Annotated in this window: 48 protein-coding genes, 1 tRNA gene and 1 pseudogene; 13 read left to right on the forward strand and 37 right to left on the reverse strand. The window is 57.1% G+C overall.

What is annotated here, in order from left to right:
- Positions 1-44: 44 nt before the first annotated feature.
- The 7 genes from hemG to pepE all read right to left on the reverse strand — a co-directional run bounded on the left by hemG (position 45) and on the right by pepE (position 7,334).
- Positions 45-593, reverse strand: coding sequence for a menaquinone-dependent protoporphyrinogen IX dehydrogenase (gene hemG, locus EHO01S_RS11660; RefSeq protein WP_024524117.1), 549 nt, complete (start codon positions 591-593; stop codon positions 45-47).
- A 16-nt stretch (positions 594-609) separates the two neighbouring features.
- Complete coding sequence (gene trkH / locus EHO01S_RS11665; protein WP_024524118.1) at positions 610-2,061, reverse strand: Trk system potassium transporter TrkH; 1,452 nt, start codon at positions 2,059-2,061, stop codon at positions 610-612.
- Positions 2,062-2,110: 49 nt separating this feature from the next.
- Positions 2,111-2,728: an IMPACT family protein gene (locus EHO01S_RS11670; RefSeq protein ID WP_024524119.1), complete on the reverse strand. Its 618-nt coding sequence runs from the start codon at positions 2,726-2,728 to the stop codon at positions 2,111-2,113.
- Positions 2,728-4,059, reverse strand: coding sequence for a Xaa-Pro dipeptidase (gene pepQ / locus EHO01S_RS11675; protein WP_024524120.1), 1,332 nt, complete (start codon positions 4,057-4,059; stop codon positions 2,728-2,730). The genes EHO01S_RS11670 and pepQ overlap by 1 nt, the downstream gene beginning before the upstream one ends.
- 191 nt (positions 4,060-4,250) lie before the next feature.
- Entirely contained in the window at positions 4,251-4,952 is a 702-nt protein-coding gene (gene fre / locus EHO01S_RS11680) for an NAD(P)H-flavin reductase (protein ID WP_024524121.1), read from the reverse strand.
- A gap of 37 nt (positions 4,953-4,989) precedes the next feature.
- The gene (gene ubiD, locus EHO01S_RS11685; RefSeq protein WP_024524122.1) at positions 4,990-6,480 is read right to left on the reverse strand and encodes a 4-hydroxy-3-polyprenylbenzoate decarboxylase; all 1,491 of its coding nucleotides are present in this window, start codon (positions 6,478-6,480) and stop codon (positions 4,990-4,992) included.
- Positions 6,481-6,608: 128 nt separating this feature from the next.
- Positions 6,609-7,334 (reverse strand): dipeptidase PepE, encoded by a 726-nt coding sequence (gene pepE, locus EHO01S_RS11690; RefSeq protein ID WP_024524123.1) that lies wholly within the window; start codon positions 7,332-7,334, stop codon positions 6,609-6,611.
- A 247-nt stretch (positions 7,335-7,581) separates the two neighbouring features.
- On the opposite strand from pepE, the gene rfaH reads away from it, so the two are divergent.
- Entirely contained in the window at positions 7,582-8,073 is a 492-nt protein-coding gene (rfaH, locus tag EHO01S_RS11695) for a transcription/translation regulatory transformer protein RfaH (protein ID WP_024524124.1), read from the forward strand.
- A 51-nt stretch (positions 8,074-8,124) separates the two neighbouring features.
- On the opposite strand, the gene hemB is transcribed toward rfaH, so the two are convergent.
- The 11 genes from hemB to EHO01S_RS11750 form a co-directional block, all read right to left on the reverse strand.
- Complete coding sequence (hemB, locus tag EHO01S_RS11700) at positions 8,125-9,147, reverse strand: porphobilinogen synthase (protein WP_024524125.1); 1,023 nt, start codon at positions 9,145-9,147, stop codon at positions 8,125-8,127.
- A gap of 15 nt (positions 9,148-9,162) precedes the next feature.
- Positions 9,163-9,945, reverse strand: a complete 783-nt coding sequence (tatD, locus tag EHO01S_RS11705; protein WP_024524126.1) for a 3'-5' ssDNA/RNA exonuclease TatD — start codon at positions 9,943-9,945, stop codon at positions 9,163-9,165.
- Positions 9,946-10,032: 87 nt separating this feature from the next.
- Positions 10,033-10,818: a Sec-independent protein translocase subunit TatC gene (tatC, locus tag EHO01S_RS11710; protein ID WP_024524127.1), complete on the reverse strand. Its 786-nt coding sequence runs from the start codon at positions 10,816-10,818 to the stop codon at positions 10,033-10,035.
- On the reverse strand, positions 10,808-11,344 hold the full coding sequence (gene tatB / locus EHO01S_RS11715; protein ID WP_024524128.1) for a Sec-independent protein translocase protein TatB: 537 nt from the start codon (positions 11,342-11,344) through the stop codon (positions 10,808-10,810). Before tatB ends, tatC begins: the two co-directional genes overlap by 11 nt.
- A 3-nt stretch (positions 11,345-11,347) precedes the next feature.
- Positions 11,348-11,617, reverse strand: coding sequence for a Sec-independent protein translocase subunit TatA (gene tatA, locus EHO01S_RS11720; protein WP_005290263.1), 270 nt, complete (start codon positions 11,615-11,617; stop codon positions 11,348-11,350).
- 110 nt (positions 11,618-11,727) lie between these two features.
- Positions 11,728-13,359: a ubiquinone biosynthesis regulatory protein kinase UbiB gene (ubiB, locus tag EHO01S_RS11725; RefSeq protein WP_024524129.1), complete on the reverse strand. Its 1,632-nt coding sequence runs from the start codon at positions 13,357-13,359 to the stop codon at positions 11,728-11,730.
- Positions 13,356-13,961 (reverse strand): ubiquinone biosynthesis protein UbiJ, encoded by a 606-nt coding sequence (gene ubiJ, locus EHO01S_RS11730; protein WP_024524130.1) that lies wholly within the window; start codon positions 13,959-13,961, stop codon positions 13,356-13,358. The genes ubiB and ubiJ overlap by 4 nt, the downstream gene beginning before the upstream one ends.
- Positions 13,962-13,976: 15 nt before the next feature.
- Positions 13,977-14,732, reverse strand: coding sequence for a bifunctional demethylmenaquinone methyltransferase/2-methoxy-6-polyprenyl-1,4-benzoquinol methylase UbiE (gene ubiE / locus EHO01S_RS11735; protein ID WP_024524131.1), 756 nt, complete (start codon positions 14,730-14,732; stop codon positions 13,977-13,979).
- Positions 14,733-14,745: 13 nt separating this feature from the next.
- Entirely contained in the window at positions 14,746-16,266 is a 1,521-nt protein-coding gene (gene rmuC / locus EHO01S_RS11740; protein ID WP_024524132.1) for a DNA recombination protein RmuC, read from the reverse strand.
- 99 nt (positions 16,267-16,365) lie between these two features.
- Complete coding sequence (locus EHO01S_RS11745) at positions 16,366-16,881, reverse strand: DedA family protein (protein WP_035370537.1); 516 nt, start codon at positions 16,879-16,881, stop codon at positions 16,366-16,368.
- Positions 16,882-17,006: 125 nt separating this feature from the next.
- Entirely contained in the window at positions 17,007-18,821 is a 1,815-nt protein-coding gene (locus EHO01S_RS11750; protein WP_024524134.1) for a carbon starvation CstA family protein, read from the reverse strand.
- Between the two features lie 415 nt (positions 18,822-19,236).
- Between EHO01S_RS11750 and udp the strand changes: the two genes are divergently transcribed.
- Positions 19,237-20,004 carry a uridine phosphorylase gene (udp, locus tag EHO01S_RS11755; protein WP_024524135.1) on the forward strand — a complete coding sequence of 256 codons (768 nt, stop codon included), beginning with the start codon at positions 19,237-19,239 and terminating at the stop codon, positions 20,002-20,004.
- 57 nt (positions 20,005-20,061) lie between these two features.
- On the opposite strand, the gene metE is transcribed toward udp, so the two are convergent.
- Positions 20,062-22,341 carry a 5-methyltetrahydropteroyltriglutamate--homocysteine S-methyltransferase gene (gene metE / locus EHO01S_RS11760; protein ID WP_024524136.1) on the reverse strand — a complete coding sequence of 760 codons (2,280 nt, stop codon included), beginning with the start codon at positions 22,339-22,341 and terminating at the stop codon, positions 20,062-20,064.
- 157 nt (positions 22,342-22,498) lie between these two features.
- On the opposite strand from metE, the pseudogene metR reads away from it, so the two are divergent.
- Positions 22,499-23,425 (forward strand): annotated as a pseudogene (gene metR, locus EHO01S_RS18380) (HTH-type transcriptional regulator MetR); the annotation flags it as partial.
- Here metR and EHO01S_RS11770 read toward each other — a convergent pair.
- The 5 genes from EHO01S_RS11770 to EHO01S_RS11790 all read right to left on the reverse strand — a co-directional run bounded on the left by EHO01S_RS11770 (position 23,340) and on the right by EHO01S_RS11790 (position 30,090).
- On the reverse strand, positions 23,340-24,239 hold the full coding sequence (locus tag EHO01S_RS11770; RefSeq protein ID WP_024524138.1) for a carboxylate/amino acid/amine transporter: 900 nt from the start codon (positions 24,237-24,239) through the stop codon (positions 23,340-23,342). The pseudogene metR and the gene EHO01S_RS11770 overlap by 86 nt on opposite strands.
- Before the next feature lie 110 nt (positions 24,240-24,349).
- Entirely contained in the window at positions 24,350-25,483 is a 1,134-nt protein-coding gene (locus EHO01S_RS11775) for a DUF4056 domain-containing protein (RefSeq protein ID WP_024524139.1), read from the reverse strand.
- A complete protein-coding gene (locus tag EHO01S_RS11780) occupies positions 25,483-26,616 on the reverse strand; it encodes a BamA/TamA family outer membrane protein (protein WP_024524140.1) in 1,134 nt (377 codons plus the stop codon). The genes EHO01S_RS11775 and EHO01S_RS11780 overlap by 1 nt, the downstream gene beginning before the upstream one ends.
- Complete coding sequence (locus EHO01S_RS11785) at positions 26,616-27,650, reverse strand: hypothetical protein (RefSeq protein ID WP_035370533.1); 1,035 nt, start codon at positions 27,648-27,650, stop codon at positions 26,616-26,618. Before EHO01S_RS11785 ends, EHO01S_RS11780 begins: the two co-directional genes overlap by 1 nt.
- Positions 27,651-27,777: 127 nt before the next feature.
- Entirely contained in the window at positions 27,778-30,090 is a 2,313-nt protein-coding gene (locus EHO01S_RS11790; RefSeq protein ID WP_024524142.1) for a zinc/cadmium/mercury/lead-transporting ATPase, read from the reverse strand.
- A gap of 220 nt (positions 30,091-30,310) precedes the next feature.
- Here EHO01S_RS11790 and gntR point away from each other — a divergent pair, with 220 nt between their 5' ends.
- From gntR to gntU, 3 genes are all read left to right on the forward strand, one after another.
- The gene (gene gntR / locus EHO01S_RS11795; RefSeq protein ID WP_024524143.1) at positions 30,311-31,309 is read left to right on the forward strand and encodes a gluconate operon transcriptional repressor GntR; all 999 of its coding nucleotides are present in this window, start codon (positions 30,311-30,313) and stop codon (positions 31,307-31,309) included.
- Between the two features lie 205 nt (positions 31,310-31,514).
- On the forward strand, positions 31,515-32,045 hold the full coding sequence (gntK, locus tag EHO01S_RS11800) for a gluconokinase (protein WP_024524144.1): 531 nt from the start codon (positions 31,515-31,517) through the stop codon (positions 32,043-32,045).
- 11 nt (positions 32,046-32,056) lie between these two features.
- On the forward strand, positions 32,057-33,394 hold the full coding sequence (gene gntU, locus EHO01S_RS11805) for a gluconate transporter (protein WP_024524145.1): 1,338 nt from the start codon (positions 32,057-32,059) through the stop codon (positions 33,392-33,394).
- 107 nt (positions 33,395-33,501) lie between these two features.
- Here the strand turns inward: gntU and rhtC are convergent, their stop codons facing one another.
- A complete protein-coding gene (gene rhtC, locus EHO01S_RS11810) occupies positions 33,502-34,110 on the reverse strand; it encodes a threonine export protein RhtC (protein ID WP_024524146.1) in 609 nt (202 codons plus the stop codon).
- A gap of 153 nt (positions 34,111-34,263) precedes the next feature.
- Between rhtC and EHO01S_RS11815 the strand changes: the two genes are divergently transcribed.
- Positions 34,264-34,443, forward strand: coding sequence for a hypothetical protein (locus tag EHO01S_RS11815; RefSeq protein ID WP_024524147.1), 180 nt, complete (start codon positions 34,264-34,266; stop codon positions 34,441-34,443).
- A gap of 43 nt (positions 34,444-34,486) precedes the next feature.
- On the opposite strand, the gene recQ is transcribed toward EHO01S_RS11815, so the two are convergent.
- Entirely contained in the window at positions 34,487-36,316 is a 1,830-nt protein-coding gene (gene recQ, locus EHO01S_RS11820; RefSeq protein WP_024524148.1) for an ATP-dependent DNA helicase RecQ, read from the reverse strand.
- A gap of 65 nt (positions 36,317-36,381) precedes the next feature.
- Complete coding sequence (gene pldA / locus EHO01S_RS11825) at positions 36,382-37,281, reverse strand: phospholipase A (RefSeq protein WP_024524149.1); 900 nt, start codon at positions 37,279-37,281, stop codon at positions 36,382-36,384.
- 242 nt (positions 37,282-37,523) lie between these two features.
- Here pldA and rarD point away from each other — a divergent pair, with 242 nt between their 5' ends.
- On the forward strand, positions 37,524-38,414 hold the full coding sequence (rarD, locus tag EHO01S_RS11830; protein WP_024524150.1) for an EamA family transporter RarD: 891 nt from the start codon (positions 37,524-37,526) through the stop codon (positions 38,412-38,414).
- Here rarD and EHO01S_RS11835 read toward each other — a convergent pair.
- The 8 genes from EHO01S_RS11835 to lptM form a co-directional block, all read right to left on the reverse strand.
- Positions 38,403-39,455 carry an AbrB family transcriptional regulator gene (locus EHO01S_RS11835; protein WP_024524151.1) on the reverse strand — a complete coding sequence of 351 codons (1,053 nt, stop codon included), beginning with the start codon at positions 39,453-39,455 and terminating at the stop codon, positions 38,403-38,405. The genes rarD and EHO01S_RS11835 overlap by 12 nt on opposite strands.
- Positions 39,456-39,564: 109 nt before the next feature.
- Positions 39,565-40,515: a magnesium/cobalt transporter CorA gene (gene corA / locus EHO01S_RS11840; RefSeq protein WP_005297140.1), complete on the reverse strand. Its 951-nt coding sequence runs from the start codon at positions 40,513-40,515 to the stop codon at positions 39,565-39,567.
- 330 nt (positions 40,516-40,845) lie between these two features.
- Complete coding sequence (gene uvrD / locus EHO01S_RS11845) at positions 40,846-43,008, reverse strand: DNA helicase II (protein WP_024524152.1); 2,163 nt, start codon at positions 43,006-43,008, stop codon at positions 40,846-40,848.
- A 77-nt stretch (positions 43,009-43,085) separates the two neighbouring features.
- Positions 43,086-43,802: a 5-amino-6-(5-phospho-D-ribitylamino)uracil phosphatase YigB gene (yigB, locus tag EHO01S_RS11850; protein WP_024524153.1), complete on the reverse strand. Its 717-nt coding sequence runs from the start codon at positions 43,800-43,802 to the stop codon at positions 43,086-43,088.
- Entirely contained in the window at positions 43,802-44,716 is a 915-nt protein-coding gene (gene xerC, locus EHO01S_RS11855) for a tyrosine recombinase XerC (protein ID WP_024524154.1), read from the reverse strand. Before xerC ends, yigB begins: the two co-directional genes overlap by 1 nt.
- On the reverse strand, positions 44,713-45,417 hold the full coding sequence (locus EHO01S_RS11860) for a DUF484 domain-containing protein (RefSeq protein WP_024524155.1): 705 nt from the start codon (positions 45,415-45,417) through the stop codon (positions 44,713-44,715). The genes xerC and EHO01S_RS11860 overlap by 4 nt, the downstream gene beginning before the upstream one ends.
- 13 nt (positions 45,418-45,430) lie before the next feature.
- Positions 45,431-46,255, reverse strand: a complete 825-nt coding sequence (dapF, locus tag EHO01S_RS11865; RefSeq protein WP_024524156.1) for a diaminopimelate epimerase — start codon at positions 46,253-46,255, stop codon at positions 45,431-45,433.
- A 57-nt stretch (positions 46,256-46,312) separates the two neighbouring features.
- Positions 46,313-46,522, reverse strand: coding sequence for an LPS translocon maturation chaperone LptM (gene lptM / locus EHO01S_RS11870; protein ID WP_024524157.1), 210 nt, complete (start codon positions 46,520-46,522; stop codon positions 46,313-46,315).
- Between the two features lie 77 nt (positions 46,523-46,599).
- On the opposite strand from lptM, the gene cyaY reads away from it, so the two are divergent.
- Positions 46,600-46,926: an iron donor protein CyaY gene (gene cyaY, locus EHO01S_RS11875; protein ID WP_024524158.1), complete on the forward strand. Its 327-nt coding sequence runs from the start codon at positions 46,600-46,602 to the stop codon at positions 46,924-46,926.
- Between the two features lie 7 nt (positions 46,927-46,933).
- Here cyaY and EHO01S_RS11880 read toward each other — a convergent pair whose 3' ends face one another.
- Positions 46,934-49,483, reverse strand: a complete 2,550-nt coding sequence (locus tag EHO01S_RS11880) for a class I adenylate cyclase (protein WP_024524159.1) — start codon at positions 49,481-49,483, stop codon at positions 46,934-46,936.
- Positions 49,484-49,784: 301 nt separating this feature from the next.
- Here EHO01S_RS11880 and hemC point away from each other — a divergent pair, with 301 nt between their 5' ends.
- The 4 genes from hemC to hemY are packed head-to-tail and all read left to right on the forward strand — an operon-like array spanning position 49,785 to position 53,877.
- Complete coding sequence (gene hemC, locus EHO01S_RS11885; RefSeq protein ID WP_024524160.1) at positions 49,785-50,738, forward strand: hydroxymethylbilane synthase; 954 nt, start codon at positions 49,785-49,787, stop codon at positions 50,736-50,738.
- A gap of 6 nt (positions 50,739-50,744) precedes the next feature.
- Positions 50,745-51,491, forward strand: a complete 747-nt coding sequence (gene hemD / locus EHO01S_RS11890) for a uroporphyrinogen-III synthase (RefSeq protein ID WP_024524161.1) — start codon at positions 50,745-50,747, stop codon at positions 51,489-51,491.
- Between the two features lie 17 nt (positions 51,492-51,508).
- A complete protein-coding gene (gene hemX, locus EHO01S_RS11895) occupies positions 51,509-52,675 on the forward strand; it encodes a uroporphyrinogen-III C-methyltransferase (protein ID WP_024524162.1) in 1,167 nt (388 codons plus the stop codon).
- A gap of 2 nt (positions 52,676-52,677) precedes the next feature.
- Positions 52,678-53,877, forward strand: coding sequence for a protoheme IX biogenesis protein HemY (gene hemY, locus EHO01S_RS11900; RefSeq protein ID WP_024524163.1), 1,200 nt, complete (start codon positions 52,678-52,680; stop codon positions 53,875-53,877).
- A gap of 633 nt (positions 53,878-54,510) precedes the next feature.
- Here hemY and EHO01S_RS11905 read toward each other — a convergent pair.
- A tRNA-Pro gene (locus tag EHO01S_RS11905) sits at positions 54,511-54,587 on the reverse strand.
- Positions 54,588-54,617: the final 30 nt, after the last annotated feature.

A 54,617-nucleotide genomic window follows, 5' to 3' on the forward strand; every position in this document is an offset into this window, starting at 1 on the left:
TAAAAAAAATACCGTTCGGTTTATTTTTCAACAAATCGATTAAGTCAGGCCACAGACTGCGTAGTTTTGGCGACGAAACGAGCAAAATCTCGAGCAAAATGATCTACCTGCTGCCAATCAGTATATTCAATCTCTTTCGTCGTATCTGTTTCCCCACCGGTCATCTTCATAATCATCTTAATCATCACGCGGTCTAACCAGCCATAACGCGGATAGCGCAATGCGCCAGCGAAGACGGCACATTGCGTCGGTTGCCAAGGCGTCGCCAACAGAAACTTGCGTGTATAACCGTTAGTCTGTGGAGTCCGCTTTTCCGGCTTACGCGCCGTCAGATTAATGGCGAAGAAAGCAGTCGGCATGGCATTCAATTGCTGAACATGACGCTGAGCGAAACGATGCAACGCGCGAGGGAAGTGGCCATAACGAACCGCTGCTCCAATCGCCACAGCTTGATAGGCGCACAAATCGATATCTGCCGCCTGATCGAGATCCCGTAGTTCACACTCCAGCGTCTCGCTCATCGCCGTCACGATCGCGGTCGCGATGGCTTTAGTTTGTCCATCATGGCTTGAGTACAGTACTAAGGTTTTCATACCTGATCCCTATCCATCAGTTGCGCCAGAAGGTTGGCGTAAAGAGTACCAATAATGTAAAGACTTCCAAGCGGCCAAACAGCATGGTGACCACCAGTATCCATTTAGCGGCATCGTTCATAGAGGTAAAGTTATCGGCCACAACCCCGAGACCCGGCCCCAGATTGTTAAGCGTCGCCACCACGGCAGCAAAGGCAGAGAAGTCATCAACCCCCGTCGCGATAATGGCCAGCATGCTGATAATAAAGACCAAAGCATAAGCGGAGAAGAACCCCCACACCGCCTCTAGGATACGCTCCGGCAAGGCGCGATTACCCAGCTTAATGGTGTATACCGCGTTAGGATGTACCAGGCGTTTCAACTCACGCGAGCCCTGCAAGAATAACAGCAGTATGCGAATGACTTTTAGCCCGCCACCGGTAGAACCGGCACAGCCGCCGATAAACGCTGAGCAGAGTAGCAAGACAGGTAAGAATAACGGCCATTTAGCGATGCTGTCGGTGGTAAACCCGGCGGTAGTCGCCATTGAGACCACCTGAAAGAAAGCCTGATTCACGGTCTGCCAACCGCTGGCGTACACGTTATGTAACCATAGCACCAGGGTACACACGCTGACCAACGTCAGCTGCACCACGATAAACATACGAAACTCGGGATCGCGCCAATAAACCTTGGGGCTCCGCCCGCTGAGAAAAGCGAAATGCAGGCTGAAATTACAGCCGGAGATTAATAAGAATACTGCAATGATAGTATTGATGGTCGGACTATTGAAGTAGCCAATACTGGCATCATGGGTCGAAAAACCACCGATAGCGATAGTCGAAAAACTGTGTGAGATAGCGTCGAATACATCCATTCCCGCGCCCCATAACGCGATAGCGCAGGCAATGGTCAACATCACATAGATCAACCACAGGGTTTTTGCCGTCTCGGCGATGCGTGGGCGCATCTTGTTATCTTTCAACGGCCCCGGCATTTCTGCCCGGTAAAGCTGTAGACCGCCAACACCCAGGATAGGTAGGATAGCCACCGCTAACACGATGATCCCCATTCCACCTAGCCATTGCAACATCTGGCGGTAGAACAGTATCGCCTTGGGCAGGCTATCCAAACCGACCAGCGTAGTTGCCCCCGTAGTCGTCAAGCCTGAGAACGATTCGAAGAAGGCATCGGTTACACTCAGGTTGGGGCGCTCGGAAAACAGGAAGGGCAGCGCCCCAACGCTCCCCAGTACCGTCCAAAACAGCACCACGATCAGAAAGCCTTCACGCGGCTTCAACTCATGCTTCTGCTTGCGTTGCGGCCACCAGAGCAGCATGCCAATCCCGAGGGCGACAAAAAAGGTTTCCACAAAGGCGCGCCCGGCGCCATCACGATAGATTAGCGCCACCAGCCCGGGAATAAACATGGTGCCGGAGAAGAGGATAACCAGCAGGCCGACGATGCGAATGATGGCGCGAAAGTGCATCCAGAAACATTCCTTGCTCAATGAGTACCAAATAACGGGAGAGCGCGGATTATTGCGAAGTCTTCTGCAATTGCAATGCACCACGACTGACATTGCGTAGTTTCTCGCCAACCTCATCTTGGCGGCCGAGTGGCAAACTAAGCTGCAACGTCACCTGCGCGGCGAACGTGCTACCTTGCACATGGCCGCCAGCCTGCTCCACAATCCCTTCTACCTGTGCCAACTGGGCATAATCGCAACACAGGGTATAATCAGCCATCGGCACCCGCTGCTGACAACGGAGCGCCTGTAGCGCTTGCTGTACCCCGCCACCATAGGCGCGAACGAGGCCGCCGGTTCCCAACTTGATCCCACCGTAATAACGTACTACCACGGCACAAATCTCCCCAACACCGCTCCCCATCAACTGAGCCAACATCGGCTTACCCGCCGTGCCAGAGGGCTCGCCATCATCCGAACAACCCAGTTGTTGAGTATCCTCCGGCGCGCCAGCTACAAACGCCCAGCAGTGGTGACGCGCATCGGGATGGCTACACCTTGTCTCCTGGATAAAGCGCCTTGCCGCCTCAATACCCGGCGTATGCGCCAGCAGCGTAATGAAGCGACTTTTCTTAATCTCCTCGCAGACACTGACGGCCTGGGCGGGAATGGGGTACGGCTGTAACATCAGGCGAGATGCAGATCGCGCGTCATATTCTCCACGCCATTCGCATGGAAGATCACATTATCTTCAATCCGAATACCACCATAAGGACGTAACGCCTCGATACGACGGCGGTCGAAATGGTGAGCGAATTCGCCTGCCAACCACGGTGCCAATAACGTATCGATAAAATAGAGTCCCGGTTCAATGGTCATCACCATACCTGGCTCCATGATGCGCGTACAACGCAGGTAAGGATATTGTGCGGGCGCGGCCAGGTGCGTCCCCTGCTCATCCTGCATAAAGCCCGCCACATCGTGTACTTGCAGCCCAAGAGGATGCCCAAGGCCATGCGGCATAAACGGTGTGGTCAACCCTTGGGCCACAGCGGCCTCATCGCTGATACCGGTCAGGATGTGATGTTGGCGCAGAATCGCCGCCAGGCGCTGATGGAACTGTAAATTATAGTCGCTATAACGCACACCACAGCGTAAGGTGGCGATCAATGCCTGTTGTGCTTGGTTCACATCGGCAACCAACGCGGCAAAGTCACTCTGTGCCTGTGCGGCGTAGGTCCGCGTCAGATCCGCTGCATAACCATTAAACTCAGCACCGGCATCGATCAAAAAACTATAGTGCTCCGCCGGGGCGCGTCGCTCTAAATGGGTATAGTGTAAGACGGCGGCGTGATGGTTAAGCGCCACGATATTGTCGTAGGGCACATCGTTATCGCCCTGACCGGTCGCGCTCAGATAGGCTAAGTTAATATCGAACTCACTCATCCCCGCGCGAAAAGCCTCCAGCGCCGCTTGGTGGCCATCTACCGCAATCCGCTGTGCCTCGCGCATACAGGCCTGCTCGTACTCACTCTTATAGGCGCGGTGATAATGCAGAAAGTCCAGAACCGATTGGGGATTCAGATGAGCCTCGGCGATCCCTAACGCCCGCGCCCGCTCAGCATTCGGCCCAATGTAGGCTACATTATGGCGCTCGCCAGGTAGCTGTGCGCCGATCTCATCAACATGGCGCAGTGCCGTCATCGCTACCTGCTCAGTCCAGAATGACTGAGGCAAGGGAGAAACGCTATGCCAATAGTCTAACGGCGAATAGAACCATAGCCTCGGTTTGTTGACACCATCGATCCATAGCCAGCTATGCGCCACCTGGGTCACTGGGACCCAAGCCTTAAAGTGTGGGTTTACTTTGAAAGGGTAATCTTGATCATCTAGAAAGCGAGCGAGCGGCTCGCCAGAATGGATCAGTAACGCATCCAGATTATGACGTTCCAGAATGGTGCGTGCGCGCTGTTGCAGTGTCGCGAGGTGCTTCGTGTAGAGCGAGGCCAGAGTGTCCATGTCATTACCCTTTACAGACGTCGAATGACACCCATCTTAGCATAGGGTAGTACGCAAAATCCCCTCTCGACACCCCGGTTGAAGCGATGGTCATGTTCTACATGCCGAGAGGGCTATCTGGGACGCCGAGTGGCCCACCGCTCCCGGATCGCAGCGAGCGGCAGGCACCCTACGCCTTCCGCTCGACATGATCAGATAAAGGCGAATGCGTCGCCGTAAATATGCTCCGGGTTGGCCTCTCGCTCATTGCAGAAGCGTTCGCGGGCGATCTTAGCCATCTCGAAACGCCCCGCGATGTAGATATCGTGCCCGGCCAGCGAACCGTAATCTTGCATCACCGCACTGATCACCGTACCGGTGCGGCCCGTCCAGTCCGCCTCCGGCTGTTCCACCGTAGGAATGACCTGAAGGTTAGGGTAACGCGCGCACAACATAGATAGCTCATCCAGATCGTACAGATGCTTCAACTCGCGCCCGCCCCAGTAGAGGGCAATCTCGCGCTGCGGCTGTTGCGCCAAGGCCATCAGCAAGATCGAACGGGTATAAGAAAATCCGGTCCCGCCGGCAATCAATACCAGAGGACGCTGACTATCCTCGCGCAGCCAGGCATCGCCGTGGGGCATATCGACGCACAGCTCCCGATCACGCAGGATGCGATCCATTACCGCCATGGCGTAGAGATTCAACTCCGAGGCACCAATATGCAGTTCGATGCAGTCGCTCTGTAACGGTGTGGACGCCATGGAAAAGGGGCGTTTATCCCGCTCATCCATCACCACCATCAGATATTGGCCGGCGCGGAAAGCGACCATCTGCTCAGGCACTAGACGCACGCGATACACGGTGTCCGTGATGGCATCTACTGAAGTAACTTTACAGCTCAACATTGTCATGTGATTACTCTATCGGCTCATGCGCACAGCATTGAAACTACTGTGCATCCTCATCATTGTTGGCAAAAATGTTCAACTCGTTCCAGATGGCGTCTACATTCGCTCGCACGCGCGCATCCATCACGATGGGTTTCCCCCACTCCCGCTGCGTCTCTCCCGGCCACTTATTGGTGGCATCCAGCCCCATCTTCGAGCCCAAACCGGATACCGGAGAGGCAAAGTCCAGATAATCAATCGGGGTATTTTCAACTAATAGCGTATCACGCGCCGGATCCATTCGAGTCGTCAGTGCCCAAATCACATCTTGCCAATCGCGAGCATTGATATCATCGTCACAAACAATCACAAATTTGGTATACATAAATTGACGCAGGAATGACCACACGCCCATCATCACCCGTTTGGCGTGACCAGGATACTGCTTTTTCATCGTCACCACCGCCATGCGATAGGAGCATCCTTCCGGAGGCAGGTAAAAGTCGACGATTTCGGGAAACTGCTTCTGTAAGATGGGAACAAAGACCTCGTTCAAGGCTAGCCCCAGCACTGCTGGCTCATCCGGCGGACGCCCGGTGTAGGTCGAGTGGTAAATCGGCTGTTCGCGTCGGGTCAGATGGGTGACGGTAAAGACCGGGAAACGCTCTACTTCATTGTAGTAACCGGTATGGTCGCCATAAGGCCCCTCAGGAGCCAATTCGCCCGCGTCAATATACCCCTCTAGGACAATCTCAGCACTGGCCGGTACCTCCAGGTCACAAGAAAGACACTTCACCACCTCACTCTTATGACCGCGCAATAACCCGGCAAACGCATACTCGGAAAGGGTATCCGGCACTGGCGTTACCGCAGCCAACAGCGTCGCCGGATCGGCCCCTAACGCGACCGCGACGGGAAAACGCTCACCAGGATGCGCCTGACACCACTCCTGGAAATCCAGCGCACCGCCGCGATGCGAGAGCCAACGCATGATTAGTTTATTCTTGCCCAGTACTTGCTGGCGATAGATCCCCAGATTCTGGCGCACCTTATGTGGCCCCCGCGTCACCGTTAATCCCCAAGAGACTAAGGGCGCGACATCCTCTGGCCAGCAGTGCATCACTGGCAAGGTCGACAGATCGACCTCCTCCCCCTGATACACCTGCTCCTGGCAAGGCGCCTTACTCAGACGCTTAGTCGGCATGTTTAAAATCTGCTTAAACTGCGGCAACTTATCCACCAGATCGCGAAATCCTTTCGGTGGTTCAGGCTCCTTGAGAAAGGCCAACAGCTTGCCGACTTCACGCAATGCGCCAACCTCTTCTTGACCCATACCCAGCGCTACCCGTTGCGGTGTACCAAATAGGTTGCATAACACCGGGATGTCATAACCTTTAGGATTTTCAAACAACAGGGCTGGTCCGCCGGCACGTAGGGTGCGATCGGCAATCTCGGTCATTTCCAAATAGGGATCGATGGCATGTTGAATACGCTTTAGCTCACCGCGCTGTTCGAGCAACGCGATGAATTCACGCAAGTCACGGTATTTCATGGCATTCTTATAGATTCGGGTGGAGATCACATTATAAGCGTTCTTCACCCGACTTGCTGCACTTTTGTTACAAACAGGTAACCCATGCCGAGAAAAAGAGGCGGAAGATGGCGCGCCTCAGGCTCGGCTTAGCGGCAGTGGAAAGGCACCAGCGGCGCCAGCGCCTGGGTATCGTGGTACTCGCGCGCCTCCTCGCCATGACGGAAGACTTTATAGCCCTGCGCCTTAGCGCTGTAATATTGCAGCGTCTCGCCGCTCACATGCAACAGACTTCCCTCGCGCAGTGCGATCACCGACTCGCTAGGGTTCACCGCGCAAAACTCGGCGATGCGCTCATCACGGGTTTCCCCCATATGACCAGTGAGATGAGCATCGATATAGTGTGGGTTAATCTGTACCGGGAATAGTCCCAACGACGGTAATACCACGCTGTTACGCACCGGCATATCATTGGTGGTGCGGATGCTCGGTGTGGCTACGTTACAACCGGCACTCCAGCCAATATAAGGGATCTCACGCTCGCGCACCGCACGCTGGATCGGCACAACCAGACCATTCTCATGCAACATCTGGTTGAGCACCCAGGTGTTACCGCCGCTGACCAGGATACATTCCGCCTCTTCCACGGCCTTCACCGGATCAGCGTGATGATGGATACTCTCCACCTTAATCCCAAGCGAATGCTCCAGTTCGGCAGCACGCGCATCATAGCCGCTACGGATCAACGCGTACGGGATCAGCAACGCCCGGCGGATCTTCTTCTCCAGCAGCATCGCCTGGATCATCCCTTTGGCATAGCCCAGCAGTTCAGACTCACCGGATACCTTGCCATTACTCAGTAAAAATAACTCCATGATTTCCCCCGAGGTAAAGCGTCAACGCCACAACACTGTCCGATGACAGCGCCGACGTCACGCAGCAGTTTTTCCCGGCCTTTATAACCAAACATAAAATTTATTGATGTGATCTTATGCCGACCTCAGGCAAAAAACAGCGTAAAAGACACGATTCGTCGAGCAAATACACACATACGACATGGCATCGCTTCTGCCTGTAGCGCGGGATATGGTAGGCTGCAACGCGTAAGAGGAGTATGACAATATGGAAGCGTGGTATTTGTTGTATTGCAAACGGGGACAATTAGAGCGGGCGCGTGAGCACCTGACACGTCAGGAGATCCCCTGCGTGACCCCAATGATCGTCCTAGAGAAAGTGGTACGTGGTAAACGTATCCAAGTGCAGGAACCCATGTTCCCAAACTACATGTTTATCGAGCTCGATCCCGAACGTATCCACACCACAACGGTGCAGTCGACGCGCGGCGTCAGCCACTTTATCCGCTTCGGAAAACGGCCCGCCACCGTACCGTTCCGGGTGGTCAAGCAACTGATGACGGCGCCGGTGGCCACGATCGCCGCTCCCCAAACGCCGATGCCTGGCGATCGGGTACGCATCCTACAGGGGGCTTTTAGCGGACTTGAGGCGATTTATCGCGAGAGCGACGGTGAAAAACGCGCCATCCTGCTGTTGAATCTGCTTAATCAAGAAGTGAGTCAGTCGCTGGATAACAGCGATTTCGAGAAGATCCTCTAACGCCCCACCCAGTTACGGCCCGTCCAGGCGGGCCGCGTCGGATGACGACACTCAGCGGTTCATCTCGGCATCGTGTAGCCACTGAGCTACCCGTTTGGCGAAGTAGGTCAGCACGCCATCAGCACCAGCGCGCTTGAAGCACAACAGCGACTCCATGATCGCCGGCCGCTCCTGCAACCAACCGTTCTGGATCGCGGCCATATGCATGGCGTACTCGCCGGAAACCTGGTAGGCGAAGGTCGGCACACCGAAGGTGTCCTTTACTCGGCGAACCACATCCAGATAGGGCATCCCCGGCTTAACCATCACCATATCCGCCCCTTCTTGCAGATCCTGCGCCACTTCCTGCAACGCCTCATCGCTATTGGCCGGATCCATCTGGTAGTTCTTTTTATTGCCACCCTTTAGGTTCGCGGATGAGCCCAACGCGTCACGGAACGGACCGTAATAACAAGACGCGTATTTGGCGGAATAGGCCATGATCTGTGTATTGACCAGCTTCTGACCCTCCAACATATTGCGAATAGCGCCGATACGACCATCCATCATATCGCTCGGTGCCACGATGTCTGCACCGGCTTCGGCATGGGATAGCGCCTGACGCACCAGGATCTCCTTAGTGATATCGTTGACGACATAGCCATCCTCATCGATCACCCCATCCTGACCATGGGTGGTGAACGGATCCAGCGCCACATCGGTTAAGATCCCCAACTCCGGTACCGCATCCTTCAATGCACGCACCGCGCGTTGCACCAGACCATCGGCGTTGTAAGCTTCTTCGGCATACAGCGACTTCTTCTCCGCCCCGACCACCGGAAACAGAGAGAGGACCGGGATCCCCAGTTTGGCAATAGCCTCCGCCTCGCGCAGCAACACATCAATGGTCATGCGCTGCACACCCGGCATCGAAGAGACCGCTTCCTGATGGTTATTCCCCTCCATCACAAACACGGGGTAGATCAGGTCGTCGACCGTCAGTACGTTTTCGGCGCACAAACGGCGGCTGAAATCGTGCCGGCGCAAACGGCGCAGGCGGCGCCCCGGAAAGGCGCCTGGGAATGCATAGCTCACAGTAATCTCCTTTACTTATGCCAGCCGAAACAGTCGACGGGCATTGTCTTCGGTCACCTGCCGCAGCCAACCGGCATCCTCTTGGCGCCAGCGAGCCGCCTGCTCTACGATGTGGGGCAAGAAGCAGGGTTCATTACGCCGCGACTTCGGTTTCGGTTCTAAATCGCGCGGCAATAAATAGGGGGCATCCGTCTCTAGCAGTAGACGTTCAGCGGGGATGTGCGGTAACAACGCCCGCAACGCCACCCCTCGCCGTTCATCACAGATCCAGCCGGTAATACCGATAGACAAACCTAGCGCCAGACACGCCTCCAGCTCTTCACGCGTACCGATAAAGCAGTGCACGACCGCACCAGGGATCTGCGTCACCCAGGGACGCAACAACGCAATAAAGCGCGGATGCGCCTCACGGCAGTGGAGAAACAACGGCTTGGCCAAACGCGCCGCCAGACTCAGCTGAGCGTCAAATGCCGCCTCTTGTTGCGCTGGCGACGAGAAATTGCGCGCGAAGTCCAGCCCACATTCTCCGACCGCCACCACCTTGGGGTCGCAGAGCAATCGCGCCAACGCCGCGGCGCTATGCTTCCCCCAGCGATGTGCCTCATGGGGATGCACACCGGCTGTCGACCAGCAAAATCCGGGATAACGCTGCGCCAGGCTGCGCGCCTGAACACTTCCCGCGAGATCGGTGCCAGTAATAATCATACCATTTAATCCGACCTGACGGGCGCGAGCAACCACCTGCGGCACGTCTTGGGCAAACTGGCTACTGGTCAGATTGACTCCGATATCCAGCATACGCAGACTCCTCATGATAGTAAGCGTGCAAGACGCAGAGCCAAAACAAACAGGCCGCCCTAAGGCGGCCCGTCAAACGCGATCCCGTCAGCCTGCTTTAGGCTGCTCTTCATCGGGTTGCGCGTCATCTTCTTCATCTTCTGCATCACGACGCCGTTTCCCCACATAGAAGCGGGCGAAGAAGACCCCGACCTCAAACAACAAGCACATCGGAATGGCCAGCAGGGTTTGCGAGAACACATCCGGCGGCGTCAGTAACATACCGACCACAAAGGCGCCGACAATCACATACGGCCGCTTCTTCTTCAACTCGGCCGGCGTGGTCACCCCGGTCCAGCACAGTAAGATGATCGCGACCGGCACCTCAAACGACACACCGAACGCCATAAATAGCGCCATAACGAAGTCGAGGTAGTTATTGATATCGGTCGCGATCGTCACCCCGGCTGGCGCGGTCTTAGCAAAAAAGCCAAATGCCAGCGGGAAAACCACGAAATAGGCAAATGCCATACCGACATAGAACAGCAAAGTGCTGGAGATCAGCAACGGCGTCAACATCCGCCGCTCATGCTTATACAATGCCGGCGCCACAAAGGCCCAGACCTGATACAGAATAAACGGAGCGGAGACAAACACCGACACAATCATGGTCAGCTTAATCGGCGTAAAAAACGGCGAGGCCACATCGGTGGCGATCATACTGGCGCCATGTGGCAACTGACTGATCAGAGGCGCTGAAACCAGGTGATAAATGTCATTGGCAAAATAGACCAACGCCAGAAACACCACCAGGATACAGACAATAGAATTTAACAGCCGCTTACGCAGCTCGATCAAATGACTAATCAACGGCTGGGTATCTTCAACGGCCATGCTGCGAACTATCTTGTAAGGTGGAGAGAGACGATGCGGGCTGCGCGTCGGCAGAGGCAGCATCGACGTGAGTGGATGGAGCAACCGGCCCATCCTCGGGCACCACAGCGACATCCTGCGCCGCGTCCTGCCGCGGCGCCAACGCAGCCTCAGGCTGCGGTTTGATCATATCTGGATGATGGATCGTTTCCGCCGCCGAAGACTCCTTGCCCGTATCGGATCCAGTGATCTCTGAATGATAACTGCGCTTCATTGATTCGGCCGCCTGCTTCAGTTCATCCATGGAGGCTTTCAGCTCAGGAGTCAGATTCTGCAAGCCGGCCTTCTCTGCTTTCTTGAGGCTATCCTGCAACTCCTGGAGCTTCAATTCCTGCGACAGCTCGTTCTGAACCGAGGTTGCCAACGAGCGCAACGCCTTGATCCATCCCGCTACCGTCCGCACCGCTACCGGCAACCGCTCCGGCCCCAATACCACCAGGCCGATGACCATTACCAGCAACAGTTCACTAAATCCGATGTCAAACACGGTTTACACCTGCTCTTTATTCTGACTCTTGGACTCGTCTTTCTTCACTTCAGGCTGCTGCTCAGTGATCGATTTAAAATCGGCATCCTGAGGCGCCGCACTGCTGTTTGCATTGCTGGAAGGGGGCGTCTTTTCATCATCGCCAATGGCTTTCTTAAAGCCCTTGATCGATGCACCCAGATCCGAACCCAGAGTCCGCAGCTTATTGGTGCCAAACAGCAACACCACGATCACTGCAATAATCAACAACTGCCAAATGCTGATACCGCCCATTTTTACTCACCTCTATCGCAAGGGGTTATTCGTGACGCCGCATTATACGGTACACTTCGTCATTTTGAACGTCTTTCGGACCTTTACATCTCCCTAATTCGAGGGATGGATCACCGGGTATAACGCCAGCCTGCGAGCCAGATCACGACTCCAGCAACATACAGGCCCACTGGCCAGAGCGCAACATCAGCCATCGTGAGGATGGTACCACTGAGCAACAGGGTGGCGCCAATGCCGAACAGATAACGCGCACGCCCCTGCTTATGACTCTGTTGTCCCAATTGGCGCGCCATATTATCCATGCTGTATTGCAGACGCCGCTGCTGTTGCAGACTGTCATACAACAGCTCCGGCATCTCCGGCAGCTTCTCCGTCCAGTAGGGAGCCTTCGCCTTCAGCGCACGCAGCAAGGCTGGTAAGCCGACCTGATCGTGTAGCCAGTTCTCCAAAAAGGGCTTCGCGGTGGTCCAGAGATCTAACTGCGGGTATAACTGACGTCCCAGCCCTTCGACATACAACAGCGTCTTCTGCAACAAGACCAGCTGCGGCTGAACCTCCATATTGAAGCGCCGTGCAGTGTTAAACAGATTGAGCAGCACATGGCCGAAAGAGATCTGATCCAACGGTTTCTCGAAAATGGGTTCGCACACGGTACGAATGGCGAACTCGAACTCTTCGACGTTCGTGTCCGGCGGTACCCAACCGGAATCGACATGCAATTGCGCTACCTTCCGATAATCTCGATTGAAGAAGGCGATGAAATTTTCTGCCAGATAACGCTTATCCGCCTTATTCAGACTGCCGACGATGCCACAATCGATGCCGATATATTGCGGATCCTGTGGATGGTCATAGCTGACGAAGATATTGCCCGGATGCATGTCGGCATGAAAGAAGCTGTCACGAAATACCTGGGTGAAGAACACCTGCACGCCACGCTCCGCCAACAGCTTCATATTGGTGTTTTGCGCACGCAGTGCCGCGATATCCGATACCGGAACCCCATAGATCCGCTCCATCACCAGTACCGATTCGCGGCAATAGTCGGAAAACACCTCTGGCACATACAGCATTGGGCTGCCATCAAAGTTACGCCGCAATTGGATGGCGTTAGCCGCTTCGCGTAACAGATTTAACTCATCTAACAATGTCTTCTCATACTCACGCACCACCTCACGTGGACGTAAACGGCGCCCATCGGGTAGCAGCTTTGGTACCCAGGCCGCTAACCGATACATCAAGCGCACATCCGCCTGGATGATCGGTTGAATATCGGGCCGGATCACCTTCAATACCACTTCTCGACCATTCTCCCGTAGCGTGGCGGTGTGCACCTGAGCGATGGAGGCGGATGCCAAGGCTTGACTGTCGAAATCATCGAACCACTGGGACAGATCACCGCCTAAGGCCGCCTCAATCTGCTGGCGTGCCAACGCACCGTCGAATGGTGCCACACGATCCTGCAATAACGCCAGTTGATCGGCGATAGCCGGGGCGAAGAGGTCACGCCGTGTCGACAGCATCTGTCCGAACTTGATCCACACCGGCCCCAACGTCTGTAGCGCTAAACGTAGCCGCTCACCTAAGGGCTTATCCGCATGACGGTTACGTAACCAAAACAGACAACGGCGTCCAATGCGCAGCGGCAGGGTAATGCGCATCTTCGGGATCAACTCGTCCAGACCATAGGCCAAGAAGACACGAATAATTAGACAGAGACGGCGCAACTCGCTTGGCGTCATCGGCGCTTCTCCAACTGGGCGAGGCGTTGTGCTAACGCCTCTTCTTGACGCCGCAAGGCCGCAACCTCGTCCTGAAACCAGGCATACTCCAGCGCGCCGGGGGCCAACTGCCACTCTTCGATCAAGGCATCACGAGCATAGTCGCGTTGTCGGCACAGCGTAGCGCTAAGCGTCTGCATGCCTTTTTGCAGCGCCGAACACACGCCTTGCGCCACGATATCACCGGTATAGGGGGCGATGAGCTCAGCCGGCGACCACTCAGCCAAATCAAGTAGAGCAACAAACTGCTGTACCACCTGAATATCCCCGTCGACCCGCAGTTCGCCGGCATGCATCAACGCCGCCAGACGACGGCGATCACGCAGTTGCGGCAACACCGCTAGACGCGCTCTCACCCGGCAATCCACCGCCCCTTCCCAGGCGGCTAACACATCGACCTGCCGCTGACTGAAACTGAGGAAGAACGGCTGATCCAGCTCCGCCAGCGCCATCTGTAGCACACGCCCTGCTAGACGTTGCCGGGCACTCTGTAACGCGCGATCCCGATACAGCGCACTATTCAGCGCGCGCTCCAATAACGCCGTACATAGAGGAGTCAGCATGCCGTTTCCTTCAGCTTAGAACTTATAACCACGATGCAGGGCCACGATACCGCCCGTCAGATTATCGTAAGAGGTATTTTCAAACCCGGCTTCATCCATCATCGCCTTCAGCGTCTCTTGGTCCGGGTGCATGCGAATGGACTCCGCCAGATAGCGATAGCTATCGCCATCGTGCGCTACCGCCTCACCAATACGCGGCAACACATGGAATGAATAGGCGTCATATGCCTTGCTCAGCGCCGCGAATTGCGGCTTGGAAAACTCCAATACCAACAGACGACCCCCCGGCTTCAGAACCCGGAACATGGAACGCAGTGCTTTGTTTTTATCTGTCACATTACGCAGACCAAAGGCGATGGTGATGCAATCGAAATGGTTCTCAGGGAAGGGCAAGGCTTCCGCATTCGCCTGTACATAGTTCAAGTTGCCTGCGATACCCATATTGCGCAGCTTCTCACGACCGATCTTCAACATCGAATCATTGATATCGGCCAGTACCACCTCGCCTTGCTCACCCACGATACGTGAGAATTTCGCGGCCAGATCGCCGGTTCCTCCCGCCAAATCGAGTACGCGCTGCCCCTGGCGCACACCGCTGCAATCGATGGTAAAGCGCTTCCACAGGCGGTGGATCCCGAATGACATCAGGTCATTCATTAAATCGTACTTACCCGCCACGGAGTGAAAAACCTGCGCGACTTTTCCAGCTTTTTCGGCGGTGGCAACAGTCTTGTAACCAAAGTGTGTGGTTTCCGGCGTTTGATCTACCATTTCTTTCCTTAGCCTAAATTGGTGGTTGCATGACACCCGGCCGCGGCAAGGGTGCCTCAACATCGCCCAAAGGGGACGACTCAGTATCAACATCAACGGGGTGGAGTGCAGGTGTTACCGACGCTGGGGAGGCAGAGAAACGAGCCGGGAACGCGACCTCCGCGCAGGCTGCCGCAACGCGCTCTCCATCCGCTGACAACGGGCCGGTATCCTGAACCAGCGGCGGGCTGATAGGGCGTTTCACTTCCACGCCTAGCCCGCGAAAACTTTCCACTTGGCCTATCAGGTTACCACGCCCGTGACTCAGTTTGTTCATTGCCTGACGATAACTTGACTGAGCACGCTCTAAATTTTGCCCGAGTGCAGACATATCATCGACGAATAAGCGTACTTTATCGTATAGCTTAGCTGCACGATCCGCGATTTTTTGCGCATTTTGACTCTGATATTCATAACGCCATAAATTATTGATAGTGCGCAGTGCTACCAAAAGGGTGGTCGGGCTAACCAGCATAATATTATTGCGTAGCGCCTCACTAATCAGCTCCGGATCGCGATCAATAGCCGCTAAAAAAGCCGGTTCGAGCGGGATAAACATCAGAACGTAATCCAGAGTACGCAAGCCGGGCAACCGTTGGTAATCCTTACGCCCCAACTGACGAATATGGGCGCGTAACGACAAGATATGTTGTTGCAACGCCTGTTCGCGCACAGCGTCATCCTCTGCGTTAAAGAAACGCTCGTAAGCGACCAGCGACATCTTGGCATCCACCACCACATCTTTCCCCTGAGGCAAATGCACCACCACATCGGGTTGCATGCGCCCGCGGTCCTCCGTCTGCACGCTGACTTGCGTATGGTACTCATATCCCTCGCGCAACCCCGAAGACTCCAATACCCGACTGAGCACAACCTCCCCCCAGTTGCCCTGAGTTTTGTTGTCCCCCTTCAAGGCTCGCGTCAAGTTAAGCGCTTCACGCGCCATCTGGGCGTGCAGCTGTTGCAGATTGCGGATCTCATGGGTCAAGGTGTGACGCTCACGGGCCTCTTGGCCGAAGCTGTCATTAATCTGACGACGGAAACCGTCTAACTGCTCACGCAGCGGCATCAATAGCGCATCAAGACTCTGGCGATTCTGCTCCTCGACCCGCCGTCCGCTGTGCTCGAAGATCCGGTTGGCCAGGTTCTCGAACTGAACATTGAGCCGCTGCTCGGCATTCAGCAGCAGGCGCTGCTTCTCCTCCGCCCCCATGCGCGTCTCTTCCAGACGAATCGTCACCTCGCGCAGCTCCGCCTCCTGCGCACTATTGACCTCACGCAACGCGCGTAGCTCCTGATTCAGACGCTCGCACTCATCATGCCATAACTGTTGTTGACTGATGCGTTCCTGCGCGGCGGCCAATTGACGCTCTAGCACACCCAGCGCCTGTTCATGTCCGACCCTTGCCTGCTGTGCACGCAGCGAGGCCGCTAACCAGCCAATCAGCGCGCCAGCCAACACCGCTATGGCTACCCAAATCATCGCGTTATCCACCCTGCCTCCAGCTCTGTTGCCTCGTTCGACACGGTAATCAGCGCCTGTATGGATGTCCAGAGATTAACGCCACAGAATGTGAAACAGCACGGCGTGGTCTTACCCCATCCACTGCCCCAACCAGCGTATTCCTAGCATACCGGGGGCCAAGATACCGGCTCCCCAGATCAAGGCTGACAGCAGATTAGCCAGCTGAAAATAGCGTTGCGGCATGGCGCAAATACCGGCGACCAACGGCACCGCCGCCCGTAACGGGCCAAGAAAACGGCCGAAGAAAACGCCCCAGAATCCCCAGCGCTCGAAGTAACGATGGCCACGTTGCAAGATATGCGGATTGCGCGATAACGGCCAGACATCACCGATCTGCTGTTGATAGTGATACCCCAGCCAGTAGGAGAGCCAGTCACCGAGAAAAGCCCCGCTCGCCGCCGCTAGCCAGGCGGGGACGAAAGCCACACCGCCCTCGCCCAACAGGGCGCTTAACGCGAAGAGGATCACTGTCGCCGGCAACAACAGGGAAATGAAGGCCAGCGACTCACCGAAAGATAAAACGAAAACCAGGGGTAATGCCCACGCTTGATGCTGGCGGACAAACTCGACAGTACCTTGAATCATGCTATCTAACACGCCTCACTCCTCATACGACGGCTGGAGGCCCAGCTTACCCGCAGTGAGGGCGAGAAAAAACCAACGGCCGCTAAATCGGCCGTTGGTTTTGTACTACTCGATAGACCTGACGATTAGGCCGCCGCCTCAGCTTCGGCCTGGGCGCGTGCCAGCTCACTGCCGCGTTTCACCCAAAGCGTACGCCACTTACGCAACGCCGACAGCAGGATCACCATCCCCAACACCAACATGATAATGGAGATAGTGCCGTTGAACAGGTTGTACCCCGCCGCCTGCGGATTGAAATAGACATGTTTTACCATCCAGTAACCCGCATAGTTCACTGTAATGAACAGGTAAACCAGCGGTAGGATACAGGTCAGCATGTAAACACGTTTCGTCGCCAGACGCAGAATAATCGTTGCGCCGATGATCAGACCGACAGAAGCCATCAATTGGTTGGAGACCCCGAACAACGCCCATACTGAGTTGATGTCGCCGGAGTTGAGCAGATAGCCCCACAGCAGACAGGCGACGATAGAGCAGAAGATCGAACCCGGCAGCCAATCGGTGCGTTTCAGTGGTGCCCACAGATCGCCGAGGAAGTCTTGCAGCAGATAGCGCGCCACCCGCGTCCCAGAGTCGACCGCCGTCAGGATGAACACCGCCTCGAACATGATGACAAACTGGAAGAAGTAGGAAGCGAGGCTGCTAAACCACGGCACCCGGATAAAAATATCGGTCATGCCGACCGCCAGGGTCACCGCCCCGCCGGTACGGCCATACAGATCCAGACCGATCTCCTGGCTTAGTTGTGGCAGGTGAACCACCTCCATCCCCAACCCGGCCCAAGCCTGAGCACTGGAGTTAATGGCAAAGTAATCCGCCGGATGCAGCGAGGTGGCGGCGATCAGCGCCATCACCCCGACCACACACTCTGCTAGCATCGCACCAAAGCCCACCGGCAGGATGTCGCTCCACTTATCAATCTGCTTCGGCGTGGTACCGGAACCGATAAAGGCATGGAAACCAGAAATGGCGCCACAGGCGATGGTAATCGAGATAAACGGCCACACCGGACCGGAGAGTACCGGGCCGCCGCCATGGATAAAGGCTGTGATCGCCGGAAACTGAATAGCCGGATTGATGAATACCACCCCGACCACCAGCGCACCGAAGACACCGATCTTCATAAAGCTGGATAAGTAACCGCGCGGCGTCAGCAACATCCACACCGGCAACGCGGTGGCGAAGAAGGCGTAGGCCGGCAACAACAGGCTCACGGTGGAGGATTTCCAGGTCAGCCACTCACCAAGAGGGGTATGCTGAATATAAGGACCGGCAAAGACGCACAGGATGATAGCGGCGATACCAACATAGGTCGCCCCTCTCATGCTACCGGTAATGCGCTCCCACAAGCCGACGCCGATAGCAATAGGGATGGTCATGAAGACGGCGAAGGTGCCCCACGGGTTGCGTTCTAACGCATGGACCACCACCATCGACAACCCCGCCATGGTGATGGTGATGATAAACAGCATCGCAAGTCCAGTACACCAACCGGCGATCGGCCCTAACTCCGCCTTCGCCACCTCGGACAATGATTTACCCTGATGCTTCATCGAGGCAAACAGCACCACGGTATCGTGTACCGCGCCACCGATGACACAGCCAATCAGCAGCCATAACAGCCCGGGTAGATAGCCGAACTGCGCAGCCAGCACCGGCCCGACCAACGGACCGGCGGCGGCGATGGCCGCAAAGTGGCTACCGAAGTTGACCCATTTTTTGGTCGGCACATAGTCTTTACCGTCTTCGTAAGTGTGTGACGGTGTGACCTCACTGTCGTCGGCACGCAGGACCGTCTTGACGAAGAAGAGGCCGTACAGACGGTAGCAAATCGCCAGAATACATAGCGTCGCCACCACGAAGGTAATCGCATGTTGCATGGTTATACTCTCCCCTGAGGATTTCTCAGGGATTAGCCTACCCTCTTCTACACCGCCATCGCGCTATCTCGCGGCTAAGCGGTAGTCTGGCTTACTAAGCGGTCGAAAAACGTGCTCGAGCGGTAGCGACAGCGACAGCGACAGCGACAGCGACAGCGACAGCGACAGCGACAGCGACAGCGACAGCGACACACACTCGCATGGCCGAGCGCTTCTGCCACTCCGATCACAAGATAGTTGCTTACTATCTCACCGCACTATGCCATTTATGTGAAAATTGTCACATTATTTTGTCGATTATGAGGTTGTTTCTTCACGCGGAGTGATTCAAATCACGCATTTGTCCGATAAACTTCAGTAGAGTGATCCCTTGTTCCTCACTGGAGGATAAACGATGACACAGGAGTCAGCAGCGATGTCTAAACCTGAAGTATTTCACCTCGGACTGGCCAAGAGCGATCTGCACGGCGCCTCACTGGCCATCGTGCCCGGCGACCCGGAGCGCGTAGAAAAAATTGCCAAACTGATGGAGAATCCGGTCAAGCTGGCCTCGCATCGTGAATTCACCAGCTGGCGTGCCGAACTGGATGGCAAGGCCGTCATCGTCTGCTCCACCGGCATCGGCGGTCCGTCGACCTCCATCGCCGTCGAGGAGTTGGCGCAGCTCGGTATCCGCACCTTCCTGCGTGTCGGCACCACGGGAGCCATTCAACCGCATATCAATGTCGGCGATGTCCTGGTCACGACCGCCTCGGTGCGCCTGGATGGCGCCAGCCTGCACTTCGCGCCGATGGAGTTCCCGGCTGTAGCCGATTTCGCCTGCACCACCGCCCTGGTCGATGCGGCTCACGCCGTCGGCGCCACGACCCACATCGGCGTCACCGCCTCCTCTGACACCTTCTACCCAGGCCAGGAACGCTACGATACCTTCTCTGGACGTGTCACCCGTCGCTTCCGTGGCTCGATGAAGGAGTGGCAGGAGATGGGGGTCATGAACTTCGAAATGGAATCCGCCACCCTGCTGACCATGTGCGCCAGCCAAGGGCTGCGCGCCGGGATGGTCGCTGGGGTTATCGTCAATCGCACCCAGCAAGAGATCCCCAACGCCGAAACCATGAAGCAGACCGAATCCCATGCGGTACGTATCGTGGTCGAGGCCGCCCGTCGTCTGTTGGCGGCATAAGCGCTAGCATCCGCGTTATTCAGGCCGGGCATCGCCCGGCCTGATGCATTGCGTCGCTTACGTTACCGCTTGTTCCTCCCGTAAGCGACGCGCCGCCGCCACCATATTCGCTAAGGATTGGCGCGTCTCCACCCAGGTACGAGTCTTTAATCCGCAATCGGGATTCACCCACAGCCGCTCGGCAGGAATATGCTCTGCCGCCTTGCGCAGCAAGGCCACCATCGCCGCCTCTTGCGCCACATTCGGTGAATGGATGTCATATACCCCAGGACCAATCTCATTGGGATAGTCGAAACGTGCGAACGCCTCCAGCAGCTCCATATCCGAACGGGCCGTCTCGATGGTGATCACATCAGCATCCAGCGCTGCAATTGCCGCCATGATGTCGTTAAATTCGCAGTAACACATGTGGGTGTGGATCTGCGTGTCGTCGCGCGCCACCGCCGCCGTCAGACGGAACGCCGCCACCGCCCAATCCAGATACGCCGCCCACGCTTCCTGACGCAACGGTAACCCCTCACGCAACGCCGGCTCATCGATCTGGATGATACCGATCCCCGCCCGCTGCAAATCGTCGACCTCATCGCGCAACGCCAGGGCCAGTTGGCGCGCGATCACCTCACGCGGCAGATCCTCGCGAGGAAACGACCAACACAACATGGTGATCGGCCCGGTCAGCATCCCTTTCACCGGACGCGAGGTTTGTGCCTGGGCGAAGGTCGCCCACTCGACAGTGATCGGGGCGGGGCGACTGATGTCACCGATGATCACCGGTGGTTTAACGCAGCGCGAACCATAACTCTGAACCCAACCATGGCGAGTGAAGGCAAATCCCGCCAGTTGTTCACCAAAATACTCCACCATATCGTTACGCTCGGCTTCACCATGCACCAAAACATCCAGTCCCAACCACTCCTGCTCACGGATGGCCAGGCCGATCTGCTCGCCGATCCCGTGCTGATAGCGCTGTGCAGTCAGCGTACCGCGCCGGAAATCACGACGCAGCGCTCGGATAGCCGATGTCTGAGGAAACGAACCGATAGTGGTCGTCGGCCAGCGGGGCAAATGAAAGCGTTGTCGCTGACGGTGCGCCCGCAGTGGATAGGCGCTGGCACGCTGCATATCCGCCTCAGTCAATGCTGCCAAGCGCTCAGCCAACGCCGGGTTATGTACCCGGGCGGAGTGGCGGCGCCGATACAACGGCGCACTATAGTCCTGTAAAGCGGCCAAACCCTGCTCCGGCGCATTGAGCGCGCGTGTCAGCAACGCCAATTCTGCGCACTTTTGCAGAGCAAAAGCGAACCAACTGCGCACCTCCTCATCCAGTTCGCTTTCTGCCGCCAGATCGATGGGAGAATGCAGTAATGAACAGGCGCTCCCTACCCATAGTGGACGCGAACCGACCCAGGGTTGCAGGCGCTGCTGCCAATCGACTAGATCGGCGCGCCAGACGTTGCGCCCGTTGATCACGCCTAACGACAGCACCCAGTCTGGCGGCAATGCCTGGTGCAGGTGCGCGAGATCATCGTTCCCCTGAACCAAATCAACATGTAGCCCCTGCACCGGCAGCGTGCGGATCAGCGGCAGATGGTGGCTGATAGCGCCAAAGTACGTGGTCAACAGCAGCTTTACCGTTCCTTGTAGGGAGTGATAAGCCCGTTGGTAAGCTGCGCGCCACGCCGGTGGCAATGTCAGCACCAGTGCCGGCTCATCCAGTTGAACCCACGTCACACCGCGCGCGGCCAGCGCCTCCAACACCTGACGATAAACAGGCAGTAACCTATCGAGTAGGCTGAGACGATCAAAGGGCTCACCCTTCACCTTACCCAACCACAGGTAGGTCAGCGGCCCCAGCAACACCGGCTTCACTCGGTGGCCCAGCGCCAGCGCCTCGTCGACTTCATCCAATAACTGACACCAGCCTAATGAAAAGTGCTGATCGTGCGTAAACTCCGGCACGATGTAGTGATAGTTGGTGTTAAACCACTTAGTCATCTCCGCCGCGGCGATGGGCTGGCCTCCTGAGGTGTGACCGCGCGCGATGCGAAACAGAGTATCCAGGTCAATCGCCCCATCGACGCGCCGATGACGTGCCGGCACATTGCCCAACATCAGACTGGTCGCCAAGACATGGTCATACCAGGCAAAATCGCCTACCGGCAGGAGGTCGACACCAGCCTCCCGCTGTTGTCGCCAATGCCGCGCCCGCAGCTCGGCGCCACAGGCCAAGAGCGTCTGTGATGAGGCATTGCCGGCCCAATAATTCTCCAATGCGCTCTTTAATTCGCGTTGTAGACCAATGCGTGGAAAACCTAAGGTATGGCTGATTACCGTCATCTTCTTTCCCCTCTCAATCTCGCATATCGACCGGCAGTAACTGCAATCGATATGCCATTACGGATGTTTAGCCATCCAGATGTTTACACATCCATAATCGACAGGTAGTGTAGAGGACTCAAGCGCAATCTGTTCACACATTGATTGAAGGTTTCTCATGATCGAACTGAAACACCTCCGGACGCTTCAAGCGCTACATCGCTATGGCTCGCTGGCCGCCGCCGCCGCCCAGCTACACCAGACTCAGTCAGCCTTGTCCCACCAGTTTAGTGATCTGGAGCAGCGTTTGGGATACCGCCTGTTCGTGCGTAAGAGTCAACCCTTGCGCTTGACTCCCCAGGGAGAAACCTTACTGGCTTTGGCGCAACACGTGTTGCCGCAAGTTCAACAGGCATTGCAGCAGTGCCAGGCACCGGCATGCCAGACGTTGCGTCTGGCTATCGAGTGTCACAGTTGCATTCAATGGCTGACGCCAGCCCTGAACCAGTTTCAGGCCGCCTTCCCTCAGGTGACGCTCGACTTCCATTCCGGCGTCACCTTCAATCCACAGCCAGCGCTGCAACGTGGTGAGCTGGATCTGGTGCTCACCTCCGATATCCTGCCGCGCAGTACCCTGCACTACGCGTCACTCTTCGACTATGAGGTGCGTCTGGTGATGGCACCTAGTCACCCACTGGCACGGCGGGCGATGATCCGCCCGCAGGATCTGGCACAAGAGACGCTGTTGATCTATCCGGTGGCGCATCAACGCCTGGATATCTGGAGTCATTTTCTACAGCCGAACGGTATTACACCGCGCTGGAAACCGGTCGATAATACGTTGCTACTGCTACAGATGGTGGCCGCGGGGATGGGCGTCGCCGCCCTACCGCATTGGGTCGCCGATAACGGCGAGCGTCAGGGAGCCTTGCTCACCCGGCCATTAGGCGGGGGGCTGTGGCGACGGCTATATGCGGCGCTCCGCACCGGCGAACAACGCCAACCGGTGATGCACAGCTTTATTCAGCAGACACGCCGCCATGCCTGCGATCAGCTGCCGTTTGTGCGCGATGTGGCACGACCCAGCGCCGGTGTACCCAGAGTGACAGGGCGATCACCGTCCCCCCCAGCGTCAGTCTGAGCCAGTCGGGATGCTGCTGCCAAATGGCGAGGTTGACCAGCAGCCCAGCCGGGATCAACGCATTGTTCATGATCGCCAGAGTGCCGGCATCCACCTGAGTGGCGCCGTAGTTCCACATGAAATATCCCAGCCCTGAGGCTCCGATACCTAGCCACAGCAAGATCCCCCACTGCACCGGCGTGCTGGGAAGTTGCTGAACATTGCCATACAGCCACCAGGCGGGAAGTGCCACCGCCAGCGCCCCCAAGTAGAACCAGGAGAAGGCGCGATACTGAGGCAACGGCATCACTTCCATCAGGCGCTTATATCCCACCTGCCCTAGCGCGAAGCATAGGTTGGCCCCCTGGATCAGAGCGAAGCCAAACAGAAATTGTGAGCTAAGCGGGTTATAACGGATGATCAACGCCCCCAGAACCGCCAGCAGGGCACTGCCCAGATAACCAGGACGCAAACGTCGTCCTTGTAACAGATCGTAGATCAGCGTGACATATAACGGTGTCATGATGGTGAACAGTAACACCTCTGGCACTGTCAGATAGAGGAACGCGGGATAGTAGAACAGGTACATTAGCCCCAATTGACAGGCACCAACCGACATATACGCCAGCGCCTGACGCGGACGGACTCCCCGCCAACGAAGAAAGGGCAGGAAAACCAGCGCCGCCAACGCGACACGCACCAATACAGCAAACCAGCTATCGACCTGGCCCGCCAGATAGACACCGATCAGACTAAAGGAAAAGGCCCACAATAGCGTGGTCATCAGCAACAGCAACACGACAGCGATCCATCCATTATCTTCGATGGGCGCCATTCTACCCAAGGACGCGGCACGCCGCCGTGCGGAGTTGGTTTACCGATGAACAACAATTCGGCTATCACACGCGTTTAGCGCTTGCGCGACAGTTGTACGCTATCCTGTTCCCGCGCGAACTCGGCCAAACGATCGAAATCGCGCCAGGTGTAATAGGCGGCGGGCGTGGGTAGGCGCTTCATCGCATCGCCCGTTAACAGGCGCAACTCACCTAAATCGGCCAGATCATAGTGATACAGCCGGGTCGGCAGCATCAGGCGTAGTGGTGGCGCCAGTTCGCCAGGCACCGGTGTCGGCAGGCGATCGACCGCGGTGTCGTAGTTACGTTTCAGCACCAGAAATTTCTGCGGCACCGCCTGATGACTGTCCCACCAGCGGCCATCCAGCATGTCAAACTGAAAACGCGTCAATACGGCAGGTTGTGCCTGGAGCTGGCACAATGCCTGAGGTAACAGCGTCATCATCGCGGCGTTGTATTGCCCCATCGAGGCCAGATGCCCATTCAGGATCAACTGCAACGCCAGGCGTGTCCCCAACAGATTGGAATACAGATCCTCCGGGGAAAAAGCCGACACTCCCTCGGAAAAGCCACGGATCGACTCGTAACCATACCACTGAGCGATCTCGTGCCAGGCCGCCACCTGAAATGCCAGCCGCGCCGCCAAGTAGGCCGCCAGAGTATAGCGCTCCTGCGCCTCCATCGGTGGAGTAAAGGCGTTGAACACCAGCCAGCGCTGCGCCAACTCATCGCCCAGATCCAACTGAAATGCCTGACCGAGGCGTGGATAGAGTTGACTAAAAATATAGGCCGTCATATCGGCGCTATCACGCACATGCGCCATATCGATAAAACCGCCCCGTCGCGTATACAATAGGCCATTGTGTTCATTGCCCAGCCCGGCCAAGCTGGCCAAAGCGCCGAACAGGCTGTCGTTGTAACGGTGGTTGCCCAGCGTATCCGCTTCAATCACGTTGTTCAGCCGGTAAAAAGGGATCGGAACCCCCAATGCTTCGGCGTTAAGGTCATAACCGAAGGCGCAGCAAGGGCGTAAGCCATCCGGGGGCGGCAATGGCGCGCTCACTGGCCAAGCGTGTGTCGCCTGTTGCGGCTGCAACTGCGCCAAGTCGAGACTCATCGGCAATCCGAAGGCGCCAGCCGTAGCGCTGCAAAGCAGCAGCAACGCGCACCATCCCCGTAGCGTTCCCATCAAAACGCCTCTCCCACCTGAAAATAAAAGCCGCTGCTCGCACGGCCAATACCATAATCCAAACGAATATTAATGCCCGGCTTAAAGGCAAACCGGTAACCGACGCCGATGGTCGGCAACCAACGGCTGCTCCCCAGCTCACGCACATTAGGCCCCATGGTGCCGGCCCCCCCCCAAACGACAACGCCATGGCGCCAATTCAGCTTCTGCCGGTATTCCAACTGCGAACTGATCAAATTACGATCACGATAACGTCCCTGGTAATAGCCGCGCATCCGCTGATCGCTGCCTAGCGATGGCAACATGTTCCATGGTACATCACCCTGGGTAAACTCCCCATCAACCTCCCAGGCCAGCACACGTTGCTCATCCAAAGCATGGTAAGCGCTAAAGCGTGCCATGATGTTATCGAAGCGCGTATCGCTGCCCACCTCCGGCATGTAGTGGGTATAGCGCAAGCTCGCCAACATACCGCGGCGGGGATTGGGAACGAAATCTCGGCTGTCATACTGAAGTGACAGGCTCGGTCCAGAGCTGGATACGGCGCGACCATAAGGGATCTGTGCCAGGCGATCGGTCGACTTGACGTCGGCAGCATGCATCATCGACAGCGACCAGCCCATACCGACGTACGTCTGGTTCGCCAGACGGTAGAGGACGTCAGGCTGCAAGCGCAGCGACTGCGCCGTGTACTTCTGCCGGCCATCGTCGTCGGCACCCGCTCGGAAGCCTTGCCCCCAATAGTAGGTCGGCGTGTCACTGATTCCACCAGTGATAAAAATACGCCACTGATCATCGGCGAAGAAACTGTAGTTACGAAGCCCCAAACCGAAAGCGCCGGTCGAGCTGATATAACCGCTGAGGGTGATGCTGGAGTTTTGGCTCACCGTATCCGTCGCATCGGGTCGATAGAGCCCCGCTACCGCCGCGCCTAACCCAAGCCCCAGCTCGGGATTGAAGAATGGCCCCGGTAACACTCCCCAATCGATCCCCTTGTCGGGGTCGAAACGATCGTCACCGCCCAATTGCGTCAACCAGCTATCAACCTGCGCACGTGTCGGTAACAACGCCGCGGCTCCCGCCAACGGCGAGAGCGTGCAGAGCAGAGTCAACCCACGCAGGAGATAACGCATCAGAAGCGATACTCTCCGGCGATGAAGAAGCTATTACGCTCGGCGAAGCCCACTTCGGTCGTCAGGTTAAAGTTACGGGTGATTTCATACTGTGCGCCAATCAGCACGTTCCACGGCGACGACAGATGCTGGCGTACATCGAAGCGACCTTGCCCTTTTGTATTCACCAAATCAATCATTCCCTGTAGCTCTGACGGCATCGACAGATCGTTAATGTTGCCCTTGAACTCCTGCTGTACATCCTGGTACATGCTGCCGACCCACAGGCTAAGCTTGCCGTTAGGCAACCCGATGGTATCGATGCCGGGGGTGATGAAGCGGTAACCGACACGCGGCGACAGGGTGAAGGCGTCGATGCTACCGTCGAGAATATCGAAGCGGGTCTGGGTATAGTTCATATCGACCAGACCGAACCAGTTACCATAGCCGCCGGCGAAAACCGTACCGGCACCGTAGGTAGTTCCCTTAAAATTCAGTTTAAAATCGATATTGCTATACAGTGTATGACCATCTCTCAGTAAAACATCGATCTTAGATAGCGAGCTACCTCGCGTATGACCCACTACCCCATAAATATTCATAAACGGGAATAGCCACGCATCCAGCTTGATCGTCTCGGTCTTACTCTGTTGACGAGTATTACCCACTTTAATATTAATAAAATCAGATGGTAATGGCACTCCCGGCAGCCCTGGGAAAGATGGTATTTCTAACCCACTAAAACTAATGCTATCCACCACGATATTCTGGCGCATATTCATATAGTTAACATTAATACCGAAGGGCTCGGGCAGTTCGTAGCCGCGTGCGCGCGCCTCGTCCCCCCAGATGGGCAACAGCGAACGCTCAACCGGCGACTCGCTAGACTGCGCTGGAACAGAGGATTTGCTGCCCGCCGTGTGGGTCTGTTGTGGCAGACCATAGTAAGTAGGGAGAGTGGCACTAACTTCAGACGGGATCTCCTGCGTAGCCGCATGGACAACACCGCTCATCAGTACGCCAGACAGGCAGAACAGCAATGCGCGATTATTCATTTTGTTAAGGTGATAAATAATAAATATGGATAGGAATAAAAAGTAGGTGCGGAGTATAACAGTAAATGAGTGTAATTTCGTGCAACATAACGTGCGTATCCCCCGCAGGTGATACGCACGTTATGACTTAGCGCCGACGCAAGAGACGCAAGGCGTTGGCCGTCACCAAGGCCGTCGCACCGGAGTCGGCTAATACCGCCAACCACAGCCCGGTGATCCCTAGCAGGCTGGTGATCAAGAAAATCCCTTTCAGTCCCAAGGCTAAGGTGATGTTCTGACGAATATTGGCATGGGTCGCCCGCGACAGGGTGATCATCTGTGCCAGCCCCAGCAGACGATTATGGGTAAGCGCCGCATCCGCGCTCTCCAAGGCCACATCGGTCCCTCCACCCATGGCGATGCCGATACTGGCCGCCTTCATCGCCGGCGCATCGTTGATACCATCGCCGACCATCGCAGTCTGCGCGCGTTGGCTAAGCGCCTCTACCTCACGTACCTTATCCTCCGGCAACAAGCTGGCACGGTATGCAATACCCAACGAGCCAGCGATAGCCGCTGCCGCACGCGGATTATCCCCCGTCAACATCACGGCCTCGATCCCCAGCGCACGTAATGCATCCAGCGCTTCGCGCGCATCCGGGCGCAAGGTATCGCTCATGGCGATCACCCCGATGGCCTGACTATCATGCAACACGACCACCACCGTCTGCCCAAGCGCCTCCCAGGCGGTAATCTGCGCCAACATACTTTCAGATAATATGTCGCTTTCCAAACGCCCCGGTGCCACCACCTGCACCCGCACGCCATCGACCCAGCCCTCGACACCCACACCCGCGCGCGCCTGGCAGGCCTCAGCCTGCACCACGGCCAGTCCCCGTTGCTCACAGGCCTGGAGCACCGCCTTGGCCAGCGGGTGATGAGAGCCGACCTCCACTGCCGCCGCCAACGTCAACACCCGTTCGGCAGAGACGCCATCCCGTGCGCTCACCGCACTCACTTGCGGCGCGCCTTGCGTCAGGGTACCGGTTTTGTCAAAAGCGATGGTACGCACCCGCCCCAACTGCTCCAGCGCCGCGCCGCCTTTAATTAACGCGCCGTGACGCGAGGCGGCAGCCAAGCCGGAGGTGATGGCCGCCGGCGTCGAAATCACTAGGGCGCATGGACAACCGATCAATAACAGCGTCAGCCCACGGTAGATCCAAGTATCCCAGGGCTGGGCAAAGGCCAATGGCGGGATCAGGATCACCAGCAACGCCAACAACATCACCGCCGGCGTATAGAAGCGACTAAAACGATCGAGGAAGCGCTCAATCGGCGCGCGACGCTCTTCCGCTTCCTCAATCAGTTGCAAGATCCGATCAATGGCGTTCTGCCCGGGCTGGGAAATTACCCGTAGACGACATACCCGATCGACCACCAGCGCCCCAGCCGGGACGCGCTCGCCTCGCTGACGCTCCACCGGTAGCGACTCTCCGGTCAGCGCACTCTCATCGAAGCTAACGCCATCTTGCAACAGTTCGGCGTCGGCGGGTAAGCGCCCGCCAGGGGCGACCTCAATCACCATATCAGGGCGCAATGCGGCGACCGGCAGTGTGCGCCGCTCTCCCTGCACAATCACCAGCGCCTCATCCGGCACCAACGCCATCAGAGCGCTCACCCCCTTGCGCGCCCGGTTGGCGGCGTAAGACTCCAAGCGCTCCCCCAGCATGAACAGCAGCAGTACCATCGCTGCCTCTTCCGTCGCGCCGATAAACAAGGCGCCCAACGCGGCGACACTCATCAGAGTCTCGATGGCGAAGTAGCTGCCACTACGTATCAGCCTGAGCGCTTTCAGCGCGATCGGCGCTAAACCGACCAAGGTGGTCGCGATAAAGGCCACCCGCCCCCACTGCGGATTCACCCACTCGAGGGCATAACTCAGCGACATCAGCCCGACCAAGAGCAGCAGCGGAGCTGCCTCGCGCCAATGCCACGCCACGCCTTGCGTCGGCCTAGTCCCGGCGGCTTGCAGACTAAATCCGGCCTGACGTACCGCCCGCTCTACCGCTGTTGAGATATCTTGCTGAGCATCCACCACCAGACGTTGCGTGGCGAACAACACCGCGGCACGCTCCACACCAGCAAGCTGGCTGACTGCCGTCTCGATCTTCCGTGCACAGCTGGGGCAATCCATTCCGGTTATCTGCCAGCTAAAACGCTGACGTCCGGAGGTCAGTGGCGGTAGGGGGTGAGGATCGGCGTCCTCCTCGGCGCCGTCATGACCATGCACAGCCAGACAACAAGCACCGTCGCTTGCAGGGGCCAACGGTGACGCCATGTGGATCGTCAACCCGCGTTTTCCTTGACTCGGGCGGCTGCAACCATGTTGTGTCGCCGCATGCTGATGGCCGCAACCACAGGCCGCGTCAACGCCATTTGCATGAATAGGGTTATGGGTCATACCTCCTCCTCGCATCGTTCCCCATATCGCGTTATTGCCCACTCTACAGGTTGGAGTCGACTCTAGAGTCAAGACGCAAATGAGAAATATTCTTTTTCTACTGCTAGCACCTGTGCGAGTTGACAATATCGAGGTCAGAAAGCCACCGCCAAACCATGCTGGCGGCACGATTTTTTGTTACACTGAATGACTCCGATAAAGAGTTTATATTTCATTGAAAATGAAGAAAAAGCGCCCCGTATTACAGGATATAGCCGATCGCGTCGGCGTCACTAAAATGACCGTTAGCCGCTATTTGCGTAATCCTGAGCTGGTTTCCGCTCCGCTACGCGGCAAAATCGCCGTCGCGCTGGATGAACTGGGCTATATCCCCAATCGAGCGCCCGATATTCTCTCCAACGCCACCAGCCGTGCCATCGGGGTATTGTTGCCCTCGTTGACCAACCAGGTCTTCGCCGAGGTGTTACGCGGCATCGAAAGTGTCACCGACCAACACCACTACCAGACCATGTTGGCCCACTATGGCTACCGCAAAGAGAAAGAAGAGGAGCGCCTCACCTCGCTGCTCTCTTACAATATCGATGGGTTGATCCTCGCCGAGCGTGACCATACGCCACGCACCCTGAAAATGATCGAGATCGCCGGTATTCCGGTGGTAGAGTTGATGGACAGTGTCTCGCCCTGCCTGGATATGGCAGTCGGCTTCGACAATGTCGAGGCGGCGCGGGCGATGACCCAGGCGATCATCGCGCGTGGTCATTGCCACACCGTCTACTTCGGTGCCCGCCTCGACGAACGTACAGTGATGAAACAACAAGGCTATGAGTTGGCCATGCGCGCTGCCGGACTGGAGCCGCACAGCGTCATGATCCCACGCAGCTCCTCCTACTCCGTCGGCGGCGAGCTACTGCGCGAAGCGCTGAAGCGTTATCCGCAGATGGACAGTATCTTCTGCACTAACGATGACCTGGCCGTTGGCGCCGCCTTTGAGTGCCAGCGTCTGGGACTGCGTATCCCGCAGGATATGGCTATCGCCGGCTTCCACGGTCACGATATCGGCCAAGTGATGGAACCGCAGATCGCCAGCGTACTCACCCCACGCCAACAGATGGGACAATTGGCGGCGGAATGTCTGCTGGCCCGCCTACGCGGCGAACCCGGCCACGATGGCGCCATGATCGACCTCGGCTTCACCCTGCTGCACGGCGGCAGTATCTAACGCGTTATCCCCCTCGCGCACATCTCGACGGTCGCCGCCGCGACCGCCTAGCATCCTCACGATCAACTGCGAGAGGCATCACACTTATTAATCATACTATTTAACATTTGTTGCTAATCTCTCCAGCTCACCAGAGAATGTTACCCATAACAGTTACCAGTAACATTGATTGCGCGGCATCTTGCCGCCAACCGGGGAATACAGCATGAGCGCAAGCCAACAACAAAAACACGTCTTTGTTCTGATGGGCGTTTCCGGCAGCGGTAAGTCCGCCGTCGCCAGCGCCGTCGCCCAGCAGCTGGGTGCCGCCTTCCTGGATGGTGACTTCCTGCATCCACGCGCCAATATTCGTAAGATGGCCGACGGCCATGCGCTGAACGATGAGGATCGTACGCCGTGGCTCCAAGCCCTCAACGATGCCGTCTTCGCCATGCAGCGCACCAACGAAGTCTCGCTGATCGTCTGTTCGGCGTTGAAGAAGCGTTACCGCGACATGTTGCGCGACGGTAACACCAACCTCTCGTTCATCTACCTCCAGGGGGATTTCGCCCTGATCGAGAGCCGTCTGTCGGCGCGTAAAGGACACTTCTTCAAGCCACAAATGTTGGTCTCTCAGTTCGATGCATTAGAAGAGCCGACGGCCGAAGAGCGTGACGTTCACGCCATCGATATCAGCCAGTCGCTGGACGGCGTCGTCGCCAGCACCCTGAACACCATTAAATCCATCATTGCCTAGGAGCCCTGACGATGAGTACTTTAACCCTCGTAATGACCGCAGTCGGCTCCGTGCTGCTGCTACTGTTCTTGGTGATGAAAGCGCGTATGCACGCCTTCGTCGCCCTGATGCTGGTGTCCATCGGCGCCGGGATCTTCTCCGGTATGCCCATCGATAAAATCGCCCAGACCATGCAAAACGGCATGGGCGGCACGTTGGGGTTCCTCTCCATCGTGGTGGCGCTGGGGGCCATGTTCGGTAAGATCCTGCACGAAACCGGTGCCCTGGATCAGATCGCCGTTCGCCTGCTAAAGAGCTTCGGCGAGAAGCGTGCGCACTACGCGCTGGGTATCGCCGGCCTGGTCTGCGCCCTACCGCTGTTCTTTGATGTCGCCATCGTATTGTTGATTGGCGTGGTGTTCGCCGTGGCACGCCGCACCAACGGCAACGTAGTTAAACTGGCAATCCCGCTGTTCGCCGGTGTCGCCGGGGCCGCCGCTTTCCTGCTGCCGGGGCCGACACCGATGCTGCTGGCTTCCCAGATGGGTGCCGACTACGGCTGGATGATCTTGATCGGGCTGTGCGCCGCCATCCCGGGCATGATCCTAGCGGGCCCGCTGTACGGTAACTTCATCAGCAAACACGTCACCCTTGAACTGCCGAAAGATATCCAAGAGCCGAGCCTGGGCAAGGGCCAACTGCCCTCCTTCGGCTTCAGCCTGGCGTTGGTACTGTTCCCGCTGGTGCTGGTCGGTCTGAAGACCATCGGTGCCCGTTTTGTCGAGCAGGGCTCCGAACTGTACAAGTGGCTGGAGTTCATCGGCCATCCGTTCACCGCTATCCTGCTGGCCTGCCTGGTCGCCACCTATGGCCTGGCTATCCGCCGCGGCATGAGCAAGGAGAAGGTGATGGATATCTGCTCCGCCGCCATCCAGCCGGCCGGTATCATCCTGCTGGTCACCGGTGCCGGTGGCGTATTCAAGCAGGTCCTGGTGGACTCTGGCGTTGGTCCGGCCCTGGGCAACTCCCTGATCGGTGCGGGCCTACCCATCGCCATCGCCTGCTTCGTCCTGGCCGCCGCGGTACGTGTCATCCAGGGCTCTGCGACCGTCGCTTGCCTAACTACCGTCGGCCTCGTGCTGCCGGTCATCGGTGAACTGGGCTACAGCGGTGCCCAACTGGCGGCCCTGTCCGTCTGTATCGCTGGCGGCTCCATCGTCCTGAGTCACGTCAACGACTCTGGCTTCTGGCTGTACGGTAAGTTTACCGGCGCCACCGAGGCCCAGACACTGAAGACCTGGTCGGTGATGGAGACCATCCTGGGGACCACCGGCGCAATCGTCGGCATGCTGTTCTTCATGGCACTGTAAGTCGAACGCATAAAACACGACGGGGCGCGAATATCGCGCCCCGTTTTTTTCGTTTCCCGCCCCCGCGCAACCGACAATAGCGCCGTTATTTGCGCCCGCGACTCAGCTTAGCGCGTCAGGATCAAATGCAAACCAAAGGCGGTAAACAAGCTCCCGGCGACACCATCGATCCAACGCGCCAAACGCTGGTACCCTCGGCGCATCACCGGCAGGGCAAAGACCGACGCTACCAGGCTAAACCAGAGCACCGTCTCGGCGACAATCAACACAAACAGACCGAGACGTTGCCCTACTCCTACCTCATCGCCGACAAACAACGAGAAGACCGAGCCAAAGTAGATCACCGCTTTAGGGTTAGAGAGATTGGTCAATACGCCGCGCCAAAAGGCGCTGCCATGTAGCGGCGCCAACCGCGGCGCGTCATCCGACACTGGGCGGCGGGCGGCACATAACATCTGCCAGCCCATCCAACACAGATAGAGACCACCACCGAGCGTGATGATGCGCTGCAACCAGGCCATCTTCAGTAGCAATAGGTGCAACCCCATCAACGCTACCGCGGCCCACACTACGACGCCCAACGAGATGCCGATCACCGCACGCAACGCCTCTGCGCGCGAGCGGCTCAACGCCGTTTGAGAGACAAAGAAAAAATCGGGACCGGGTGTCATCAGCGCCAGCAGATGTACCACGGCAACGGTGAGAAAGAGCATCATGTGAGGTCGCTCATAGCGTAAGGTTTATCCATGCTAACATCGTTGACAACTGATGTGTGCGCAGATTAATCACCTACTGTCCATTATGTCGACAATTTGAGCCCACCGCGCCCTGCACACGGATCTTATTACGCCAGGAATGAGAAGCTCGTCATGCACATCGTCGGACTCACCCCACGGCTACTCAGTACGCGCTATATCAATAACGCGTTGGCGGCGCAGGCGCTAGTGCGGCAGACCGACTTCAGTCTGCGGGATGGCACCGTCTCCGTGATGGAAGGCATGGCCTGCGGTTATGGACAACTTCGCCGCCAAGCGGCGTATCGCCTCTGATGCGGGATGGCAGCTAACGCTGCAAAAATGCCGCAGATCCCGCTTATGCCTCACCCTCATCAAGATGTTCGCGGATCAAGGACATAAAGGGCGCGCCAAAGCGCTCCAGCTTACGCTGACCGACACCGTTGATACTGAGCAGATCGCCCGCCCGTAGCGGCATCTGCTCCGCCATCTCCAACAAGGTCGTATCGTTAAAGACCACATAAGGCGGGATATTTTCCTGGTCGGCGATCGCCTTACGCAGCTTGCGTAGCTTGGCAAACAGCTTACGGTCGTAGTTGCCCGCATAGCTCTTCTGTGTGCTGCTACGCGCCTTCAGGTTAATCACGCGCGGCACCGCCAGCGGTAATGCCACCTCACCACGCAACACCGGGCGTGCCGCCTCGGTCAGTTGCAACGCAGAATGCAGGGCGATGTTCTGCGTCACTAATCCCAGATGGATCAGTTGGCGTAGAATACTTACCCAGTGCTCGGTGGTATGTTCACGACCAATACCATAGACCGATAGCTTGTCATGCCCTAACTCGCGGATGCGCGCGCTGTTCGCGCCGCGCAGGACCTCGACGACATAACCAATACCGAAACGCTGTCCGACACGTGCCACGGTAGAAAGCGCCTTCTGTGCATCGACCAGACCATCATAACGCTTAGGCGGATCCAGGCAGATATCGCAGTTATTACAGCTCTCCTGACGCCCCTCACCGAAATAGTTCAGCAGGACCAAACGACGGCAGGTCTGCGCTTCGGCGAAGGCATTCATCGCATTTAGCTTATGGCGTTCGATCTCTTTCTGCGTTCCCTCCGGTTTCTCCTCCAAGCAGCGGCGTAACCAGGCCATATCGGCCGGATCGTAAAACAGCAACGCCTCGGCGGGTAAGCCATCGCGCCCGGCACGTCCGGTCTCTTGATAGTAGGACTCGATATTGCGCGGAATGTCGAAATGCACCACGAAGCGCACATTCGGCTTATTGATCCCCATGCCGAACGCCACCGTCGCTACCACAATCTGTAGATCGTCACGCTGGAACGCCTCTTGTACCTCGGCACGCCGCCCATTCTCCAATCCGGCGTGATAGGCCGCGACGCTCAGACCGCGACTCTGCAAACGTGCGGCGGTGTCTTCGACCTTGGCGCGGCTGTTACAATAGATGATGCCGGACTTCCCTCGCTGCGACTGCACGAAATGCCACAACTGATCCAACGGCTTAAACTTTTCAATCAGGGTATAACGGATGTTGGGTCGGTCGAAACTGCTGACCTGCACCAGCGGATCGCGCAAGTCGAGCAGACGTAGGATATCTTGGCGGGTTGCGTCGTCGGCGGTCGCCGTCAGGGCGATCACCGGCATCTCAGGAAAGCGTCGTTTGATCTGTCCCAACGCACTGTACTCTGGGCGGAAATCATGTCCCCATTGCGAGATACAGTGTGCCTCATCAACGGCCAGCAGCGTAGGGTGCCACTGTGGCAGTGTGTCCAGCAAGTTATCCATCATTAGGCGTTCAGGGGCAATGTACAACAGGCGGATCTCACCGCTGCGACAACCGGCGTAGACCGCCTGCTGCTGCTCACGGCTAAGGGTCGAGTTCAAGCAGGCGGCATTGACACCATTCGCCTGCAACTGATCGACCTGATCCTTCATCAACGAGATCAAGGGCGAGACGACAATGGTCAATCCATCCCGCACCAACGCCGGGATCTGATAACACAGGGACTTTCCCCCTCCGGTCGGCATGACGACCAGACAGTCACGCCCCGCGATCGCTGCTTCGACGATCGCTCGCTGCCCTGGGCGAAATTGCTGATAGCCGAAGGTATCTTTCAATACCCGCTCAGCCAGCCTCTCTGAATCGATCACCGCTGCCGTTGCCACACTGCTCCCCATCAAGCCAAAAATACCGGCGCTATTTTAGGCGTACACGCCGGTTTTGTCCCGCGTTACAGGATATCGTTCAGCATGATGCCGACCCCGAAACGGGTCTGACGGAAGTTATAATCGATCAGCGACTCTCCATAACCGCTAAATAGTTGGGTATAAAAACGTACATGGCGGCTCAACGGATAACTCCACCCCAGCTCCGCCGCACCATAGCCGCTGTTCCAGTTGTAGCGGCCACGCAGACTGAAGACGCTCTCGCCCCAGCGATAGCCCATTTCCGCCTCGTAGTACCCCATATACTTGGTGATGTCCGGGTTATCGTCCTTACTCGGACTCTCCGGGAGGCGATACCACGGCATCAGTTGCAGCTGAAAATTCCCGTTCTGCGCCAGCAGGCGGGTATAGACCCGGTTCCAGCTACGCGAGGTCGGATCGGCGCGGCCGTTAGACTGATGCACCGCCCCGACCTCGATATCGCGCAGCGACCAACCGCCGGGTAGCGCATAATCGGCAGCCCAACCGAGGAACAGACGCGGCTCATAGTTAGTCTCACGGAAGGGAGAGGATTCGCTACGGTTAAAGGCTTGCCACCACGACTGTTGCGTATAGGCAGCACCAAGCACCGAGTTTTCACCCGCGATACCGCGCCAGATAGGAAACGCCAAGCTGATCTGGAATTTAATCTCGTTCTTCTTCGCCTGATCGCCCCAATCATAGGAGCTGATCGCCTGCTTGTTGATATCGCTGGTCTGGGTATACAACACATAGTTGGTCGAATAGGGGTAGAGCGTGAACGGGTTGTCATACTGCCGCAACATATTGGCGATCACCCCTTCGTTATGTTGCAGTGCCTGAGTCGCCTCTGACTTCTCATCGGCTTGTACCGCTAACGGTAATAACACAAACCCGGCCACCATCCATGTCCGCCCCGAGATCCTCTGTTTTTTTACTTCATTCATCACCGCATCACTCATTGAAATACACCGCCCACAACGGGCAAAACATGCCAGAGAGCGCATGGATGGCGCCCGGCACTCCCCTAGCCTCACTCATTGGCATCGCCAGCCGATGCTATTCCCACTCATCGGCAACGCACTGGCACGCGCAGCATCTGCGCCGCCATTTTAATGCAGAGGCTTTACGGAAAAATACAGTAGACTCCTTCTCTCACTATTCTGCTGGACGCGACGAGAACACCGACATGGACACACAACACACCCGCCAGGGGATCCTGCTGGCACTGACCGCCTACCTGATCTGGGGGATCGCGCCGATCTACTTCAAGCTGATCCAGCAAGTGCCGGCGACCGAGATCCTAACCCACCGCGTCATCTGGTCATTTTTCTTTATGCTGATCTTGCTGGCCATCGGCCGCAATTGGCGACAGCTGTATACCCTGCGCCATAGCCCGGATAAGATCGCCCTGCTCGCACTCAGCGCCTGCCTGATCGGCGGTAACTGGCTGCTGTATATCTGGGCAGTGAACCATAACCACATGCTGGAAGCCAGCCTGGGCTATTTTATTAATCCTTTGGTCAACGTATTACTGGGAATGCTCTTTCTTGGCGAGCGTTTTCGCCGGATGCAATGGTTGGCCGTCGGATTGGCCATCATCGGCGTCATGGTGCAACTGTGGCAGTTCGGATCCGTGCCGATGATCGCCCTCGGCCTGGCGTTTAGCTTCGCCTTCTATGGCCTGCTGCGTAAGAAGATCGCCATCGATGCCCAGAGCGGGATGTTGATGGAGACCCTATGGCTATTGCCGTTGGCACTCTATTATCTGTTCGGCGTCGCCGACTCACCGACCAGCCATCTGACGGCTAACTCGGCCTCATTAAACCTGCTACTGATCGCCGCGGGCATCATCACCACCGTGCCCCTACTGTGCTTTACCGCCGCCGCCACGCGTCTGCGCCTCTCGACCCTGGGTTTCTTCCAATACCTCGGCCCGACACTGATGTTTCTGTTGGCAACCCTCTACTACGGCGAACAGATGACCAGCGATAAGCTGATCGCCTTCGGCTTCATCTGGAGCGCGTTGCTACTGTTTATCCTCGACGCACTCTACACCCAGCGACGCCTACGGCGATGACACGGCATGGCGCGAGATCCAACGCGCCATCGGTGGTCCGATCAACAGGATGGTAAAGAGGCGTAACACCTGTAACGCCATGACAAAAGCCAGATTCACCTGACTGCCCGCAGCGATAATGGCGATGGTATCCAGCCCGCCCGGGCTGGTCGCCAGGTAGGCACTAAGGGGATCAATGGGTAAAACCTGCGTCAGGCCCCACGCCATCATGGCACACAACACCATCAGCGTAGCGATCGACAGTAGGATCTGTGGCAAGGTACGTAACGCTAGAATAAAAATAGCCCGGGTGAACAGCAGGCCGACATGCCAGCCGATCAAGGTATAGGCGATAACCAACAGCCACTCCGGCGTCTGTGGCATCAGTATCCCTGTCATATTGCACAACGCGCCGATCAGCATCGGAAGCAACAGCGCGCCAGCGGGAATATGCAGGCGCCTCCCTAGCCAACCTCCCGCTCCAGCGATCAGCAGCGTCGCGGCAAACTCCCACCCCAAGGGGGGAAACCAAGGCGGTGTGCTACCCGCATGCGGCGTATCGCCCACGCCGAGACGCACCACCAACGCCGCCGCTGTCGCAACGAACAACACCCGCAGATACTGCATAAAAGCCACCAGTCGCACATCGGCACCGAACTCACCAGCCATCGCCACCATGGCCGATGCCCCACCGGGCGACGATCCCCAAGCTCCCGTCGGCCCCGGAAGATCGCTCAAACGAACCAATAGCCAACCGGCCACGGCGCTACATAGCTGGGTACATAGCAGTACCAGCAACACGATCGGCCAGTCATCCAGCAGAGGAGTTAACAGCGAGAGAGAAAGTGACCGGGCGATCATGCAGCCCAAGATAGACTGCGCCAACGGCATCGCCAAGCCATGAACTCGAATGGTGGCCCCGCGTAATCCCATCACCACGGCGGCTAGCATCGGCCCCAGCAATAGTGCCGCAGGTAGACGTAGCCACAGAAACAACATACCTAGCGCCAGAGAAAAAGCCGCCAGCACCGCCCACTGCCCCTGTGTGCGCAACCGCTCCATCTCCCCTCCTCGTTTTCAGATGATGATAAGCGCTGTTCTCCCCTTGGATTGCAGCAAAAATAATAACGGCCCACTCGGGGCCGTCATCAGTAAGAGGAGCAACGGCTGTTTACAGCCATTTCTTACGCTTAAAGTAGAGATAGGGTGCCAAGCCCGCCAGGATCATCAACAGAATGGCACCGGGATAACCGAATGACCACTTCAATTCGGGCATAAACTCAAAGTTCATCCCATAACTGGAAGCCACCAGCGTCGGCGGCAGGAACACCACGGATACCACCGAGAAGATCTTGATGATGCGGTTTTGCTCGATGTTGATAAAGCCCATCGCCGCTTGCATCAAGAAGTTCACCTTCTGGAATAGCGATTCATTATGCGGCAACAGCGACTCGATATCGCGCAGCACCTCACGCGCCTGCTCCAGTTGGCTAGCCGGTAAACGCGCTTTACGCACCAGGAAGTTAAGGGCGCGTTGCGTATCCATCAGACACAGCCGTACCTTCCAGCCGATATCTTCCAGCTCCGCCAAGGTCGAGAGCGCGTCATCATATTCGTCGCCTTGTTGCCCCTCCATGATCACTCGGCTCAACTTCTCCAGATCGCTGTAGATGTTTTCGATCTCATCGGCCAACTGTTCAATCTTGGTCTCAAACAGATCCAGCAACAGCTCATAGGCGTTGCCATCCACCAGCGTCTGATTGCGCGCCCGCATGCGATAGAGGCGGAATGCCGGCAACTCACGCTCACGCAGGGTAAATAGACGCCCTTCACGGATGGTAAAGGCGACGGTGGAGTTGCCCGCATGATCTTCCGCGTCTTCATAGTAGAAGAAGGAGTGAATGTGCAGGCCATCCTCATCTTCGAAGAAACGCGCGGAGGCCTCGATGTCGTCAAGCTCGGGACGGGTGGCCAGGCTCTGGCCCAGCTCGCGCTGTACGCGCTGACGCTCATCCTCTTCTGGTTCAACCAGATCCACCCACAGCGATGCCGTGAGATTGTCTGTGTCATCCAGCTCCATACGGGATAAGCGGCAGTTATCTAAACGAAATGCACTTAGCATGCTTTAACTCCGTTGCGGTGACTTCAGGATCACGCATGGAGCACGGGAAACAAACCGGGGGTACGTCACCTGCCTGTTTCAGACCATATCAGATCTGACTCTGCGACGCATAAAAGGTCGCTGACAACCACTAAGGCCATCAGCATCGGTGGATAGCCTTAGAAGTTGCACCCGCGTACGGGTCCAATGAGCCAGCATCTACTGGGTGTGTCCAAGGCGTATCTCCTCACAGATTATTCGTGCGCGCATGTTACGCCGACAAGAAAAAGGCTGTCAACAGACTTCCGCATAAATCACCGGCCCGCATCGTAGCGGGCCGAACGGCGCCTGTTACAAGGTCTCTAACCGAGCATAGGCGGCGACCAACCACTTGATCCCCTCGCCTTTAAAAGCGATCTGTAGACGGGTATGTTCACCACTCCCCTCCAGGTTGATGATCGTCCCCTCGCCAAACTTGGCATGGACTACCCGCTGCCCCAGACGATAGCCACTGTCACTCTGACTGAGCGGTGTCCCGAGACGGGCATGACTAACAGGACGCGACACGCTGGCGCGCAACCGGACCTCCTCGACACACGCCTGCGGTAACTCGCCGACAAAGCGTGAAGGTCGGTGATACACCTCTTTGCCGTACAGACGGCGACTCTCGGCGTAGGTCAGGGTCAACTTGCGCATCGCACGGGTTACCCCGACATAGGCCAGACGGCGCTCTTCCTCCAGTCGTCCCCCTTCATCCAGCGACATCTGGCTGGGAAACATCCCCTCCTCCATGCCGACGATAAACACCTGGGGAAACTCCAGCCCCTTGGCGGAATGCAGGGTCATCAGTTGCACCGCATCCTGGTAGGCATCAGCCTGCCCCTCTCCGGATTCGAGGGCAGCATGGGACAAAAACGCTTGCAGCGGCGGCAAATTCTCGTCGTCATCCTCATAACTGAACTGGCGCGTCGCCGTCACCAGCTCCTCTAAGTTCTCGATACGCGTCTGCCCCTTCTCACCCTTCTCCTGCTCATACATCTGGCGCAGACCAGAGTCACGGATCACCCGATCGGTCTGGACATGCAACGGCAAATCGAGGCTCTCCTGCTCCAGGGCGTCGATCAGCTCCAGGAAGCGACGCAAGGCATTGGCCGCGCGTCCAGGGAAGACCTGCTCCTGCAACAGCGCACGTGTCGCCTGCCACAACGTGAGCTGGCGGTCGCGCGCCGTTTGGCGCACCACATCCAACGTCCGATCGCCGATGCCGCGTACCGGAGTATTCACCACCCGCTCGAAGGCCGCATCATCGTTACGGTTGGCCAGCAAACGCAGGTAGGCCAAGGCATCTTTAATTTCCTGACGCTCGAAGAAACGCATCCCACCATAGATACGGTAGGGCGTCGCCGCCTGTAGCAATGCCTCTTCCAGCACGCGCGACTGGGCGTTGCTGCGGTACAGAATGGCGCATTCTTTTAACGCACCGCCGTTATCCTGCCAGGCCTTGATGCGATTCACCACGAAGCGTGCCTCATCCAACTCGTTAAAGGCGCAATACAACGAGATAGGCTCCCCTTCGCCATCCTCTGTCCACAACTTCTTACCCAGACGCCCATCGTTATTCTCGATCAAGGCGTTGGCCGCACGCAGGATATTGCCGCTGGAGCGATAGTTCTGCTCCAGGCGAATAGTCTGTGCACCGGGGAAGTCATCGAGGAATTTCTGGATGTTCTCCACCTGAGCACCACGCCAGCCATAGATCGACTGATCATCGTCGCCGACGATCATTACCCGCCCACTGTCGCCGGCTAACATGCGGATCCACGCGTACTGAATACGGTTGGTGTCCTGAAACTCATCCACGAGAATATTGCTGAAGCGGGCGCGATAGTGGTCGAGGATCTGCGGCTTGTGCAGCCACAATTCGTGGGCACGCAACAACAGTTCGGCAAAGTCCACCAATCCCGCGCGATCGCACGCCTCCTGATAGGCCTGGTAGATGCGCAGCCACGTCTGCTCCACCGGATTGCCATAGCTCTCAATGTGCTGTGGGCGTAGACCGTCATCCTTCTTACCGTTGATGTACCACATGCCCTGACGCGCCGGCCACTGCTTCTCATCCAGATTCATCGCCTTGATGAGTCGCTTGAGTAGACGCAACTGATCCTCGCTATCGAGGATCTGAAAGTCCTGCGGCAAACCGGCATCCAAATGATGAGCTCGCAGCAAACGATGCGCCAAGCCATGGAAGGTGCCTATCCACATTCCCCCTTGGCTGGTGCCGATCAGGGCCTCGATGCGATGACGCATCTCCGCCGCCGCCTTGTTGGTAAAGGTAACCGCCATGATGGAAAACGGTGAGCAGTGCTCCACCGCCAGTAACCAGGCGATGCGGTGTACCAGGACGCGTGTCTTACCGCTGCCCGCTCCCGCCAGCACCAGCAGGTTGCTACGGGGCGCGGCAACCGCCTCGCGCTGTTTATCGTTCAGGCTTTCAAGCAGGTCAGATACGTCCATAGGGCACCGTCTTTTCGCTGGGAGAATGGCACCACTGGGGCCATTTTACTGGAGATTTATACAGATTCTGCTGGGAATTATATCAGTGCGAGCAGCGAAGCCAACCGCGAAATCTCAACATGGGGCAACAGGCGGCTATCGGCGGCATGCATTAACGAGCGGGCGCGATCGTTAATCCAGCACGCCTGCACGCCGCTACGCAGTGCGCCAGCGACGTCGGTCGTCAAATCGTCACCGACATGCAGTAACTGAGCGGGAGCCAAGTACAAACGGCGAGCCGCAGCCAGATACATGTCACCGTAAGGTTTGGCACGCCCATCTGGGCCGGCGCGTAACACGAAGCGAAAATAGTCGCCCAGTCCACAACGCGCCGGATCGGCATTGCCGTTAGTGATCGCCACCAGCGGCAGCTGTTGGGCCAGCAATCCCAAGACGCGATGGGTCTCGTCGGGTACCGCGATGCGGCTACGCCACTCAGCAAAGTGGGCCAACGCTTCATCGGCGCCATGGCGACACGCCGGTAGTGAGAAGCCTGCACGCCGCAATGCCTCATGCACCGCACGCCAACGCCATTGGGTCACGTCATGGTAGATTTCCGCATCGCTGGCTCGCAGCTCAGCGCGTAGCCGCTGCCAGTCAGCGCTCTGGAAATCCTGCAACGGCGCAAAACGATGGCGCAAGAAGTCGAGCGCAGCCTGCTCGCTGCGCACGATCACCGGATGATTATCGTACAGCGTATCGTCGAGGTCGAAAGTCAACGCCGCGGGACGCTGCAAAGCTCGGTAGAAATGCATCACGTTTTCCCTCTTTTCGCGCGGGGATGGGCCGCATCATACACGTTAGCCAGATGCTGGAAATCGAGGTGGGTGTAGATTTGCGTCGTCGAAAGATTGGCATGCCCCAGCAGCTCCTGCACGGCCCGCAGATCGCCGCTCGACTCCAGCAGATGTGTGGCGAAAGAGTGGCGCAGCTTATGTGGATGAATATGGCTGGTAACGCCCTGCTTCACCCCCCATTCGGCGAAACGCTTCTGTACATTTCGCGGCGAGATGCGTCCACCACGGCTGGAAATAAACAGTGCATCGTCCTGCGGCTGTAATGCTCCACGCAACGCCAGCCATTTCTCGACCCAACGCACCGCCTCACGCCCAACCGGTAGACGTCGCTCTTTGCTACCCTTACCCACGACCCACACCTCGCCCGTTGCCAGATCGAGATGACGACAGTCCAGCCCCACCAACTCGGACAGACGCAGCCCGCCACCGTACATCAACTCCAGCATCGCGCGATCGCGTACCGCCAGCGTATCACTTTCATCGATCTCCAACAGGCGATTGACGTCATCCACATCTAGATTCTTCGGCAAATGACGCCCCTGCCGCGGCGCTGCGACGCCTTTGGCCGGGTTAGCCGCCAACGTACCGCAACTGACTTGCCAATCGAGGAAACTACGCAACGCCGACAACCGTAACGCCAGACTGGCCGGCTCCAGTCCTTGGCGGCGACTACGGGCCACCAGGGCTCGCACCCGGGCTGAATCCAAAGCGGGCCAATCCGTGACGCCAACCTCCGGCAATAACGCGATGATCGCCGCCAACTGGCGGCGATACGTGTCAACCGTACGCGGGCTGAGCTGCCGCTCAACACGCAACATTTGCAGGAATGCCGTCACCGGCGCGTTCAACGTCTCGGGTAACGCATTGTTCATTGCCGTTCAATCCAGCGCGTTAGCATGGGAGGAAGTAGGCGGGCCAACTGTGCCAACAGCTCGGTTCCCATCCCCTGTTGATAGTGCTGAGCATCGGCGCTAGTGAAAATCAACAGCCCGAGATCGGCGAAATCGCCCATCAACGACAACGCCACCGAACCGACATGACGTGCCTGCGGCAACAGGAGCAATAACTCTTGGCCGTTGAGAGGCCCCAAATAGTGATTAGCATCGCCTAAGCGCTGGATACGTAATAACTCCACATCCGCCCGGGCGATCGCCAGATGCGTAAAGCGTGACGGGGCGCCCAGACGCCAGCGGTCAGAGAACAAGCGAACATAAGCGCCAGACAGGCCTAACGAGCGAGCCCAGCGCTGTAGGCGCTGTAAGCAATCATCCAACGTCGCGGCCGACGCCAGCTGGCTTTGCAGCGTTAATAGGCTAGCGAACAAACGCTCATTGTCCCGCGCTAACTCGATAAGTTGGTCGATCTCCCGATCCAATGCCGCAATCTGCTGACGCTGACGCCCTAACTGCCACTCCAACAATGACACGGCACCCCGCACCGGATGCGGGATCACCATTTGCTCGACCTGACGGGCATTACGGATAAAAAAATCAGGATGCTGCTGCAAATAGGCCACCACCTGCGCGTCAACCAGTTCTGACTGACGGCAGTTGTCGCTCTCGCTCTCACTCATCGCTACCTACCGTTTACAAATGGATGAATCCATCATAGACGTGAGTGGCCGGCCCGATCATCAACAGCGGCGTTCCCGGCCCCGACCAACGGATCTGAAGGCTACCGCCGGGCAACTCGACCCGTACCTGCTCATCCAGCAAGCCTTGTTGAATACCGACCGCTACCGCTGCGCACGCACCACTGCCACACGCCTGGGTTTCGCCGGCACCGCGCTCGTAGACCCGCAGGCGAATATAGCCCCGATCCACCACCTGCATAAAGCCGACATTGACCCGCTCCGGGAAACGCTCATGACTCTCCAATGCCGGCCCTAACAAGGCGACCTGTGCCTGGCTAACATCCTCCACTTGCAATACACAGTGGGGATTACCCATCGAGACAGCGCCACACAGCACTGTCTGCTGCGCTACACGTAAAATATAGGTTTTTTCTGCCTTAGCCGCCTTAAAGGGAATACGTCCGGGCTCAAACTGGGGTTCCCCCATGTTGACCGTTACCCGCTCGTCGTCGTCCACATGCAGCGTCATCCGCCCATTCTGTGTGCTGACGCGGATATCACGCCGATTCGTCAACCCTTTGATGCGCACGAAGCGCGCGAAGCAGCGCGCGCCATTGCCACACTGGGCAACCTCACTGCCGTCGGCATTAAAGATGCGATAATGGAAGTCGAGGTCGGGATCATAAGGGGGCTCGACCACCAACAGTTGGTCAAAGCCTACGCCGGTATGCCTGTCGGCCAGGCGGCGAATTAACTCTGGCGAAAAGTAAACGTTTTGGGTAACTGCGTCCACCACCATAAAATCATTACCCAGCCCGTGCATCTTGGCAAACTGCATGTCCCTACCCCTTGATGAATATCTGCAAACGTCTACCCTTGGCACACGGTGCGAAAATCAGTGGGCGCTCTCCGCCTCGACGGGTGCCGCCTGCGCCGCCTTCGGCGTTGGCTCTTGCGTCGGGGCCGCTACGTTATAAGCCTCCGGCGCCTTCTGCGCGGCCGGAGCCTGCTGCGACGGCGGAAAATAGAGCGGTCCTTTCAGTCCGCAACCGCCCAACGCCGCGGCGCACAGCACCAATAGCGCACTACGGAATTGTCTGTTCATTGTATTAATGCCTGTGATTCCAGAGTTCAAGCTTTCTATAATCGCAGTTGGATACTGAAAAGCAATAGGAAATGATTATGAATGACAGCGAGTTTCACCAGTTGGCTGACGCACTGATGCAGTCGTTAGAGGAGGCGCTCGACGCCTACCAAGACGATGCCGACATCGACTGTGAAACCAATGGCGGCGTCATGACGCTCAGCTTTGAGGATGGTAGCAAGATAGTGATTAACCGTCAGGAGCCGTTACACCAAATCTGGCTGGCAACCCGCGCTGGCGGTTATCACTTCGATTATCGTGACGGCCAGTGGCGCTGCTCACGCAGCGCCGCTCCCTTCAAGCAGATCTTAAATGAGGCGTGCAGCGCCCAAGCGGGCGTGCCGGTGATACTCAACGTGGAGTAAACCAGCATCAATACACCTTAAAACGTTGGCACGGCGCATCTTCGCCGTCCCCCTCCACCACGGGGGGCGGCACCGCCTTACTGCGGAATGGGATCACCTGTGGCCGCCCATCCTTCGTCACGATCTGATAAAACTGCGGTAGGTTAAAGTTGATAAAGCTAGAGCCGTAGGTGAAGCGGTCATGTGACGAGGAATAGAAGCGGCTGACATCACGTACCAACTCCTCCTTACTGCCTTCACAATGGTGATACACTTCGACCCGATTAGACTCATCCAAGATATAGATGTTAAAACCGTCGCGCTCGCCATCCTCGAAGAAAAACTGGATGATCCCCTCACTGGCATACCCGTCGACCACCGCTGGCAGATGAGCCTGTTCAGTCTCCACCTGCATCGAGAGGCCATGCAATTTGTTGTTGGAGATGGCACCGTAGAACTCGACAGCATTCTCCAACTTCTGCACCGAGACGCTCAGGCGCTCGAAGAATAATCCCCAGGTCTGCCCGGCCACGCGTACCGCCTTAAAACGTCCCGGCTCTTGACGCGTACTGGAGAGACGCAGATCAATGCACTCCGACACCAGTTGCTGCAAGCGTGTGCGGATCAAGCCGCGCAGATGGCGACTGTAGCAGAACACCTCCACCGCCTCTGGCGGCGCAGCATCCTGATGCATCTTGCCCAGGATGGTCTTCAACGCCTCTAACACCGCTTGCTCACCGCTAAAGTGTAGCGTACGCACCTCATTCCACGAGTTGCGATACAGCAGATCAACGCTACCGACCAGGCACTGCTGCTGCTCGCCAAAGCTAAACACATCCAATTGGCGGAAGTCGAAGTGCACCACCTGATTACTGAAGGTCGCGGTCGGATCGTGCTCCAGGTTGACGATAATCGCTAAGTGGCGAATTTCACACGGGCTATACAATGCCTTTGGTGTTGGCGCCGGCAGGCGCAACGGGAAATGGTTGGCCACATCACGTACTAACTCGCGCAGCTTATTCAGATCGCACTGGCTACTGTTCGCTTTAAGATGTAACCGCGTCTCTGACGTCAACAGACCATTGAAGTAAGCCCAAGCCACCAACTTATTCAGATAGCGGTTATACTCCAACGGCTGGTGACTGACGATACTGTCGATAGTCGGCGCCTGGTTATACAGATACCAGCCACTGCGATTGGCTCGCCCGACCGGGACATAGATAAAAGTCAGATCGCCTTCAGATAGATCCGGTGAGATTTGCGGGTTAACCAGCGTCACCTTGCCCGGCAACGCCTCAAAAGCGGCATACAACTTCCGCGTCAACACCCCGATGTCCTGCGGGCTGGCGCTAACACTCAAATTATTGCGCCGAGCGAAACGGATCAGGTTGCGATAGCTCTGCATCATCGCATCCAGCAACTCGTTATGTGCCTCACGAACCTGGCCTATCTTCCAATTAGCACGGTTATCCAACGAGCGAATCAACGCCTCGCTCCACCCCCATTGGGCCACCAATTGGCTGAGGATCTCTCGCCGCCAGCCTACACAGGCACGGGTACGCGACATCTTCTCGCACACCTTCAGATAGAAGCAGCGTCGCGCTAAATCAAGACGGGCGTGATCGCCTATCTGCTCCAAATACCGGGTAACTCGCTCCAGCATCATGCAGTAGGGGTCGAGCCCGAATGAAACGATCTCCCCCTTATGCAAACGATTCTTAATATCCATCGCCAGCAGTTCAGTATTCGGGTACTCCCAAGAGTACGCCTCCAGTAGCAGACTCTTTAGCACCGCCTTATAGGGCGAGTCGATGCTCTTATACAGCTGCCACAGGCTAGCTCCGAAGTACTCCTCCGCCGACAGCGAGCTCAACCCGCCGAGATCAAGCCACTCATTCGGCGTCAACGCGCCCTGAGCATACAGCGAGAGAACATACTCATCGTAATGCTCCTCTTCTTCACAAGGCACCATGCTCCACAGGATACGCTTGCCCGCCAAACGCACAGCACTACGATAGAATTCATCGAGCAAAAGGATATGTTGCGTCGAACCGCAATCTTCGCCACCCAGGCTGCCGCTCTCGTTATGGCGGAAACGGTTCTCATCGATGAGGAAGAAGCTGACTTCGACCCCCAGCGAGGCGGCCCACTTCTCCAGCAGCACGCATTTCTGCTGCAATTGATTGCGTTCGCTGCTATCCAGCCAGGAGTGGTGACAGACCCAGATATCCAGATCGGAGCTACAGCTCTGGCCAATAGAGGAGGTACTGCCCATGGTATATAACCCGGTGATCGGCAGCTGGTCCGAGCCCGTCACTGGCGGAATGCTGCCCGGCGCGCGCGTCTCAATATGGTGCAAATAGTGTTGCTGAGCGGCATCCGGCTTGAAGAAACAGATCCCATGAGGGACATTCCCCTGCAAGTAACCAGGCATCAGTGGATGGTGAAAATGCAATAAGGTAGGCAGCAGCGTATAAACCTGCTGAAAAGCGGGTCCCATCGCCGACAATGCACGATCAACCCGAAGTTGGTTAATCGCATCCAGTCGTTGCTTCAGTGTCTCGATGTAGAGGTACAAGACGTTTCGCCTGATTTTCTGGTGTACGAAAGGGGACTCGTTTCCACGCCCCCCAACAACGGTTCTATTAATAGTAATGATAGAGGGGAAATTGCTGGAAACGTGATCAATTTAACACCTTGCCGATTGACCGTAAAGATAGAAACACCACACACTGAATGTTGAGATTCCCTTCTCGTTGATCTTCCCCGCTTTTCAACCGCATTTCCCGCTCACTGACGCAACCTATCCCGTGCGCTTACACTGCCTGCTCAGACAACAACATGGTAGGATGAAGACCAGGCAAATGAGGGATATGCACATGCAATCAACGACTACAGCAGCGCCGCAGACGCTGCGCATCGCAACGCGTCAGAGCCCGCTGGCGCTATGGCAGGCACATTATGTCCGGGATCAATTGCTGGCCCACTGGCCACAGCTGACGATAGTGCTAGTACCGATGGTCACGCGCGGTGACGTGCTGCTGGATACCCCGCTGGCTAAAGTTGGGGGAAAGGGCCTGTTCGTCAAAGAGTTAGAATTGGCCTTGTTGGAGGGGCGCGCCGACATTGCCGTCCATTCGATGAAGGACGTCCCGGTCGCCTTCCCCGACGGCTTGGGGCTGGTCACCATCTGCCAACGTGAAGATCCTCGCGATGCCTTCGTCTCATCCCGCTTCGCCTCATTAGATCAGCTACCGGCTGGTAGCATCGTCGGCACCTCTAGCCTACGACGTCAATGCCAATTACGTGCCGCGCGCCCCGATCTCCAGATACGTGATCTGCGCGGTAATGTCGGTACCCGCCTGGCGAAACTGGATGCTGGCGAATATGACGCCATTATTCTAGCCGCCGCCGGGCTTAAACGCTTGCAGCTTGAGGCGCGTATCCGCGCCCCGCTGTCGCCGGAACAGTCGTTGCCGGCGGTCGGTCAAGGTGCGGTGGGTATCGAGTGCCGCCTGGCGGACGAGACAACCCGCGCATTGCTGGCCCCGCTCAATCATGAACACACTGCATTACGTGTCAGTGCCGAACGCGCGATGAATACACGTCTGGAGGGCGGCTGCCAGGTACCGATCGGCAGCTATGCCGAGATCGACGGTGATCAACTCTGGCTACGGGCGCTAGTCGGCCAACCAGATGGTTCGCTGATCATTCGCGGCGAACGTCGAGGCCCGCTGTACCAGGCGGAAAGTATGGGCATCGATTTGGCCGATGAGCTCTTGGCACGCGGTGCACGCGCCATCCTCGATGCTGTTTACCAACAGAACACGTGACCGGCCATGAGCATCTTGGTCACTCGCCCCTCTCCCGCCGGCGAACAGTTGGTCGAACGCTTACGGGCGGCGGGGATGGCGGCTTGGCATAGCCCCTTGATCGACTTTGCTCCCGGTACGCAGCTGGCGCAGTTACCCGAACGGCTCGCCGAGCTGGCAGCGGGCGATCTGCTGTTGGCCGTATCGCGCCATGCCGTCCAGTACGCTGACAGCAGGTTACGGCGTATCGGCCTTGCCTGGCCGCCGGCGCTACGTTACGTTGCCATCGGCCACACCACCGCCCAGGCTCTCCAAATAGCGTGTGGCCAGCCAGTAATCTCCCCCGACCAGGGGGAGACGTCTGAAGCACTGCTGGCGCTGCCCGCGCTGCAAACGCTCAGCGCGCAGCATGCCCTGATCCTCCGCGGCAACGGTGGTCGAGAGCTGATCGCCGCTACCCTACGCGCGCGCGGCCTCGCGGTCACGCTGTGCGAATGCTACCAGCGTCGCCCCTGTATCCTGCCGGGCAGTGAGCGCTATCGAGATTGGCAGCGACAGAAAATCTCGACACTGGTGGTGACCAGTGGTGAAATGCTGCAACAGCTCTATGATTTAGTTCCTGAATACGAACGGCAGCATTGGTTACTGCGCTGCCGGCTTATCGTCGTCAGCGAACGCCTGGCGCAACGCGCCCGCGATCTGGGATGGCAAGAGATCCGGGTGGCCGACAGCGCAAACAACGACGCATTATTGCGCACGCTACAGATCACTTGACCATGGGACATGCCACGATGACGGAACCCACTACCCCGCCAGAAAAGGCGACTAACACCGAGACGGCCAGCGAACACGCGCAGCAGGCGCACAACGCGCAGCCGCAGGAAGGCGCCCGCCAACCGAATAACCACCGCACTAAGAAATCCTTCGCCAGCGGTCAGACCCTGGGCGCTATCGCCATCGTGCTGGTTATCGCCCTCGGTGGCGGCCTCTATTACCATGGCCACCAGCAAGCACAGCGCCAGCTCAGCGACGAACAGAACCTACAGGAGCAACTGAGCGCGCTGCATACGGCGCAGGCCCAGGAGAAGCTACGCCTGGAGGCATTGTTGAATAAGCAGGCTAAGGCACTCGACATCGCACAACAACTCCAGGCGACGCAGTCACAACAGCTGAAAGAGTTAGAACAGAAGGTCGCAGCCATCTCCGGCAACGATGCCGCGACCTGGAAACTGGCCCAGGCTGATTTCCTGGTGAAGCTGGCGGAGCGCAAGCTGTGGAGCGATCAGGACGTCACTACCGCCATCGCGCTGCTGAAAAATGCCGACGCCACCCTGGCCGGGCTGAATGACCCCAGTTTGCTGAGCGTCCGCCAGGCGATCACCGAAGATATCGCTACCTTGTCGGCGCTCGGCCAGATCGACTTCGACGGTATCATTCTGCAACTTAACCAGTTAGCCAATCAGGTCGACGATCTGCGCCTCGCCGACAATGACAGTGACGAAGCGCCAATGGATCAGGATGATGGCGAGCTCAGCGCCTCATTGAGCCAATGGCGCCAGAACCTGGCAAAGAGCTGGCATACCTTTATCTCCGAGTTTATTACTATCCGCCGGCGTGATAGTAGCGATGAACCGCTACTGGCGCCAAACCAAGACGTTTATCTACGCGAGAATATTCGTTCACGTCTGCTGATCGCCGCCCAAGCGGTGCCACGCCACCAGAATCAAATCTACCAGCAATCGCTGGAGAGCGTATCGGCTTGGGTGCGCGCCTATTTCGATGTCAATGATCCGAGTACCAAGGCGTTTCTTAACCAGATCGATACCCTCAGCCAGCAATCCGTCAGCATGGTGCTACCCGACGCACTCAAGAGCCAACCCTTGTTGGATAAGCTGTTGCACACCCGTAGCAACGCCCCAATGGCTGCGCCGGCCACGCCCGTGACACAGGGGGAATAACCATGCTCAAGGTTCTGTTGCTGTTTATCATCCTGATCGCAGGCATCGTGCTCGGCCCACTGTTTGCCGGCCATCAGGGATATGTACTGATCCAAACCGACAACTACAATATTGAAACCAGTGTCACGTCGCTGGTGATCATGTTCGTGTTGTTGATGGTCGTACTGTTTGCCTTGGAATGGCTGCTGCGCCGTCTGCTGCGAACAGGCGCCCGCACACGCGGCTGGTTTATCGGCCGCAAGCGGAGCCGCGCACGTCGTCAGACGCGTGAGGGATTGCTCAAACTGACCGAAGGAGACTATGGTCAGGTCGAAAAGCTATTGGCACGTAATGCCGATCATGCCGATCAACCGCTGGTCAACTATCTACTGGCAGTCGAAGCGGCGCAACAGCGCGGCGATGAACTGCGCGCCAATCAGTATCTGGAGCGCGCCGCTGAGGTAGCCGGCAGCGATCAACTCCCCGTCGACATCACCCGAGTACGCCTCCAGCTCGCGCGTAAAGAATACCATGCCGCGCGTCACGGCGTGGACGCTTTGCTCAACTACGCGCCGCGTCACCCACAGGTACTACGTCTCGCGGAACAAGCCTATCTCCATACCGATGCCTTCGAACCGCTGTTGGCGATCCTGCCGGCATTAGCTAAGGCAGGCGAACACAGCGATGAGCAGATCGAAAAGCTCCAGTTGCGTGCCTATATCGGCCTGATGGATCACGCAATGGCCAACGGCGGCAGTGAAGGGTTAAAACAGTGGTGGAAAGCGCAAGGGCGCAAGACTCGCCATGAGACGGCACTCCAGGTCGCGCTGGCCGAGCACTTGATTGAATGTAATGACCACGACGCCGCCCAACAGATCGTAGTCGACGGTCTGAAGCGACGCTTCGATGAGCGCCTGGTACACCTGATGCCACGTCTGAAATCCGGTCACCCTGAACAATTGGAAAAACTGCTGCAACAGCAGATCCGCCAACATGGCGCCAGTGCGCTGCTCAACAGCACCCTAGGACAACTGTTGATGCGCCACGGCGAGTGGCAAGCGGCAGCCGACGCGCTACGTGCCGCCTTGAAGCAACGCCCGGACGCCTATGACTACGCCTGGCTGGCCGATGCATTAGATAAACTGCATCGGCCCGAAGAGGCCGCCAAAATGCGGCGTGACGGCCTATTATTGACACTCCAGCACGATCACACCGCACACTAACACGCCACATACTCGCAGATATCGGCCCGCTTCGCGGGCCTTTTTTTAGGCAAAAAAAACACCTGCCGGCAGGCAAGTGTTGAAAAAGGACAATCAGATCTTAAGACAACTGATCGGTGCCTCACTCAACGACGTGTCCGCGGCGTGCTGATCTCAAACAGCATGATTCGGACTATAGGCACCACAAGTCGGCTCTGCATCATTCTCAGTTTTATGAAGCTTACGCAAACATAAGGGGACGAATGAGCATCTACGAATACAATTATTGCATAAAACATGCCAATATTTAAAGCCAGCGCATCTCACCTCTGCCTTGCCACGTCGCGCCAATATCGTCGCCATATGGCGACGCTTATCCATGCCTTAATTAAATTTCATTTAAATACAAATAAATAAATGTCTCCAATTGGAGACACTTCGTGGAAAACCGGCCATCAGCCACAGCACAGAAAATAAAAGGATTTAAAATCAATGTATTGATAAAAGGATCTTACCACGCTAACCACAGACATCACTGGTTAGTATAAGAAAAGGAAGGAGCAACCATAGGACAAGACGCGGCATGTGCGAGAACAGTGAGCTACATGAAGGAAAGCAGAAACAAAAAAACCTCGACAATGCGAGGAGATGGGGTGGTCGGCGAGAGAGGATTCGAACCTCCGACCCACTGGTCCCAAACCAGTTGCGCTACCAAGCTGCGCTACTCGCCGATTCATTTATATCCCAGTAGGATGTGGTGC

Origin of the sequence: Edwardsiella hoshinae NBRC 105699 = ATCC 33379, from assembly GCF_000474215.1 — a bacterium.
Lineage (GTDB): Bacteria > Pseudomonadota > Gammaproteobacteria > Enterobacterales > Enterobacteriaceae > Edwardsiella > Edwardsiella hoshinae.

What these genes read in the sequence shown, in the direction of transcription:
- hemG (WP_024524117.1), bottom strand. Translation starts at nt 593, where the DNA reads ATGAAAACCTTAGTACTGTACTCAAGCCATGATGGACAAACTAAAGCC.
- trkH (WP_024524118.1), bottom strand. Translation starts at nt 2,061, where the DNA reads ATGCACTTTCGCGCCATCATTCGCATCGTCGGCCTGCTGGTTATCCTC.
- EHO01S_RS11670 (WP_024524119.1), bottom strand. Translation starts at nt 2,728, where the DNA reads ATGTTACAGCCGTACCCCATTCCCGCCCAGGCCGTCAGTGTCTGCGAG.
- pepQ (WP_024524120.1), bottom strand. Translation starts at nt 4,059, where the DNA reads ATGGACACTCTGGCCTCGCTCTACACGAAGCACCTCGCGACACTGCAA.
- fre (WP_024524121.1), bottom strand. Translation starts at nt 4,952, where the DNA reads ATGACAATGTTGAGCTGTAAAGTTACTTCAGTAGATGCCATCACGGAC.
- ubiD (WP_024524122.1), bottom strand. Translation starts at nt 6,480, where the DNA reads ATGAAATACCGTGACTTGCGTGAATTCATCGCGTTGCTCGAACAGCGC.
- pepE (WP_024524123.1), bottom strand. Translation starts at nt 7,334, where the DNA reads ATGGAGTTATTTTTACTGAGTAATGGCAAGGTATCCGGTGAGTCTGAA.
- rfaH (WP_024524124.1), top strand. Translation starts at nt 7,582, where the DNA reads ATGGAAGCGTGGTATTTGTTGTATTGCAAACGGGGACAATTAGAGCGG.
- tatD (WP_024524126.1), bottom strand. Translation starts at nt 9,945, where the DNA reads ATGCTGGATATCGGAGTCAATCTGACCAGTAGCCAGTTTGCCCAAGAC.
- tatC (WP_024524127.1), bottom strand. Translation starts at nt 10,818, where the DNA reads ATGGCCGTTGAAGATACCCAGCCGTTGATTAGTCATTTGATCGAGCTG.
- tatA (WP_005290263.1), bottom strand. Translation starts at nt 11,617, where the DNA reads ATGGGCGGTATCAGCATTTGGCAGTTGTTGATTATTGCAGTGATCGTG.
- ubiB (WP_024524129.1), bottom strand. Translation starts at nt 13,359, where the DNA reads ATGACGCCAAGCGAGTTGCGCCGTCTCTGTCTAATTATTCGTGTCTTC.
- ubiJ (WP_024524130.1), bottom strand. Translation starts at nt 13,961, where the DNA reads ATGCTGACTCCTCTATGTACGGCGTTATTGGAGCGCGCGCTGAATAGT.
- ubiE (WP_024524131.1), bottom strand. Translation starts at nt 14,732, where the DNA reads ATGGTAGATCAAACGCCGGAAACCACACACTTTGGTTACAAGACTGTT.
- EHO01S_RS11745 (WP_035370537.1), bottom strand. Translation starts at nt 16,881, where the DNA reads ATGATTCAAGGTACTGTCGAGTTTGTCCGCCAGCATCAAGCGTGGGCA.
- EHO01S_RS11750 (WP_024524134.1), bottom strand. Translation starts at nt 18,821, where the DNA reads ATGCAACATGCGATTACCTTCGTGGTGGCGACGCTATGTATTCTGGCG.
- udp (WP_024524135.1), top strand. Translation starts at nt 19,237, where the DNA reads ATGTCTAAACCTGAAGTATTTCACCTCGGACTGGCCAAGAGCGATCTG.
- metE (WP_024524136.1), bottom strand. Translation starts at nt 22,341, where the DNA reads ATGACGGTAATCAGCCATACCTTAGGTTTTCCACGCATTGGTCTACAA.
- EHO01S_RS11775 (WP_024524139.1), bottom strand. Translation starts at nt 25,483, where the DNA reads ATGGGAACGCTACGGGGATGGTGCGCGTTGCTGCTGCTTTGCAGCGCT.
- EHO01S_RS11780 (WP_024524140.1), bottom strand. Translation starts at nt 26,616, where the DNA reads ATGCGTTATCTCCTGCGTGGGTTGACTCTGCTCTGCACGCTCTCGCCG.
- EHO01S_RS11785 (WP_035370533.1), bottom strand. Translation starts at nt 27,650, where the DNA reads ATGAATAATCGCGCATTGCTGTTCTGCCTGTCTGGCGTACTGATGAGC.
- EHO01S_RS11790 (WP_024524142.1), bottom strand. Translation starts at nt 30,090, where the DNA reads ATGACCCATAACCCTATTCATGCAAATGGCGTTGACGCGGCCTGTGGT.
- gntR (WP_024524143.1), top strand. Translation starts at nt 30,311, where the DNA reads ATGAAGAAAAAGCGCCCCGTATTACAGGATATAGCCGATCGCGTCGGC.
- gntK (WP_024524144.1), top strand. Translation starts at nt 31,515, where the DNA reads ATGAGCGCAAGCCAACAACAAAAACACGTCTTTGTTCTGATGGGCGTT.
- gntU (WP_024524145.1), top strand. Translation starts at nt 32,057, where the DNA reads ATGAGTACTTTAACCCTCGTAATGACCGCAGTCGGCTCCGTGCTGCTG.
- rhtC (WP_024524146.1), bottom strand. Translation starts at nt 34,110, where the DNA reads ATGATGCTCTTTCTCACCGTTGCCGTGGTACATCTGCTGGCGCTGATG.
- EHO01S_RS11815 (WP_024524147.1), top strand. Translation starts at nt 34,264, where the DNA reads ATGCACATCGTCGGACTCACCCCACGGCTACTCAGTACGCGCTATATC.
- pldA (WP_024524149.1), bottom strand. Translation starts at nt 37,281, where the DNA reads ATGAATGAAGTAAAAAAACAGAGGATCTCGGGGCGGACATGGATGGTG.
- rarD (WP_024524150.1), top strand. Translation starts at nt 37,524, where the DNA reads ATGGACACACAACACACCCGCCAGGGGATCCTGCTGGCACTGACCGCC.
- EHO01S_RS11835 (WP_024524151.1), bottom strand. Translation starts at nt 39,455, where the DNA reads ATGGAGCGGTTGCGCACACAGGGGCAGTGGGCGGTGCTGGCGGCTTTT.
- corA (WP_005297140.1), bottom strand. Translation starts at nt 40,515, where the DNA reads ATGCTAAGTGCATTTCGTTTAGATAACTGCCGCTTATCCCGTATGGAG.
- uvrD (WP_024524152.1), bottom strand. Translation starts at nt 43,008, where the DNA reads ATGGACGTATCTGACCTGCTTGAAAGCCTGAACGATAAACAGCGCGAG.
- yigB (WP_024524153.1), bottom strand. Translation starts at nt 43,802, where the DNA reads ATGCATTTCTACCGAGCTTTGCAGCGTCCCGCGGCGTTGACTTTCGAC.
- xerC (WP_024524154.1), bottom strand. Translation starts at nt 44,716, where the DNA reads ATGAACAATGCGTTACCCGAGACGTTGAACGCGCCGGTGACGGCATTC.
- EHO01S_RS11860 (WP_024524155.1), bottom strand. Translation starts at nt 45,417, where the DNA reads ATGAGTGAGAGCGAGAGCGACAACTGCCGTCAGTCAGAACTGGTTGAC.
- dapF (WP_024524156.1), bottom strand. Translation starts at nt 46,255, where the DNA reads ATGCAGTTTGCCAAGATGCACGGGCTGGGTAATGATTTTATGGTGGTG.
- lptM (WP_024524157.1), bottom strand. Translation starts at nt 46,522, where the DNA reads ATGAACAGACAATTCCGTAGTGCGCTATTGGTGCTGTGCGCCGCGGCG.
- cyaY (WP_024524158.1), top strand. Translation starts at nt 46,600, where the DNA reads ATGAATGACAGCGAGTTTCACCAGTTGGCTGACGCACTGATGCAGTCG.
- hemC (WP_024524160.1), top strand. Translation starts at nt 49,785, where the DNA reads ATGCAATCAACGACTACAGCAGCGCCGCAGACGCTGCGCATCGCAACG.
- hemD (WP_024524161.1), top strand. Translation starts at nt 50,745, where the DNA reads ATGAGCATCTTGGTCACTCGCCCCTCTCCCGCCGGCGAACAGTTGGTC.
- hemX (WP_024524162.1), top strand. Translation starts at nt 51,509, where the DNA reads ATGACGGAACCCACTACCCCGCCAGAAAAGGCGACTAACACCGAGACG.
- hemY (WP_024524163.1), top strand. Translation starts at nt 52,678, where the DNA reads ATGCTCAAGGTTCTGTTGCTGTTTATCATCCTGATCGCAGGCATCGTG.